This is a genomic window from Burkholderia sp. Cy-637 (assembly GCF_011753175.1).
Lineage (GTDB): Bacteria > Pseudomonadota > Gammaproteobacteria > Burkholderiales > Burkholderiaceae > Burkholderia > Burkholderia gladioli.
Genome location: NZ_VWWC01000038.1, coordinates 1 through 48,054 on the forward strand (window position 1 = coordinate 1; position 48,054 = coordinate 48,054).

Sequence of the window (48,054 nt, forward strand, 5' to 3'; positions counted from 1 at the left end):
GGAGCCGGCCGGCGCGGCATCGGCCTGGGTGGGGGCCGGCGCGGCGCCGTCCGAGGAGTCGCCGCCGCAAGCGGCCAGCAACACGCTCAGGGCGCAGGCGGCCAGCAGCGCGCGCACGAGATGGGCGCCGCGGCGGCCCGGGAAATTCGCGTTCATGTCGGCGTTCCGTCAGTGGAGGATGGTGGACAGCGGCTTGCCCGAGCCCGCGATCGATTGCAGCTCGCTCTCGGTGAGCACGCGATTCCAGATCGCGAGGTCCGAGAAGCCCTCGAGGTTCGGCTTGACCGTGGTGCAGCCATTGACCGTGTAGCCGCCGGGATAGGAACTCGCGGGCTTGCCGCAGGCCAGCATGTGGTACTGGCCGGTGCCGTCCTCGTTGATGCCGAAGGTCTTGTTGTTGAGGCCCGTGAGCGCCGACGGCGCGACCGTGAGCGGCGTGCTCTGCTTCTGCTCGCCGAGCACCGGATCGAAGGTATAGGCCGTCATGGTCTTGGCCGCCGTGTCGATCACGAAGGCCGCGTAGGCCCATTGGTTGCCGCTCACGCTCATGGTCTTCAGGTCGTTGCGGTTGGTGCCGTCGCCCGCGTTGAACTGGATGTTGCAGCTGCCCGAGGGCGCGCCCGACACCTGCGGGAACAGGCCGATCGCGATGCCGGGGTTCTTGCCGGTCTGCCAGTTCTTGTTGGCGAACACCGGGGTGCCGAAGCCCACCACGTCGCTGCACGGCGTCTTCACCCACATGCCGATCGTGAACTGCGACTGGGCGGTGATGTCGGCGTTCTGCACCAGCTTGTAGCCGTCGAAGCCGTTGGTGTCGACGGTCTGCGTGTTGACCTGCAGCCCCTGCGAGCCGAACGGATCGGCCGCCAGCGAGCCGCCGTCCGCGTCCGACGCGAACGGGCCCAGGGTGCTGGCGTTCAGCGCGTCGGCCGCCGGCAGCGCGCCGAACGGGTAGTAGGACACCAGGTTGTTCTTCAGCGTGGTGGCCAGCGGCGGGGGCGGCGGCGGCGGCGGCACGTAGGCGATCCGCGCGATGGTGCCGAGCGGCGCGTTGCCGGCCGTCACCACGTAGTCGAAGCTGTAGGTGCCGGCCGCGCTCAGGCCGAGCTGGCTGTCGGTGTAGCTGCTGGTGCCGGCCGGCAGCGTGGCGATCTGCTGGCCGGCGCGCAGCACGGTGATCGCGCCGCTGGCGGGCGCCGTCCAGGACAGCACCAGGCTGCGGCTGTCGGGGCTCGCGCTCGTCAGTTGCGAGACCGGCTGCGCGCCGATCAGCTCGCCGCCGTCCAGCTCGTAGGCGGAGGCGGCCGGCAGCGCGCCGAGCTGGGCCAGCACGGTGGGCGCGAGGTCGGCGATGCTGGCGCGCGCATGCAGGTCGGCCAGCGAGGCCGGCTGCGCGGCGCTGCCGAGCCGGCCGTTGTCGGCCTGGTTCATCGCGACGAAGGTGGTGGATTCCGGCAGCAGCGGCAGGCCGTCGGCGCCGCCCGCCGCGTTGAGCCCGTGGCTGCCGGTGACCAGGATCAGCCAGTTCTCGCCGCTGCGCTTGGCGGTCTCGGCGGCCAGCGTGCCGACCGCGGCATCGAGCTGCTGCAGCGTGCTCGCATAGGCGGAGGCGCCGAGCCCGTAGTTCAGCGCGGCATCCTGCGCCGAATGGTATTGCGCGACCACCAGCGCATAACCCTGGTCGATCATCGAGATGCCCTGCTGCGTCACGCAACTGTCCACCGAGGCGCAGTTGGAGAGCGTGTCGAGATTGCCGGCATTGCGGTCGATGCCGAGCAGCGAGGCCAGGCCCGCCGAATCGACGGCCGCGCCGAGCTTGCCGGCCTTGGCCGTCTTCAGTGCGTCGAACAGGGTGGGCGCCTGCAGCGCCTGGTTCGGCGCATCGGACAGCACCTGGTGGCGATTGGCCCAGGTGCCCGTCAGCAGCGTGGCCCAGCTCGGCGTATCGAGGTTCGGCTGCTGCGAGAGCGTGCCGTTGAGGCCGCCGCTATAGGCCGGCGCCACATGCAGCTTGGCGAGGTTCGGCAGCGAACCGTTGGCGATGCCGGCCGCCAGCGCGGCATAGGTCGCGCCGTCGAGCTGGATCAGCAGCGCGTGCTGGCTGCTGGTCTGCACCGGCGTGGTCGAGCCGCCGGCCGCCGCCGAGCTGCTGCCGGTGCCGGCGCCGCTGTCAGAATTGCCGCCGCAGGCGCCGAGCGTGGCGACCAGGACCAGCCCGCCCAGCAGGCGCGCGAGTGTCGTTTTCCGCATGCTTCCCCCTTCCGCTGTTTTGAATGTCCGGACCAGGCCGGTGAACGCAGTGGATTCTGGGCAGGCGATGCGATGGCAGTATTTCGTTTGGCAGAAGGGAGCTGATGGAGGTATCAGGATTTTTTTGGGGGCCGGCATGCCCGCCCCCTCGATTCCCGATCAATCGCAACTGAAGCGGTAGCTGTCGTCCAGGTCCATGCTCAGCACCAGGGTCCGCAGCTTGCGAGCGCGCGCGTCGGCGCACAGCGCGCGCTGCCCGGCCGAAGTCCGGTAGCTGGCCTCGTACTCCGCGTTCAGGACCGGCTTGTTGGCCGAGGTGAACGGGCCGTACTTGTCGCATTCGCCTTGTTCGTGACATTCCTCGTTGACGGCGAAATCGAAGGACGGCGCCAGCAGCGCGACCTGGTCGACGTCGTTCTTCAGGCCCACCGCGAGATTGCGCCGGTGCGCCTCGGCGGCGATGAAGCGGTTGAAATCGGCTTGGTCGGCGGGCGTGAGCGGAAAGCCGGAATCGTTCGCGTAGGCGTCGACGTTGTCGGGCTCGACGCCGTCGCAGCCCTTGGCGACGGCGCGATCCAGACGCGCCGTCATGATCGCGCGGACATTGGCCGAACGCGTGTCGAGCCAGTTCTCGCCTTCCCAGTCGCTGTCCGGCGAGCGCTTGACCACCTTGCCCTTGTCGGCGGAGGCGAACTGGCCGAAATCCGGGCGCCAGTCTTCCGAGCTGCCGGCCGAGAAATAGCAGACCACCTTGCGGCCCGCCTGGTGCAGATCGGCGATCGTCTGCGCGCTGTTGTCGAACAGGTCGATGTCGTAGATCGCGACGACGTAGCCGCGATTGAGCTTGCCCCGCAACTGCCATTGCCAGGTGTCGGAGGCGATCGGTTGCCAGCGCGAGGCGAGTGCGGCCGGCTTCGCCGCCGCGTCGATCGACGGCGAGGGCGCGGCGGAGGAATCGCCGCCGCAGGCTTGCAGGGTCGAGGCGGCGACCAGGGCAAGCGCGGCACCGAACAAGCCGAGGGCGATTTTCATGGGGAGCGGCTCCGATATCAGGGCTCGGGGGGAGGAACAAGCCATGACGCCATCCGCTGGTTCGCGACGGGCGATGGCGAAACGCATCGCAGTCTAGCCACTCGCGACGCTCATCGGTTCGCCGCGCACAGACGCGACAAGAAAATCAGAAGGACTACACAATCGATCCCGATTCGGCAGGCGGCCGACGACAAATCTGCACACGATCCAGAGATGTCCCGGCCACCTCGCGATCGTGCCGGGACACGCGGAGAAGCGCGCCCCGGCACGACGTCGACGCTTCATCGCATCGCGATCGTCACGGATAGCTGACCAGGTTCACCGGAATCGTCGACACGCCGGCTGCCTGCGCGCCGGTGTTGTTGACGATGTGCGTGATGGTGCCCACCCCGCCGAGCGATACCGTGAAGGTGTCATGCAGCTTCACGCCGGCCGTTTGCGGCACCTCGAAGCCGTGCAGCGCATTCACCGAGGGATTGACGTTGAAGAAGCAGTAGCTGCCCATCCCCCAGGTCTCGTGGCTGGTCACGCCGGCGGCCACCTTGTAGGCCGCGTAGCCGTTGCCGGCCGGGCTGATCCAGGCGGACTGGTTCGGCACGTCGTAGGGCAGCTCGTTCTGGAAGAAGATGGTCCTGCCGTTCTGGCCGTTCCACTGCACGTTGTACTTCTGGTAGTGCTCGACGAACAGGCCGGTGGCCAGCACGTTCGCGCCGTTCACCACCACGCCGGTATCGGCGGTGTTGACGGTCCAGCCGGTCGGCGCCGAGCCGTGGTCCGCGCGCCAGGCCCAGATATGGTCGATCAGCGTGTCGTTGGCGTTCACCACCAGGCTGTTGGTGGCCTTGCCGGACACCGCCCCGCCGATGCGGAAGTACACGTCCTGCACGCTGACCGGATCGCCCGCGTGGCTGGCCGAGGAGCCTGCGGTGCCGACCGTCAGCAGCGCGTTGCTGTTCACGGTGCCGGCATCGAACAGCAGGCCGGAGATCTTCACGCCGTTGACGTCCGCCACCGTCATCGCGTTCACGCCGTTGTCGGGCGTCAGCGTCGGGAAGCCGATGCCGAGCACCACCGTGTCGGCGCGCGTGATCGCGATCGGCTGGCTCAGGTGGTAGGTGCCGGGCGTGAAGAACAGGTTGAGGCCTTGCTGCAGGGCGGCGTTGAGGGTCGCGGCCGTATCGGACGGACGCGCGACGTAGAACTGGCTCATCGGGATCGAGCTGCCCGGCGTCGCGCCCGAGGCCCAGGTGATGCCGCTGGCGTTGTTGCGCAGCGCGGGCACGAACACGTTGTAGTTGCCGGCGCTGTCGATGTAGAGGTACGGCTTCTCGCGCGAAACCGGCGTGGTACCGAGCGTGGTGTAGGGCGGCGCCGCGTTCCAGGTGGCCGGGAACGATTGCGCGGGCGCGCCCTGCACGCCGGAGAACACCATGTTCCAGACGCCGTTGACCCAGTTGCCGATGGTGCTGTCGCGCGTGTACCACTGCTGCTGCGAACCCGAGGACACGGTGCCGTCGATCTTGCTGTCGGCGATGTAGCCGCCGCTGGCATAACCCTGCCCGTCGCCCTGGTTCGACGGCCCGAGCGTCAGGTTGCCCCGGATATGGACCCGCCGCATCGGCGCGGCCTGCGAGACCGCCCAACGATCGGTGCCGCCGTTGGGCGACACCGCGAGATTCTCCACCGAGCGCCAGAAATTCTGCGTCGCATTCGATTGATCGCCGTAATTCCAGCCGCTGTCGACATTCACGCTGCCGCTGATGGCCGTGTCGTCGGGATTCTTGCCGAGCCCGGCGATCGCCGTATAAAAACCGACATTGGCATTGATGTTGTTATAGCTGCCCGGCTTGAACAGGAATGCATAGCGTTGCGACCCGAATTGCGCGGTGGGGCTGCGCAATTGCGAATTGAAGGCATTGTCGAGTTGCGACTGGATCGAGGCGCTCGACATGCTCGGGTCGAACACGACCACGTTCGGGCCGAAGTCGGGCGTGTTCGAGGTGGCGAAGGTGCTGGCCTTGGCGCCGACCACCGAGCTCTGCGCGAGCGCGAGGCCGCCGGGCGAGGCGCCGTCGTCGCCGCCGCAGGCGGCCAGCGAAGTGACCGCGGTGGCAATGAGCGTCAAGCTGACGTGACGAAGCTTCAACATATGAATCTCTCCGTATTTGAAAACGCGGGTTTTCCGTCGAAAAATTCCATCGTTTTCACGCCGACATCCCAGGCCGGGCATCCGCCTGCACCATCCGCGAGAGGGCTTCAATGAAAGCCGCACAGGCTTTTTCTTGTATTTTTTTGAATAGTCATTTCGAGCCGGCCGCGAGTTGAAATGAATCTCGAATTCGCTTGCTGTCGAGGCGGCTCGGCATATGGCGGAGCGAGCTTAGCACGCAGTCTTTTCGATATGGAGATTTATTATCTGGAATGTTTATTGCGAATAAGGATTCGCATTGCGCATATTCGTATTCAATTGCGCGAGTTGTTTCGGTGATCGCGATGCGGCTCGATTCGTCGATGTCGAAGCCGCATCGCCGTGCCTCAGGGCAATTGCCGGGTCGGCCGGAACAGGATCTCGTTGACGTCCATGTCCTCGGGCTGGGCGATGGCGAAGGCCACCGCGCGCGCGAAGGAGTCGGCGGAAATCGCGTTGGCCGCGTAGAAGTCGCCCAGGCCGCGCGCGATATCCGGCTCGCTCACGCCGCCCGGCAGCTCGGTGTCCACGGCACCCGGCGAGATCACCGTGGTGCGGATGTTCCAGGGCTTGATCTCCTGCCTCAGGCCTTCGGACAGGGCCCCGACCGCGTGCTTGGTGGCGCTGTAGACGGCGCCGTTGAGCATCAGCTTGTGGCCCGCCACCGAGGACACGTTGATCAACTGCCCCGACATCTGGCGCTGCATGTGCGGCAGCGCCGCCGCGACGCCGTACAACACGCCCTTCAGGTTCACGTCGATCATGCGATCCCATTCGTCGACCTTCAGGCGCTCCAGCGGCGCGAGCGACATCAGCCCCGCGTTGTTGATCATCACGTCGATGCGGCCGAAGCCCTGCACCGCGCCGTCGACGAGCCGCTCGACCTGTTCGCGCACGGTCACGTCGGCCGCGAAGGCCAGCGCACGCGCGCCCTGCCCGCTCAATTCCTCGACCAGTTGCTGCAGGCGCTCGATGCGCCGCGCGCCGAGCACCACGCGCGCGCCCCGCGCGGCGAGGTGGCGCGCGGCCGCCAGGCCCAGGCCGCTGCTGGCGCCGGTGATGACGACGACCTTGCCGTCGATGTTCTCGCTCATGGAATCCTCCCGGTGATGGTGAATGAGACCGGGCCCATTCTAGGCAGGCGACCATCAATCCAGTAGCCGTCCACCGCTTGCTCCATTGGCAAGTTCAGGTTGATACTGCCTGCTCCTTTTTTCCGGGGTGCCCCATGTCCGTCAGCGACGTCCGCGCGATCGAGATCTTCATCAAGGCCATCGAGCTGGGCAGCATCCGACGCGCCGCGGCCGCGCAGGGCATCAGCCCGCAAGCCGCAAGCCAGGCGCTGGCCGCGCTCGAGAAACGGCTCGGCGTGCGCCTGCTGCATCGCACCACCCGCAGCCTCGCGCTCACCCATGAAGGCCAGCAGTTCCTCGAAACCACGCAGCCCGCGCTGACGGCGCTGGCGCGCGCCATCGACCGCGCGCGCATCGCGAAGGACGAGATCGCCGGGCCGCTGCGCATCGTCGCGCCGAAATACTCGTTCCTGCCGGTGCTCTGGCCGCTGGTCGACGAATTCTGCCGGCGCCATCCCGCGATCCAGCCCGACGTGACGCTCGACGATCGCATCGGCAACTGGGTGCGGGATCGCATCGATGTCGGCTTCCGCATCGGCACCACGCTGGAGGACGAGCTCACCGCGCGCCGCCTGTTCGCCCTGCAATTGATCGTCTGCGCGGCGCCGGCCTACCTGGCCGCGCACGGCGCGCCGGCTTCGATCGAGCAGCTCGCCTCGCATCGCTGCAGCGTGTTCCGCCATCCCGGCAGCGGCCGCGTGCTGCCCTGGCTGCTGCGGGTGGGCGACGAGGTGATCCGGCATGAGTTGCCGCCGATGCTGTCGACCAACGATGCGCAACTGGAAACCGAGGCGGTCCTGTCGGGGCAGGTGATCGGGCTGTTGTCGGGCCTGTCGGCGGCGCCGCTGATCCGTGCCGGGCGGCTGGTGCCGCTGCTCTCGCGACATGCGGCCGATCACATGAGCGTCTACCTCTATTACGGTAGCCGCACGGCGCAGCCGTCGCGGGTGCACGCCTTCATCGACCTCGGCGTCGAGCGGCTGGCCGGCTCGCGCGATTACGTGCTGGATGCGCGTGAACTGGCGACGGCGGAAGCCAGGGGACGCAAGGCAGCGCGGATCGCGCGAGCACCGCTGAACCGCTGAAGCACTGAACCGCCTTCGTCGTCACCGACGATCGCATGCGGCGAACCTCAATCCGGCGTCATTCGCTCGAGCTCCCGCGCGGCACTCAGCAAGCCGCCCAGTACCGTATCGGCCACGCGTTGCGAAAATCCGTCCGGCAGTTCGGCCGCTACCTGCTCGATGGCCGCCGGCGTGCGTGCGATCAGTTCCTGGATCAGCGGCTCGGCATCGTCGCCATAACCAAGCTTGCGCGCCGTGCTGTTGAAATGCCGGCGTCGAATGGTATGCACCTGATAGTGGCGGTTCCTGCCGAGCAGCGCCATCGCCAGCTTGATGTCCCGCGCGGCCCATTGATTCGGCCCGTCGCCCATCACCGGATAGGCGGACATCACGTCGTAGATCGGAGTGAGACGAAACCCTCCCGCATCGCCGCCTTGCAACTGGATGCTGAAATTCTTGGCATGACCGTCGGGCGCACGCAGCAGCCAGAACAGAATCTGTGTCGCCATCAGGGTGCGCAGGTCGCGCTCGGCGTCGCGCGATTGATGGACGAGCTCGAACAAGGCCTTCAGGCCCGGCCCACCTTCGTTTTCATATTTGAGCAGCGGTGACGTGGCGGTGGCTTGGCAGAAATCCTCCTGGACCAGGCGAAGCAGGCGCGAACCGTTCGACGAGACGATGCGATCGAAACGTTCGACCACCAGCACGCGCTGGGTGCCGAAAGCGGCGATGCTTGCGTTGGCGGTCGGCAGGCCATAGGCCTTGAACAGGCGCAGGCACAGCCACTCGTTGTCCACCGAGGTGCTGAAATCGGCACGCCGGCCACCGATCAAACCCAGCGGCAGCTTGAAGATATGCGTGGTAGGCGTGGCGCCGCGCGGCTTCATCCATCGACCGTTCCACCACAGGAAGGCGTCCTTTTCCTGCGCACCGGCCAGCGAGATCCGGAAATCGTCGTCGGGATCGCGCGCGCCCGCGAAGCGATCGGGCGTGACCATTTCCAGCAGATGCCGCTCGATCGCCTCCTCGTCCAGCGCGATGCCGTCGATGCGATCGATACCGTGTGGCGTCTCGCCCTCGGGCAGCAGTTGCAATGCGCCGACACAATCACGCCCGATCACACGCAGAAGATCGAACGCGTCGGTGGAGCCGGTCCGGAAGCGGGCGGCGACGCGTTTGCGAATCGTGTCGCTGTCGGGCAGCAGGCCTTCGAAGTAATGGGAGACGGCGGGGCCGCGTATCGCCGCGTTGCCGACCGTGAAAGGCAGCGACAGGGAGAGCGGCCGCCCCCGGGGGGAGCGAAACCAGGCGTCGTCATAGCGCAGTTCCATCTCGCCGCGCGCCGTGACGGTCCAGCGTCCGACCGGTTCGCCATTGGCCCAGAGGGCAAGTGTCTGACTGTGCGAGCGGCGCCCCATCTCACCACTCCAGTTCGTCGCCGGGCGGCGAATGATCGGGCTCGCCGAGCCGCAGTTCCAGTCCCACGACAGCGCACCAGCCCAGCAGTTGCCGAAAGCTCAGTTCCTCGGGATGCTGTTCGAGATGGGAGATGCGGTTCTGGCTCAAGCCCAGGCGCGTCCCCACTTGCGCTTGCGTGAGCTTGCGCCGCTTGCGGGCGCTCTTCAGCAACTGCCCGAGTTGCAGGGCCGACATCAGCTTCTGGGGCGAGAGGATCAAGGCCATGGAGAAAAATATCCTGATTCCAGATTTTTCGAGTTTATCTGAAATCCAGATATGCGCGATATATCTGCATTCCAGATATTTCAAGAATAGCTGAATATCAGATAAACGAACGAGAAAACTGGCGGTCTTGCTCGTCCGTCATGTGGACATGACGCTCCGGACAGGATCGCGAGATCGCCGCCAGACCAGGCTCCATCAGGCAAGCCTCGGCACACATCGCCATCCAGCCAGCCGCGCCGTATCGCTGCCATCCAGCCAAACTGCATCGGTACTGTACAGATAACTGTCGCTACACTGCCTCTTTCCCGACTGTTTCCCATTCCCGGTCTCGAGAGGCACCCATGAACATCATCACCCTGAGCGCGCTGCCGGCCGGCATGCTGTTCGCACTCGTGACGTCGATCACGCCAGGCCCGAACAACACCATGCTGCTGGCATCCGGCGTCAATTTCGGCTTCCGTCGCACGCTGCCGCACATGGTCGGCATCAGCACGGGGGTGGCGATCATGATGGTGGCGGTGGGTTTCGGCCTGGGCGAGGCCTTCGCGCAACTGCCCGTGCTCTACACGGTGCTCGAGGTCGCCAGCATCGCCTACCTGCTCTACCTGGCCTGGAAGATCGGCACCTCGGGCCAGGTGAATGCCAACAAGGGCAAGTCGCGCCCGATGACCTTCGTCGAGGCCGCGCTGTTCCAGCTCGTCAACCCGAAGGCCTGGATGATGGTGCTGACCGCCGCCACCACGGTCCAGCTCTCGGCCAGCTACGGCACCAACGCGATCGGCATGGCGCTGGTGTTCATCCTGGTGGGCTTTCCCTGCATCGGCGTGTGGGCCGCGTTCGGCCAGGGCATGCGCGGCTTCCTGTCGAACCCGCGACGGCTGCGCATGTTCAACGTGACCATGGCGATCCTGCTGGTGGCTTCGCTCTATCCGCTGTTCGCCCGGCTGCTGGCCGCCTGACCCCGAATCCGGCACGCCGGCGCGCGGCATTTCCGGTTGTCGGCCGCCGCGTGCAGGCGTAGGCTGGTCGGTCCTGGACGCCGGCGCGTCGACGGCGCGCCCGCCCGGGCAGGAGGGTCCGATGAAGCACACCATGAAAGCCGGCGACCGCATCGAAGGCCTGCACTGGCGGGCCGAATATCATCCGAACACGCATCACATCCGCGTGCTGCGCGAGCACAGCGAGGTGGGCACCTATATCGCGCCGCGCACCCTGTTCGGCGACGAGCACACGATGCGCGCGGCCACCTCGGCCGATCGCCGCTGTGTCGAGTCGGCGCTGCGTGCCTATCTGCGCCAGTTCGCCAAGATCCACGACGCCGAGGAATGAAAACGGGGCGGCAAATGCCGCCCCGTTTTCATGTCGTTCGAGCAACGGCGCCGTCTTGCCGGCGCCTGCCTCGCCCTGGCGGGCGAGCCGCTCAGGCGGCGGCGCCCGCGTCCTCTTCCTTGAAGATCCGGTCGGCCAGGTGGAAGGCCGAATTCGCCGCCGGCACGCCGCAATAGATCGCGGTCTGCATCAGCACTTCCTTGATCTCGTCGCGCGTCACGCCGTTGTTCTTGGCCGCGCGCAGATGCAGCGCCAGTTCCTCGCCGCGATTGAGGGCCACCATCATCGAGATCGTCAGCAGGCTGCGCGTGTGACGCGGCAGGCCCTCGCGCGTCCAGATCTCGCCCCAGGCATAACGCGTGATCAGGTCCTGGAACTCGGTGGTCAGCTCGTTGCGATTGGCCAGCGAGCGATCGACATGGGCCTCGCCGAGCACGGCGCGGCGCACGCCCAGGCCGTCTTCGTAGCGTTGTTTCTCGTCCATCTTGCGGCTCCGTCAGGCGGTCAGGAATTCGATCAGCGCGCGGTTGAAACCTTCGGCGCATTCGATGTTGGAAATATGCGCGGCGTCGAACTCGACGTGCTTCGCGCCCGGAATCGCGGCAGCCAGCTCGCGGCCCAGCGCGGGCGGCGTCGACATGTCGTGCGCGCCCGTCACCACCAGCACCGGCAGCGCGATGCCCTTCACTTCCTCGCGCAGGTCGGCCGCGTTCAGCGCGTCGCAGTTGGCGGCATAACCCTGCTTGTCGTTATGCACGAAGGTGTCGCGCACCACGTCGACCAAACGCGGCTCGGCCGCGAAGAATTCCTTCTTGAACCAGCGCTGCAGCACCGCGTCGACCAGCGCGCGCATGCCTTCGTCTCGCGCCTTCGCCGCGCGCGGCTCCCATACCTCGGGCGAGCCGATCTTGGCCGCCGTGTTGGCCAGCACCGCGCGCCCGATGCGCCGCGGATGACGCGCGGCCAATGCGGCGCCGGTCAGGCCGCCCATCGAGATGCCGCAGAAATGGGCGCGCTCGATCCCCAGGTGGTCGAGCAGGCCGATCACGTCGCCGGCGAGCTGGTCGATCGTGTAGGCGCCGGCCGGCGCTTCCGAATGGCCGTGGCCGCGCGTGTCGTAGCGCAGCAGGTTGAAATGCGCGCCCAGCGCATCGACTTGCGCGGCCCACATCGACAGGTCCGCGCCGAGCGAATTCGAAAAAACCAGCCACGGCGCCTCGGCATTCGCGGCACGATCGATTCGGTAATGCAGCTTCACGCCGTTGACAGAAGCAAAAGGCATCACTAGTTCTCCTTAATTGCCGCTCGCGTGACGCGCGAGCACAGCATCGACGAAGGCACCGGCCTCGCCGACGTAATGAGCGGGATCGAGCAGCCGCGCCAGCGCCTCGGGCGCGAGCTGCGCGGAGACGATGGGATCGGCGGCCAGCACGTCATGCAGGGTTCGGTTCGAGCGTACCGCTTCCTTCGAGGCCTGCTCGACCAGGTGATGCGCGTCGAGCCGGCCGATCCGGTCGCCGAGCGCGAGCATCACGGCCTCGCCGAGCACCAGGCCGCGCGTGGCGTCGAGATTGGCGGCCAGCCGCGCGGTATCGACCTGCAGGCCGCCGACGATCTGCGCCACCTGGGCCAGCGCGCCGCCGGCCAGGCGCGCCAGCTCGGGCAGCGCCTCCCATTCGGCCTGCCAGCCGCCGAGCGCGCGTTCGTGCTCCTGCACCATCCCCGCGAATACCGTGGCGAGCAGGCCCGGCGCGCGCACGGCGGCGCTCAGCACGGCCGCGCAGCCGACCGGGTTGCGCTTGTGCGGCATGGTCGAGGAACCACCCTTGCCGGCCGCGGCCGGCTCGGCCAGTTCGCCGATCTCGGTCTGCATCTGCAGCGAGATATCGCGCGCGATCTTGCCGAGCGTGCCGATCACCATCGCGAGGAACGAAGCGGTTTCGGCGATGCGGTCGCGCTGCGTGTGCCAGGGCACCTCGGGCAGCGTCAATTGCAAATCCTCGGCCAGCGAGGCGGCCACCTTCGGCGCGGCCTCGCGCAGGCTGGCCAGGGTGCCGGCCGCGCCACCGAACTGCAGCACCAGCACCTCGCCGCGCAGCGCGGCGAGCCGCCGGCGATGGCGTCCCAGGGTATCGAGCCATTGCGCGAACTTCAGGCCGAGCGTGATCGGCAGCGCCTGCTGCAACCAGGTGCGGCCGATCATCGGCGTGTCGCGATGCGCGCGGGCCAGCGCGACCAGCGAGCTGCACACGGCATCGAGCAGCGGCTCGATCGCATCGAAGCTGTCGCGCAACTGCAGCACCAGGCCGCTGTCGATGATGTCCTGGCTGGTGGCGCCCCAGTGGACGAACTTGGCCGCCTCGGCATCGTCGTCCTTGACGCGCGCGGTCAACTGCTTGACGAGCGGGATCGCGAGATTGCCGCCGAGCGCCGCGTCGCGCGCCAGCGCCTCGGCGTCGAGCCGCTCGGCACGGCAGGCCGCCACGATCGGCGCCACCGCCGCGGCGGGAATCACGCCGTGGGCGGCCAGCGCGCGCGTCAGCGCGGCCTCGACGTCGAGCATCCGCTGCAGGGTGGCGGCGGGCGACCAGATGCGCGCCAGCGTGGCATCGCCGCCGATCAGGGAGGTCAGTCGGGCACTGTCTTCGAACATGGAATGGTCAGCAGGTCGGGAAGGGCCGGGAGCGCCTATTGTCCACCGAAGCGCGCCGCCTTGCGCGCACGGCGAATGGCCCCGCGCGACGCGGCAAGCGGCGTGTCGCGCGGGGCCATCGGCAGGCAGGCGCCTGGAAGAACGGGAATGCTTGAAAACAGCGGCGCTTACGCGGCCGCGCGTTCGGTGGCGTCGACGAGCGGCACGCCCGTCAGCGCCTGCAGTTCGTCGAACGACAGGTCGGTGAAGATCTCGCGCACGGCGAGGCCTTCGGCCGTCACGTCGAGCACGGCGAGATCGGTATAGATGCGCGTCACGCAGCCGATCCCGGTGACGGGATACGAGCACTCGGCCACCACCTTGCTCTCGCCCTGCTTGGTCAGGTGCTCCATCATCACGAACACCTGCTTGGCGCCGATCGCCAGGTCCATCGCGCCGCCCACGGCGGGGATCGCGTCGGGCGCGCCGGTGTGCCAGTTGGCCAGGTCGCCCTTGGCCGACACCTGGAAGGCGCCGAGCACGCAGTAGTCGAGATGGCCGCCGCGCATCATCGCGAAGGAATCGGCGTGGTGGAAGAACGCGCCGCCGGTCAGCAGCGTGACGTGCTGCTTGCCGGCGTTGATCAGTTCGTCGTCCTCATGGCCGGCCTCTGGCGCCGGGCCCATGCCGAGCACGCCGTTCTCGCTGTGCAGGAAGATTTCCTTGTCGGCGCCGAGGTGGTTGGCCACCAGGGTCGGCACGCCGATGCCGAGGTTCACGTAGGCGCCTTCGGGGATGTCCTGGGCGACGCGTTGCGCCATCTCATCGCGGGTCAGTCGTTTCATGGTGGTGTCCTCCGGGTTCAGGCGGCTTGCGCGCCGAGTTCGGCCGCATGCACGGCTTGCGGCACTTCGACGACGCGTTGCACGAAGATGCCCGGCGTCACGATGTGTTCGGGATCGAGCCCGCCCAGGTCGACCACCTGCGAGACCTGCACGATGGTGGTCTTCGCCGCGCTGGCCATCACCGGCCCGAAGTTGCGCGCCGTCTTGCGATATACCAGGTTGCCCCAGCGATCGCCCTTGAAGGCCTTGATCAGCGCGAAATCGGCGTGGATCGGCGTCTCGAGCACATACTGCTTGCCGTCGATCTCGCGCGTCTCCTTGCCCTCGGCCAGCCGCGTGCCGTAGCCGGTGCGCGTGAAGAAACCGCCGATGCCGGCGCCCGCCGCGCGGATCCGCTCGGCCAGGTTGCCTTGCGGCACCAGCTCCAGCTCGATCTCGCCGGCGCGGTAGAGCGCGTCGAACACCTGCGAATCGGCCTGGCGCGGGAACGAGCAGATGATCTTGCGCACCCGCCCGGCCTTCAGCAGCGCCGCCAGGCCCGTTTCGCCGTTGCCGGCATTGTTGTTGACGATCGTCAGATCGCGCGCGCCGTGCGCAATGAGCGCGTCGATCAGCTCGGACGGCATGCCGGCCGTGCCGAAGCCGCCGATCATCACCGTCGCGCCGTCGTGGATGTCGGCCACCGCCGACTGCAGGGAATCGAAAATCTTGTTGACCATGGCTCTTCCTGAGGGAATCCGCGTCGCGCCAAGCGAGCGTCGGACAGCGCGCCGGACTTCCTCCGAAGGCACGCCGCACCGGGCCGTCCTTGGCCCGATTTGTTCGTATTTCGAACTCAGATTCGATTAGCGAACGATGCGGCGATCATAGAATCTCGCTCGCGGCCTTGTCAAGGCGGGGTGATGCGGAGGCGGCCGCGTCGTCGAAGGGCAGGCCGACGTAGTTCTCGGCCAGCGCGCGCGCCGCCGCGGGCGAGCGCGTCACGTACTTCAGCTCGGCCAGCTTGAGGCGATCGACGAAGGGCGTGTCCTCGGGCGAGGCGTGCAGCATGTTGGTCATGAAGTAGGAGAAGTGCTCGGCGCGCCAGACGCGTTCCAGGCAGGTCGACGAATAGGCGTCGAGCGGCGCGGCGTCGCCGCGATAGTGGGCGGCCAGCGCCCGCGACAGCGTTCGCACGTCGGCCACCGCCAGGTTCATGCCCTTGGCGCCGGTCGGCGGCACGATGTGGGCGGCGTCGCCGGCCAGCAGCAGCCGGCCGTGGCGCATGGTCTCGCACACGAAGCTGCGCATCGGCGTGACGCTCTTCTGCGTGATCGCGCCTTCGGTCGGCGTCCAGCCGCTGCCGTTCGAGAAGCGCGTGTGCAGTTCGTCCCAGATCCGCGCGTCGGACCATTGCGCGAGATCCTCGTCGGGGCGGCATTGCAGGTAGAGCCGCGTGACGCTGGGCGAGCGCATCGAGAACAGCGCGAAACCGCGCTCGTGATGGGCATAAACGAGCTCGTCGAGCGAGGGTGCCGCGTCGGCCAGGATGCCCAGCCAGGCGAAGGGATAAACGCGCTCGTAGCAGCGCTGCAGCGCCTCGGGAATGGTCTGCCGCGCGATGCCGTGGAAGCCGTCGCAGCCGGCGATGAAATCGCACTCGATGCGTTCGGCCACGCCGTCCTGGCGCCGGAAGGTGACGGCCGGCCGTTCGCCGGTCACCTCGTGCAGCGCCACCTCGCTCACCTCGAAATGCATCGCGTGACCCTGCTCAATGCCGGCGGCGATCAGGTCGCGCACCACCTCGTGCTGGCTGTAGACGGTGATCGCGCGGCCGCCCGTCAGCGCCGACAGGTCGATGCGGTGCCGCTCGCCCGAGAACAGCAGCTCGATGCCGTGATGCACCAGCCCCTGGCTGCGCATGCGCTCGCCGAGCCCGGCTTGGTTGAGCGTGTCGACGGTGCCCTGCTCCAGCACGCCGGCGCGGATCCGGTTCTCGCAATACTCGCGCGAGCGCGCCTCGACCAGCACCGCGTCGATGCCCTGCAGGCGAAGAAGATGGGAAAGCAGCAGCCCGGCGGGACCGGCGCCGACAATCGCGACCTGGGTACGCATTGTTCGTCTCCTGAACATTGATTCGATTAGTGAAACGGATGTTCGGGCTTCGCCGACTATGCGGCAATGCCATTTTGGAGATATGTTCCATATCGAATTCCGATAGTGGTGAGGCATGTCCGAACTCGACCTGAACCTGATTCCCTACCTGGTGGCGCTCGACGAGACGCGCAACGTGAGCCGCGCCGGCGACCTGCTCGGCGTCAGCCAGCCGCGCGTGAGCGCGGCGCTGGGCCGGCTGCGCGAGCATTTCGGCGATCCCTTGTTCGTGCGCACCTCGCGCGGCATGGAGCCGACGCCGCGTGCGCTGGCCCTGGTGCCGGCCGCGCGCGACGCGCTCGCGCAGATCCGCCGCGGGCTGGTCGCGCCGCACGATTTCGATCCGGCGACCGATACCAGCACCTTCTCGATCGCGTTGTCCGACGTCGGCGAGATCGTGTTCCTGCCCAGGCTGCTGCAGGAGCTGGCGCGGCGCGCGCCGCGCGCGAACCTGCGCTCGGTGTCGCTGCCGCATGCGGAGATCGAGCGCGGGCTGGAGGCGGGCGGCGTCGACCTGGCGGTCGGCTATTTCCCCGACCTGGGCGGCAGCAACTTCTTCCAGCAGCGTCTGTTCACGCATCGCTTCATCTGCCTGATGCGACGCGGCCATCCGCTGGCCGGCAAGCCGCTCACGCTGGAGCAGTTCCTCGCCTGCGGCCATGCCGTGGTGCGCGCCGAGGGGCGCAGCCAGGAGATCCTCGAGCAGCACCTGGCGAAGGCGCGGCTGCAGCGGCGCGCGGTGCTGGAGACGCCGCACTTCATGAGCCTGCCCTTCATCCTGGGCCGCACCGACCTGATCGCCACCGTGCCGCACGCGATCGGTTATGCCTACGCGGCCGAGCACGCCTCGATCACCCTGGTCGAGCCGCCCTTGCCGCTGCCGCGCTTCGACCTGCGCCAGCACTGGCATCGCAAGTACCACAACGATCCGCGCACGGCCTGGCTGCGCGGTATGGTGGCCGACCTGTTCAACGACGCGCTGGACGAATGGCCGAAATGAAGCTCGCCCCGGGCGGCATCGAATAACCCTATCCGGGGCAAGGCGCGGCATCTGCGTCAAAACCATGAAACAATGCCCGGTCAGCCGCGCCAGGCGGCAACCCTAGGAGCCCGAGAGCATGTCCAAACGCAAGACCGCCGGCAAGGCGGCAGCCGAGACCACGGTCGCCAAGACCGCCCAACCCGCCGAGCGCCCGAGCCGCGCCGAAGCCGAGGACGCCGTGCGCGTCCTGCTGCGCTGGGCCGGCGACGATCCTACCCGCGAGGGCCTGCTCGACACGCCCGCGCGCGTGGCGCGCGCCTACGAGGAATTCTTCAAGGGCTACCAGCTCGAGCCGAAGGACATCCTCGCGCGTACCTTCAGCGAGGTGGAAGGCTACGACGAGATGATCGTGCTGAAGGACATCCGCTTCGAGAGCTATTGCGAGCACCACATGGTGCCGATCATCGGGCGCGCCCACGTGGCCTACCTGCCGAACCACCGCGTGGTCGGCATCTCGAAGCTGGCGCGGCTGGTGGACGCCTTCGCCAAGCGCCTGCAGATCCAGGAAAAGATGACGGTGCAGATCGCCGACACGCTGTTCGAGGTGCTGCAGCCCAAGGGCGTGGGCGTGATCCTCGAAGCCGCCCACCAGTGCATCTCCACGCGCGGCATCCACAAGCCCGGCGTCGAGATGGTCACCTCGCGCATGCTCGGCACCTTCCGCACCGATCCGTCCACGCGTCGCGAATTCCTCTCGATCGTGTCGAATCCGTCCTCGGTCAACCTGACGAACACGTGATGCCGCACGACACCGACCTGCGCGAGGCGCCCGTTGTGCTGGTGACGGGCGCCGCGCGTCGCGCGGGCCGCGCCTTCGCCAGGCACTTCGGCGCGCGCGGCTATCGCGTTGCGGTCCACTACGACCGCTCGGCCGAGGCGGCCGCCGAGGCCGTCGGCGAGATCGGCACGGACGGCGGCGAGGCCATCGCGCTGCAGGCCGACCTGGCCGACGCCGCGGCCTGCGATGCGCTGGTCGCGGCGGTCCATGCCCGCTTCGGGCGGCTCGACGTGCTGGTCAACAACGCCTCGGTGTTCTGGCAGGACCACTTCCCCGGCTTCGACCTGGCCGCCTTCGACAGCGCCTGGACCGTCAACTGCCGCGCGCCGATCCTGCTCGCCCGGGCCTTCTACGAGCGTGCCAAGGCCGCCGGCCGGCAGGGCGTGGTGATCAACGTGATCGACCAGAAGATCAAGGAAAACTTCCATCGCGACCACTTCAGCTACACGGTCGCGAAGGCCGCGCTCGGCAACCTGACCCAGATGCTGGCGATGTCGGCCGCGCCGGTGCTGCGCGTCAACGCGGTGTTCCCGGGATTGATGCTGCCCAGCGACGACCAGACCGAGGCCGATTTCGCGCATGCGAGCCGTGCCTCCACGCCGCTGGCGCGCATCGCGGGGCCCGAGGATGTCGCCAACGCGATCCTGCTGCTGACGGGCAGCGCCTACAACGGCGTGGATTTCGTGGTGGATGCGGGACAGAACCTGATTCGCGTCGATCAGGACGTGCTCTACAAGCATCGCTCGCCGGCCCGCGGCAGCTGAGTCGAACCACAGCGTCAGGCGCCTGGTTCGAAGGCGCCTTGCTTCGGAACCCTGATCAAGCGGGTCGATCGTTGCTCGCGGCGCATCGCCCTCGATTGCGGCGGCTCCCGAAAAACCTCACCTTCGATACCGTTTGAAACAGGCGCCGCGAACGTGGCGCCTGTTTTTCATGCTTCCTACCTAGGCTTGCGCCTCGCCGTTCTCGCCGGCGCCGCGCTCGCCCTCGCGTACCTTGCCCTGCGCCACGCTGCTGCCCGGCGGCACGCTGTGCGTGAGCCAGACGTTGCCGCCGATCACCGAGCCGCGCCCGATCGTGACGCGCCCGAGGATGGTCGCGCCGGCATAGATCACCACGTCGTCCTCGACGATCGGGTGGCGCGCGTTGCCCTTCACCAGCGTGCCGTCGCCGTCGGCGGGGAAGCTCTTCGCGCCGAGCGTGACGGCCTGGTAGACGCGCACGCGCTCGCCGATGATGGCGGTCTCGCCGATCACCACGCCGGTGCCGTGGTCGATGAAGAAGCTCGGCCCGATGGTCGCGCCGGGGTGGATGTCGATGCCGGTGGCCGAATGCGCGATCTCGTTGATGAAGCGCGCCAGCAGCGGCACGCCGAGCTTGTGCAGCGCATGCGCGAGGCGGTGGTGCATCATCGCCAGCACGCCGGGGTAGCAGAGCAGGATCTCGGTGATGTGCTGCGCGGCGGGGTCGCCCGCGTAGGCGGCCTGGATGTCGCTGACCAGCAGCGCGCGGATCGCCGGCAACTGCTCGCCGAAGGTGCGCGCGATCTCGAACGCGCGCTCGTCGAGCGGGCCCGGCTCCGCATCGGCGTACTCGGGCAGGAACGGCAGCGCGCGGCGCACCTGCTCGTGCAGCACGCGCAGGGTGCTCTCCAGCGTGTGGCCGACGTAGAAATCGACGCTCTCGTCGGTCAGGTCGGGCGCGCCGTAATGCGTCGGAAACAGCGAGGCACGCAGGCCGGTCACAATCTTGCAGATCGCATCGCGCGAGGGCAGCTCGCGAATGCCGCGCGGGTGGCGCGTGCGATGCAGCGTTTCGCGCGACTCGCGCAGTTCGGCGACGATCTGTTCAAGACCCCAGCCGCGGGTGAGGGACGAAGCGGACGATTTCGACATGGCGCTGTGGACGGCCGTGCGTAACATGCGTAACGAACGGCCGCGCTGTTTGAAAAAGGTGAATGACAGGGTCGACAAGATTACCGCGTTTCGTCCGCGCCCGCGAAACGCGGCCCGCGCCGGGCGCCGATGCGCTCCGTTGCGGCGGCGAGGCACGCGCGATGACGCCGGGCCAGGCCCGCGCGACTCGGGATCGGGAAACCAGGGCGCGGGAAGCGCGCGCCTAGACCGTCATGCTGCTCGCATCGATCCAGCGCACGGCCCAGTCACGCGCATGCGCGATCGCATCGCCTTCGTCGCCGAAATGGAGATCGGATGGAAAAAAACGATTCGCGACCAATTCGCCGTCGCTGGATCGGGAGATGACCACGTAAGGCTGGAACGAACCGTCGCTGGCACGCGCCGGAGCGCAATTCAACAGATAGCCGCGATGCGTGAATGCCGTCGTCGTCGAGTGCATGAGTGCGCCCACCTTAAGTCCCTTGCGTTCTTCTTCACTGCCGTCCGTTAAGGGTGCCGCGGTGCCCGTTGCGGGCTGGAGCCGCGCGGCCGGCACGTGCCGCCGCGCCGTCTCGAAAGGGAATCATACTCTGTCGTCCCGGTGCCTTCTAGTTGAAATAAAACCCGTCGACACTGGACGATCGCGCGCGCGCCGCGCCTCGGGCATCGCGCCGTCCGAAGGCGGGGTTTTCACCGATCGGCGCGCGCCGCCGCGTTCACAATTTGCCCACATCGTGGAATCTCCATGCCGGCCTCGATGCGCCGTTCGATGTCCCTCGATGCGCCGCATCATGCGATACGAACCGCGCGGCTCCCGGAATCGCGTTTGATCCACGGCACTGCAAGCCGGGGCCCGTTCGTATACGCTCCCATCCAGCAAGGCACACACGCCGCCCGGCCTCGGCCGGTCCCTCATTCAACGCACCACGGAGCCACCATGTACCAGCGCATCTTCGTTGCAGTCGACGGCAGTGAAACCTCGCGTCACGCATTCGACTCCGCCCTCGCGCTCGCGCGCTCCGAACGCGCCACGCTGCGCGCGTTCTACGCGGTCGAGAACGCGACCCTCTACTACAACGTGCCCGGCTACGATCCCTCGGTGCTGCGCGCGCAACTGATCGAGCAGGGCGGCGACCTGACCCGCGAATTCGCGCAGCGCATGCAGGAGGCCGGCGTGAAGGGCGACGTGCTGACCGGCGAGGCCACCACGCTGGCCGACGTCTCCTCGCTGATCCTCGAGGCCGCCAAGGAGTACCAGGCCGACCTGCTGGTGCTGGGCACGCACGGGCGCCGCGGCTTCAAGCGCCTGGTGCTCGGCAGCATCGCCGAGCAATGCCTGCGGCAGGCCTCGCTGCCGGTGCTGCTGATCCCCTCGGCCGCCTCGCATCCGCCGGCGGCCGCCGCCGAACCGGACAATTCGGAAACCTGATTGCCTTGCCGTAACGCAACCGCGACGCAGCTCGCGTCGCGGCGTTTTGCCGCTCAGCTCATGGAAAACCCGGTGGGACAATGACCCCGTTGTGATTCCTTGTGCGAGCACCACATGCTGACCCCCACCCCGCTGTCCCCCGTCCGCTCCCGTCCCTCCCCCTCCTGGTCCCCTCATCAGGCCGCGCACTGCTCGACCTGCTCGATGCGCCATCTCTGCGTGCCGCAAGGCCTGAGCAACGATGCCGTCGAACGGCTCGAGACGGTCATCTGCCTGGCACGCCCGGTCCGTCGCGGCGATGCGCTGTTCCGCGAGGGCGACGGCTTCGACAGTCTCTACGCGGTGCGCTCGGGCGCGCTGAAGTCGGTCGCCACGCGTCACGACGGCCGCGAGCAGGTGGCCGGCCTCCATCTCGCCGGCGAGCCGCTCGGGCTCGACGGCATCGCCGACAACCAGCACCCGCGCACCGCCGTCGCGCTCGAGGACAGCACCGTCTGCGTGATCCCCTATGCCCCGCTGCGCTCGCTCTGCTCCGAAACCAGCACGCTGCAGGCGCGCGTGCTCAAGCTGATGAGCGAGCAACTGGTGCGCGAAACCACCCAGTCGATCCTGCTCGGCTCCCTGAACGCCGACGAACGAGTGGCCGCGTTCCTGCTCGACGTGTCGCGGCGCTACCTCGCTCGCGGTTATTCGTCCACCGAGTTCAACCTGCGCATGACGCGCGAGGAAATCGGCAGCTACCTCGGCATCACGCTCGAAACCGTCAGCCGCACGCTGTCGAAGTTCCAGCGCAACGGCCTGCTGTCGATGCAGGGCCGCATCGTGCATATCCTCGATTTCGAAGGCCTGCAGGCGATCTGATCGCGCCTTGCCTCGCGCGGCGCTCCCGTTTCCCGCCACGAATGCAAATGGCGCCCATTGGGCGCCATTTTTTCGTGCCGACCCACCCGGCTCAATCGAGCCAGCGCGCCGCCTGCGTCTTCAGCGCGCGACTGAACTCGTCGAGCCAGTCGATCGAGAGCCGCCAGCTCTGCCAGTAGAGTTCGATATCGATGCTGCGCCCTTCCGAGAGGTCGATCATCTCGCCGGCCGCCACCTGCCGCTCGATCATCCGGTCCGGGCACATGCCCCAGCCGAGCCCCGTCTCGCAGGCGCGCAGGTAACCAGCCACGTGCGGAATCCAGTGCTTGGGCGGATCGAGGTCGGTGCGCACGGCGCGCCGGATGAAACGCATCTGCAGGCTGTCCTTGGGGCTGAACATCACGCAGGGCGCGCGACGCAGGGCCTCGCGCGTGAGCCCGTCGGAAAAATAGCGCGCATGGAAATCGGGCGAGCACACCGCGTGATAGCGGATCCGGCCCAGGCGCGTGGAGCGGCAGCCCTGGATCGGCTCGGCCTGCGCCGTGATCGCGCCCTGCACGCTGCCGTCGCGAATCCGCTCGGCCGTGTAGTCCTGGTCGTCGATCACGAGGTCGAGCAAGGTGTTGCTCTCGGCGCAGAACGGCCCGACCGCGTCGATGAACCAGGTGGCGACGCTGTCGTCGTTGACGGCCACGCGCAAGGTCGGCCAGGCGCCGACGCTGCCCGGCAGGTGCGGCACGCGCCCGGAAAGCTCGGCCTCCAGCAACTGCACGCGCTCGGTATGCCGGCACAGCAGCGCGCCCGAGGTGGTCGCCACGCAGGGCTGCCCGCGCTTGACCAGCACGCTGCCGACACGCTCCTCCAGCAGCTTGACGCGCTGCGAGACGGCCGAGGGCGAGACGTTCAGGTCCTTGGCCGCGCGTTCGAAGGATCCGTGCCGGATCACCGCGGCCAGCGCCTCCAGCAGGGCGTAGTCGAGCATTCAGTTTTCCTTCATCGGCATTAGGGAAATTAGCTTCGCTTATCCGAAGCCTGCCCGCAGACTAGCGGCAATTTCTGAACGAGTCTACTGCCCCTCCTTGCCATGAACTGGATTGCCTTCACCCACGGCGCCGCGCTCTGCGCCTCGCTGATCATCACCATCGGCGCGCAGAACGCCTTCCTGCTGCGCCAGGGCATCATGCGCTCGCACGTCGGCAAGATCGTGCTGCTGTGCGCCGCCTCCGACATGCTGCTGATCGCGGCCGGCGTCGGCGGCGCCTCGGTCCTGGTCGAGCGCTACCCGACCTTCATCCACGTCGTGCTCTATCTCGGCCTCGCCTACCTGGCATGGTTCGGCCTGAGCGCGCTGCGCCGCGCGCTGAAGCCGGGCCACGCGACGCTCGACGTGAGCGGCAGCGCCGCGCCGCCCGTGCAGGGCGCCTGGCCGGTGGTGCTCTCCACGCTCGCGCTGACCTGGCTCAACCCGCATGTCTATCTCGACACCTTCCTGCTGATCGGCACGGCCGGCGCCCGCGAGCCGGACGGCACGCGCGCCGCCTTCGCGATCGGCGCGATGCTGGTCAGCGTGCTGTGGTTCGTCGGCGTGGGCTATGGCGCGCGCCTGCTCGCGCCCTGGTTCAGGAAGGCGCTCGCCTGGCGCCTGCTCGACGGCGCGGTGGGCAGCATGATCCTGTGCCTGGCGGCCGTGCAGTTGCGCTGAAGCGGGCCCCGGATGCGAGATCGCCGGCCTGCGCGATACGCAAGGCCGGCGATGTCTTCATCGGGCGATCGCGCCCGGCTCGAGCCGATTCACAGCGCGCGGACGATCCCGCCGTCCACCCGCAGGTTCTGGCCCGTGATGTAGCCGGCGCCGTCCGACAGCAGGAAGGCCACCGTCTTCGCGATCTCCTCGGTCTTGCCGAAGCGTCCCGCCGGGATCCGCGCGACGATCTCGGGCGTTTCCGGCCAACTGTCGATGAAGCCCGGCAGCACCGAATTGATGCGGATCCCCGCGCTCGCGTAACGATCGGCATAGAGCTTGGTGAAGGCGCTGAGCGCGGCGCGCAGCGCCGAGGACACCGGCATGGCCTGCTCGGGCGCGTCGGCCGCGAAGCTCGAGATGTTGACCACCGCGCCGCCGCCCTGCTTCTCGAACACCGGCGTCACGCGACGCAGCACGCGCGCCACGTTCAGCACGACCAGGTCGAGGCCGAGATGCCATTGCTCGTCGCCGATCGCGAGCAGATCGCCCTTGGGCGGATGGCCGGTGTTGTTGACGACCGCGTCGATGCGGCCGTACCTGGCGAGCGTCTCGTCGACGAAGCGCCCGATATCGGCATCCTCGGTGACCGAACCGGCGATGCCGAAGCCGCCCAGTTCGGCGGCCAGCTCGACGGCGCTGCCCGAAGGCGACATCAGCGCGACGCGATAACCGCCGGCGGCCAGCTCGCGCGCGATCGCGGCGCCCATGCCCTTGCCGGCGGCGGTGACGAGTGCAACTTTTTCTGCAGACATGTTTTCTCCTGGGTTGAGAATGGGCGGCCCAGGCTCCGGCCGTCCCGTGCATGCCGCACTGTAGGACGCGCAAACGCCGGTGTCGAACCATCAATTCTGCTTAGAGTCAGGAGAATTTCTACTGTCTTTGCAAATCCCGCGAGGGTCGGCCGCTCCATCAGGAATTGAAGCCCGATGCGGTATGTCGCGATCGCATCGGGCGCCCGTCCATCACCAGTTTTTCTACAGGATATTCAGCGCGCGGCGCCGGTCCAGCGCCGATACTGCCGCGTCTGGCAGGCATTGGCCAGGCGTTGCCGGACCAGCGCGCCGACCGGCCAGACGTCCGGCCGGGTGCGGCGGCCGCGGCTCAGCCTCACCAGCTGGTACTTGACCATCGCCATGTTGGCCATCGCGCCGAGCATCTTGTTCTTCAGCGTGACCGGCCGCAGCACCGGCACGATCTCCTCGCCGGCGCGCCAGCGCCGCGGCAGCGCCGGATCGATCGACATGGCGGTGGCGATGCCGGCCATCGCCACGCCGCTGGCCAGCACCTGCTCGACCACCGCGCGGCGCCGGATCCCGCCCGTCACCATCAGCGGCACGCGCGAGACGGCGGCGATGTCCTCGGCGAACTCCAGGAAATAGGCCTCGCGCGCCAACGTGCGGCCGTCGCGCGCCTGGCCCTGCATGGCCGGCGCCTCGTAGCTGCCGCCCGACAGCTCGATCAGGTCGACGGCGAGTTCGTTGAGCATCGCCACCACCTGTTTCGCGTCCTCGGGGTCGAAGCCGCCGCGCTGGAAATCCGCCGAATTCAGCTTCACCGACACGGCGAAACCGGGGCTCACCACCGCGCGCACGGCGCGCACCACGTCCAGCAGCAGCCGCGCGCGGTTCTCGATCGCGCCGCCCCAGGGATCGCCGCGCCGATTCGACAGCGGCGAGAGGAACTGGCTGAGCAGGTAACCATGCGCGGCGTGGATCTGCACGCCCGTGAAGCCGGCCGCCTCGGCCAGTTGCGCGGTGCGTGCGAAGCGCCGCGTGACCTCGTCGATGCGCGCCTCGTCCATCGCCTCGGGCACCGGGAAGCGGTTCGAGAAGGCGCCCATGTCGAGCGGCACGGCCGAGGGCGCGATGGTCGACTGGCCGAGCTCGGCCGGCATCTGGCGCCCCGGGTGGTTGATCTGCATCCACACCTGGGCGCCGCCCGCGCGCGATGCCTCGGCCCAGCGCCGGAAGCGCTCGAGATGTGCATCGTCCTCGAGCACCACACCGCCCGGCCCCGTCATCGCGCGGCGGTCGATCATCACGTTGCCGGTCAGGATCAGCCCGGCGCCGCCCTCGGCCCAGGCGCGATACAGGCGCAGCAGCGCCTCCGAAGGGGCATGATCGGCATCGGCCAGGTTTTCCTCCATCGCCGCCTTCGCGAGGCGGTTCGGCACGGTCGCGCCGTTCGGCAGTGTCAGCGAATTGAAAAGTGTCATGAGCGGCTCCCCGCATTGAATGCCGTCCACGATAAGTTTAAAGTTCGCTTGAATGTCAAGCCCCGGGAGGCAGCGATGAAGATCGGCGAACTGGCGAAACGCAGCGGCCTCGCGCCGTCGCGGATCCGTTTCTACGAGGCCAGCGGCCTGCTGCGCGCCGCGCAGCGCCAGGCCAACGGCTATCGCGAGTACGCGCCCGAGGCGCAGCTGGTGCTGGCCCTCATCGTGCGCGCGCAGGAAGCCGGCTTCTCGCTCGACGAGATCCGCAGCATGCTGCCCGACGACCTGGCCGACTGGCGACACGCCGACCTGGTGCCCAAGCTGCGCGCCAAGGTGGCCGATATCGAGGCCATGGAGCAGCGGCTCGCCGCCAGCAAGGCGCGGCTGCTCGAGGTGATCCGGCAGGTCGAGGGCAAGCCCGACGAGATGGCCTGCCGCGACAATGCCAAACGCATGCTCGACGAACTGGTCGCCGCGCCGCCGTCGGCATCATCGCCCGCCCCCTCTCCCTTGCCGCCCGAGCACGCCGACACGGCGAGCTGAGCCCGGGCCGGTTTCACGCCTTCACAATCCACGCCGCGGCCAGTTGCGGAACGAGACGATCGCCAGGCTGAGCGCGATCGAGCCCGTCGCCGCCCGCGGCGCCGCTTCGCCGAGCGGTTCGACGAATCTCGCCCGCGCGCGCTTGCCGACCGTCGATTCGGTCGGCGCGCGCTGACTCCCGAGTTCCGCGCCGGTGGCCCCGTCGCGGCCGGGTTCTGGCTCGCGCGGCTCCGCCGCGGCCCCCGCATGGGTTCCGGTCGGGCATGAATCGAAATGTCGGGCGCACATGGCAAATCCTTCGAGGCAGCAGGAGCCCGTATTGAACGCGGCGGCGATCGATCCGTAAAATGAATGTTTTGAGCGATTCGATAACCACACAGAATGGAACTGAAACTGCTGCGCGCCTTCCTGACCGTCACCGAGCTGCGCCATTTCGGTCGCGCGGCCGATGCGCTGCACATGAGCCAGCCCGCGCTGAGCAAGCAGATCGGCGCGCTGGAGGCGAGCCTGGGCGGCCGGCTGTTCGAGCGCGGCCGGCACGGCGCCGAGCTGACGCCGTTCGGCGACGCCTTCCTGCTCGATGCGCAGGCGCTGGTGCGCGATGCCGACGAGATCCTGGCCCGCGCGCGCGAATCGAGCAGCGGCCGGCGCGGCCATCTGCGGATCGGCATCTGCCTGTCGGTGCTGACCCTGGTGCCGCCGCTGATCGCCGAGTTCCGGCGCCAGCACCCTTCCGTCTCGGTCACGCTGAGCGATCTCTCGTCGGGCGAACAGACGCGGCGCCTGCTGGCCGGCAAGCTCGAAGCCGGCTTCATGCGCATGCCGGCGCAGGCCGTGGAGGGCCTGTCCTCGTTCAAGGTGATGGAGGAAAACCTCGCGCTGGCGCTGCCGCCGCAACTGCCGCCGATCACCCCGGCCCAGTTGCCGGCCAGGCTGGCCACGCTCAACGAGATCGGCTTCATCGCGCTGCAGCGCTCGCGCGGCGCCGGCCTGGCCGCGCAGGTCGAGCGCTGGTGCCGCGCGCGCGAGTTCGTGCCGAACGTCAGCCAGCAGGCCGAGGACGTGCAGTCGGTGCTGGCCTCGGTGGCGGCCGGCGCTGGCGTCGCCTTCATTCCCTCGCGCGCGCGGCACCTGCTGCGCGACGCGGCCGTGCTCGAGCTGCGCGATCGCGATGCGCGCTGGCGCGTCGGCCTGGCCTGGCCCGACACGCGCCAGGACCCGGTGATGGAGCGCTTCGTGTCCTTCGTGCGCGCGGCGTTGCGCAAGGCCTGAACCGCCGGGACCTCGCGCCTCGCCGCGTGCCGTCGACGCCGATGCACTTGCGCCCGGCGCTCACTCCACCGGTGTCGACGGGCTGTCGCCGTGCGTCAGCACCTCCCACTGCACGTTGTGGCCGTCGTTCGCCTCGGCGGCAGGAATGATGTCGTCGAGCAGGTGCGCCTTGGTGGCCGGCAGGGACATGCCCTTGCGGATCGCATAGGCGTTGTAGGCCCGCACCATGGTGCCCTTCAACACCGGCACGAACTGGTTCGCATGCCCCGAAACATCGGTGCAGAGCGCGCCGAGGTAGGCATTCGGCACCGGCTGGTAGGCCGTCTGCGAGGTGTTGCGCGTGCCGTGCAGCAGCTTCGAGAGGAATTCGAGCGAGGTGGTGAGGCGGTCCGCGAACACGGCATAGAGGTCGGTGCCCTGGATGTAGGCGGTCTCGGCCGCGTTGAAGGTGGCGGCCATGCCGAGCCCGACGTGCTGCGTATCGCGGCAGGTTTCCTGCGTGACGCCGCTGACCTGCGCGTTGAACACGGTCTGGCCGTTCCAGCCGCCCGGGCTGCCGGAGAACTTGACCGGCGCGCCGCCGTCCTTCGCGGCGTTGTAGTAATAGGCCGACATCCACTGGCGGAAGGTGCCGGTGGCGGTGTTGAACAGCGATTGATCGTCGTTGTAGACGGCGATGCCGATCATCCCGTCGATCATGCTGAGCTTCCAGTTGCCGTTGCCGCCATTGCCGTTGCTGCCGGTGATGTAGGGCAGGTGCTGGGTGCTCAGCATGGTGCCGAAGGCCTTGGCGTCGCTGGCCGACCAGCCGCTGTAGGTGTAGCGGATGATCTCGGCGGCGGCCGGCCAGACCTCGGCGGCCCAGGCCGATTGCAGCGGCGCGTTGGCGCCGCGATGGCCGCCCTTCAGGTTGCGCGCGTAGAAGTTCATGATCGACACGGCGTTCTTCGCGTAGGTGCTGTCGCCCGTCAGGTACCACATCAGCGCCTGCGTGTAGGCCGCCGTCATGTCGCCCTGCTCGGCCTTGCAGCCGTGATCGTTCGAGGACACCGCATCGCACGAGATATAGCCGCCGTCCAGCGTGCCGGCGATCTTGTAGGTCTTCGAGGCCCAGCTGCTGCCCTTCATCTGGTTGAAGGCATTGACGAACAGCTTGTTGTTCGCGGCGATCTGCCCTTTCACGTAGTCGAGACGTGCCTGCGTGACGAGGATGCCGGGGTGCTTGAAACCCGCCGCCTGCGCGTTGCCGCCGGCCGCGCCGAGCGCCAGCACCGCCAGCGCGCCGCCTGCCATCATCGAGACCTGGAATCTTCGCTTCATGTCATCTCCTGGGTTGCTATCGATATGGATTGCCGATCGACCGGCTTGCGGCTGCCGTGACGATCGAAGTCGCCTTTCGAGCTTGCCCCTTGCATCGGCGGGTGGGCACGACCCGCTCGCGCGACGGCCCTCGCCGCGCGTTTCACGCATCGCGGTGCCTACATCCGGCAGGCGCCGCGACACTCGATTCGGATGATGGGTTCAGGCGCTGGAGCGCGTCGCGCGCAGCCTGCCGTCGTCGTGCGTGCCGTCGTGGGTCGGCAGGGCCGCGTCCGGCAGCACCTTCGTCGCCCGCGCGCTGCGCACCAGCAGCGCGCCGATGGTGCCGACCGCCAGCGCGCAGCCGAGAAACACCAGCCGCCCCCAGGCGGGATTCGGAATCGCCACCATCGCCAGCAGGCCCGCCGTCATCACGAGCGTGATGCGGCCGAGCTTGAGTCGCTGCAGGCGATCGAACTCGCCCTGCAGGCCGTCGCTGTGAACGGGCGTCGCGTAATCGCGCCAGAACTTCGCCAGCACGCCGGCGCGGGCCGCGTCCGGCTGGCGATGGAACAGTCGCGTGGCGACGAAGAAACCGCCCGTCAGCACGCAATGGCAGAGCACGGCCCACATGGTGTCGAACTCGGAAGTCTCGCGCGCGCTGAAGCCCCAGCCGAACCAGCGGCTCAGCTCGTGGCCCGAGATCACCGCGCTGCACAGGCAGGACACGCCCAGCCCGACCACCACCGTGGCCCAGCCGGCCCAATCCGGCACGCGCCGGATCAGCAGGCCGAGGAACAGCGGCACCACGATCGGCAAGGTCGCCAGGGTGCCCACCCGCATCATCAGCGTGAACAGGCTCAAGCCCTTCAGGTGGGAGAAGCCCAGCGCGATCACGATGATCACCAGCCCGTTGAGCACGTTCATGCCCTTGCCGGCCAGCACCGATTCGCGCTCGGACAAGGCGCGAGCGCCGCGGATCACCGGCTGGTAGAAGCTGCGCACGAAGATCCCGGCGTTGTGGTTCAGCGCCGCGTCCATCGAGGCCATGGTGGCCGAGAACATGCCCGCCATCAGCAGGCCGACCGTGCCCAGCGGCATCGCGCGCTCGACGAACACCAGGAACACCGCGTCGCCCGACTTGGACCCCAGGTCGTGCGCATGCGCGACGGCCGCATCGGGGTAGAGGATCGCCGCGGCCCAGGGCGGCACCATCCAGATCAGCGCGCCCGCCGTCATCAGCACCAGCGCGAACAGCGCGGCCCGGGTCGCGTTGCGCGAATCCTTGGCGTTCAGGAATCGATAGGCATCCTTCATGTTGTTGATGGCCAGCATCTGCTTGACGCACAGGAACAGGAAGGAGCCCACCAGCAGGCTGCCGTGGCTGTAGTCGGGCCCGGTGAGGAAATCGACCGGAAAGCGCGCGACGATCTCGCCCGGCCCGCCCAGCTTGACCAGCGCGACGATCGCGCAGGCCACCGACATCACCGCCACCACGATCGACTGCACGAAATCGGAGGCGACCACGCCCCAGGCGCCGCCGAGGAAGGACAGCGCCAGCACCGACAAGCCGGTGAGCCAGAGCGTGGTGCTCAGGTGGAAGCCCGTGACGGCCGAGAAGAACACCGCCAGCGCGTTGAGCGAGACGGCGCCCTGCAGGATCGACAGCGGAATCACCGACCAGGTGAAGAACTGTTCGTTGCCGCGCCCGAAGCGCTGGCGGATCGCCTGGGTGGGCGCGTCGCAACGCAGTTGGCAGAAGCGCCTGCCGAGCCAGAAGGTGGCGACCAGGTAGCCGACGCAGTTGCCGATATAGACGTAGCAGGCCGGCAAGCCGTTGCGGAAGGCCTCGCCGGCGGCGCCGGTGAAGGTCCAGGCCGAGAACTGGATCATGAAGGCGGAGCTGCCGACCATCCACCACAGCATGCGGCCGCCGCCGCGAAAATAATCGCTGGCCGACTGGCTGGCCATCTTCCTGAACGCGGCGCCGATCGCGAACATCAGCAGGAAATAGCCGGCCACCACGGCGATATTGACGTCCATCTGTCTCGTCCTTGTCGTTCTTCTCGTCCTTCTCGTTCTTGATATGGATGCCGAAACGTCTGCCGCGCCAACGCCCGAACGACGTCCCCCAACCAATACGACGACACGCTGCGCGAGGATTCCCGGACTTGCCGCCCGGGCCGGCATGAAGGCAATCTAGCACGCATCCGGAACGATGGTCCGAATCGAAATGCACTGAGCCGCCTATCGTTTACCCCTGAAAATCCAAGTCGTATCGATAAAGCGTCGCCATTTCCAGCAGTCGTCTTTTCGGCCCCGATTTCTTCTTTATTTAGTTCGAAACGATGTTCCGGAAATTTGATCGATGTGATTCAATACCGGCTGCAATGAAAATGAAAACCTGGCCACCGGAGGAGAGATGAAGCAAGACGGCCCGCCCAGCACCTATTTCGTGGAAGTCGCCGAGGTCCGTTCGATGGACCGGCACCAGGCCGCGCTGCTGCGCTGCGTCGCCAAGCTGAAGGCGACCATGCCGATCGTCGGCCTGCGCAATCCGAAGATCGGCCTGCCGGACCTGAGCTGGGAGTATTGCGACGCGTTCGACTGGGTGATCGGTTTCCAGGCCGGCCAGTTATGGCTGGCCGCCGCGCTGACCGGCGATCCGGCCTTCGTGATCGCGGCGCAGGCGCGCCGCCAGTGGTTTCGCGAGTTGCTCAGGCATCCGCGCGAACTCGATCACGACACCGGCTTCCAGTTCTCGCTGTCCTGCGTGGCCGACTGGAAGATGACCGGCAACGAGGAAGCCCGCGCGCTCGCGCTGAAGGCAGCGAGCCTGCTCGCGCAGCGCCACGAAGCCGGCGGCGGTTACCTGAAGGCATGGAATTCGCGGGCCGGCGATCCGGCCTATTCGCGCTTCGCGGCCGGCCGCATCATCGCCGACACGATGCAGAACCTCGCGCTGCTCTACTGGGCCGATCGCGAGGAAGGGCAGCCCGCCTATCGCGAGATCGCCGATGCGCATGCGCTGGCCTCGAGCCGGCACCTGATCCGCGAGGACGGCAGCACCTATCACACCTTCCTGTTCGACGCGGGCGGGGAACCGCTGCGCGGCGAGACGCGCCAGGGATATGCCCACGAATCCTGCTGGGCGCGCGGGCAGGCCTGGTTGATCCACGGCTTCGCGCAAACCTACGCCTACACGCGCAATCCGCAACATCGGCAGATCGCCGCGCAACTGGCCGCCACGGCCGAGACGCTGCTCGGCGATCGCGCGGTGCCGCCCTGGGATTACCGCCTGCCCGATGGGGAAACGCCCTGGCCAGACAGCTCGGCCGGCGCGATCATGGCGGCCGGCCTCTACCTGCTCGCCGCATCCAGCGAGGAAGCGGACAAGGCACGCTGGCGCGCCTTCGCGGATCGCCTGGTGGATGGCCTGCTCGATAGTTGCGACCTGAGCGGCGACGCGGCCGCGCATGGCCTGCTGGCCCACGGCGCGGCACATGTGCCGGCGGGGCGCCACGACAACATGCTGCCTTATGGCGATTACTACTTCATGGAAGCGCTGATGCGCTCGCAAGGGCACGACCGCTTCGCGTGGTAGCGAGAACTCGCGGCGGCGCCGATGGCCGTGCCTGCCGCGCGCCGCCGCTCAGCGCGACGCCGGCCAGGGGCCGCGATAGCCGATCCGCGCCGAGATCGCCTGGGCGGCCTCGCGCAGCAATTCGACGTAGTGGGTACGCGTGTTCGCGCCGCAGCGCATGGTGGGAAACGAGATCGACAGCGCCGCGACGGCATTGCCGAAGCGATTGAAGATCGGCGCCGCGAGACAGCGCAGCCCTTCCTCCTGCTCCTCGTCGTCCTCGCCATAAGCCTGCCGCCGAACCTGCGGCAGGATCGCGACCAGCGCCTCGGCCGAGCCGAGCGTGCGCGCGGTGGAAGGCTTGAACTCGACGCGCGCGAGCGTCTCGCGCACTTCGTCCTCGGGCATGAAGGCCAGCAGCACCTTGCCGATCGCGGTGCTGTACAGCGGGTTGCGGCGGCCGACGCGCGACTGCATGCGCAGCCCGTAATCGGCATCGATCTTGTGGATGTAGATGATGGCGTCCTCGTCGAGCGCGCCGAGGTGGATCGCCTCGCGCGTCATCGAGGCGATGCGGCGCATCTCGAGATCGGCCTCGCGCACCAGGTCGACACTCTCCAGTGCCTTGGCACCGAGCTCGAACAGACGGATCGCGAGCCGGTAGTGCTCGCCCGCGCCATCCTCGCCGGCCACGCGCGCCACGTAGCCGAGCGACTCGAGCGTCTGCAGCAGGCGCTGCACCACCGGCCGCGACATGCCCAATTGCTGGGACAATTCCGCCGCGCCCGCCGTGCCGCTCGCGCCGAGCGCCGACAGGATCGTGAAGACCTTGCCGACCGCCGCGACCGATTCGGTCCTGTCCGCGCCGGGCTCGGCCGGCGTCTCGCCTTCCGCCTGCTTGCCGCCGCGCGACCTGGGCATTGATGTCATGTCCGCCTGTCCGTGAGATCCGAAACCGCCAAGCATAACGCGTCGCGCGGGCCGATCGCCAATGCGGCGCGCCCGAGGGGCTCGAATGTGGGTTATCGGCGACGCTCGCATGCACCGGAACCGCTGGACATGAAAACGGCCCGGCCGCGCATGCCAGCGCGGCCGGGCCGTGTCATCGAGGCGCGACGCTTCAGTTCAGGCGCGTCTTCAGCTCGTTGGCCATCGCCTTCATCGCCGCCTTGGTGGCCGGATCCTCGGCCAGCGCGTTCAGCAGTCCGAAGTCATGGATGGTGCCGTCGTAGCGCGTGGTGGCAGCCTCCACGCCGGCCGCGTCGAGCTTGCGGCCATAGGCTTCGCCCTCGTCACGCAGCACGTCGAACTGCGCGACCTGGATCAGCGCGGGCGGCAGGCCCTTCAGCTCGTCGAGCGAGGCGCGCAGCGGCGAGGCGTAGATCTCGTTGCGTTGCGCTTCCTTCTTCGTGTACGCGTCCCAGAACCACTTCATCATCGGCCGCGTCAGGAAGTGATCCTTCTGGTACGCGACGTAGGAGCCGTCGTTGAAGTTGTGGTCCGTCACCGGCCAGAGCAGGCCCTGGAAGCGGATCGCCGGGCCGCCCTTGTCCTTCGCCATCAGGGCCACCACCGCCGCCATGTTGCCGCCCACGCTGTTGCCCACCACCGCCAGGCGGCTGCCGTCCACGCCGATCTCGTCGCCGTGCGCGGCCACCCACTTGGTGGCGGCATAGGCCTGGTTGATCGCCACCGGGTACTGCGCTTCCGGCGAAGGCGTGTAGTTCACGAACACCGCCACCGCACCGGATTGCACCACCAGGTCTCGCACCAGCCGCTCGTGGGTCGGGAAGTCGCCGAGGATCCAGCCGCCGCCGTGGAAGAACATGAACACCGGCGGGTTGCCCTTCACGCCTTCCGGACGCACGATCGTGACCGGCACGCTCAGGCCGTCCTGTTCGATGGTGCGGTTCGACACCTCGATGCCCGACAGATCGACCTTCACGCTGTTCTGCGCACCCACCAGCACCTGCCGCGCCTTTTCCGGCGACAGGGTCTCGAGGCCCGGGCCCTTCTGGCTGTTGAGGGCGGCGAGGAAGCGGCTCGTGACCGCATCGGGCTGGTCGACCGGCGCGGCCGACGGGGTGTGCGAGCCGGCCGTGCCGGCGGCGAACGCGGAACTGGCGGCGGCAATCGCGACGGCAATCAGCAGCGGCTTGACGATCTTCATGATGGACTCCTGGGCAATGGGCCCGAATGGTTTGGCCTGGATGGCGGATTTCGATGCGGGGAGAAGCGAGCGCCGGCGATCAGACCAGCGTGAGCGTGACGTCGATGTTGCCGCGCGTCGCGTTCGAGTACGGGCAGACGATGTGCGCCTTCTCGATCAGTGCCTGGGCCGCTTCGCGCTCCATGCCGGGCAGCGAGATCTTCAGCTCGACCTCGATGCCGAAGCCGTTCGGGATCGCGCCGATGCCGACGCTGCCGTCGATCGCGACGTCGGCCGGGATCTTGATCTTGTCGCGCGCCGCGACGAACTTCATCGCGCCGAGGAAGCAGGCGCTGTAGCCGGCCGCGAACAGTTGTTCCGGGTTCGCGCCTTCGCCGCCGGCGCCGCCGAGCTCGCGCGGCGTGACCAGCTTGAAATCCAGCTTGCCTTCGGGCACCACGGCGCGGCCGTCGCGGCCACCGGTGGCGTGGGCATGGGCGCGGTACAGAACGTTTTCGATCGACATGACTGACTCCTGTTGGATGAATGAACCAGGCCGGGGCGGAACCCTTTCCGCCATCGCCGGCTGAACTGCCTGCCGCATCACTATCGACTACTAGATAGAGAACACGACTCAAAAAATGCAGACGTTTCCGTCTGCGCCGTTTCCTGCATTTTTTATCTATCAATAGATAGATAACCAGCTTCAATAAAAAGGCGGTGAGCCGCCTTTCGATCTTCTTACCTACCTCCGCCGCGTCAGGGCGCTTTCTTCCACGCCTTCTCGACTTCGTCCAGGCGCGCCTTCGACTTGAACAGCCGGCTCGCCAGCACCGCGCCCTGGAACGCGGCGTACAAGGTACGCGCCGCATGTTCGGGCTTGCCGCTGAACACCAGCGTGCCGTCGGCCGCGCCCTGCTCCAGCAGCGCCGCGAGCCATTGCTCGTTCGCGTTGAAGAACGCCTGCACCGCCTGCCGGACCGGCTCGGGCAGCGATTCGATATCCGCCGCCAGCATGCCGCACAGGCAGATCTGGTTGCCGTCGCCGAGCGTCTTGCCGAACAGCTTCGTGTAGCGGCTCAGCTTCTCGTCGGCCGGCAGCGAGGGGGAAATGGCAGCGACGCCGTTCATCACCGTCTCGCTGTACTCGCGCACCGCTTCGAGCACCAGGTCGTCCTTCGATGGAAAGTAGTAGTGGATGCTCGAGGTCTTCACCCCCACCCGCTCCGACAGATCGCGATAGCTGAACCCGTTGTAGCCGAGGAGCATGATCAGCTCGATGGCGTGTTCGAGAACCTGTTCGCGGACTGGCGTTTTCGTTTCCATGGGTCGTAATTTATCTACTGGAAGATAGAGAGTCAAGCGGTTTTTTGAAGAATCTTTGGGGGAAGCGAGATCCGCAACACAAGTCCGACCCATCCGCCGGCCAGCTCACGTCCGGTCGAAACCGCCGCCAGACTGGCTTCCTCGCCCCGGATCCGGCGCCGCACCACCTCCGCTATGCGCCCTCGCGCGCGGACGGCACCAACGGCGCCTGCTCCAGGATCGCCGCCGCCGCATCCTTCGCCAACAGGAACGCCGAAGTCTCCCCCGAGGCATGCGACAGCGCCAGGGCGCCCTGAAGCAACAGATTGAGCTGCTTGGCAAGGCGCTGCGGCCTGGCGAAACCGGCACGTTTGCAGAGCTCGAGAAACTTCACTTCACCGCGCGCACCGGCCGCGATACCGAGTTCGACGATGCCATCGTGCTTGCCCGCGTATTCCTGCGCCGCCTTCGTGCCCAGGCATCCGCGCGTCAACATCCGGCCCGTGATCTTGCGCACGTCGAAGAACTCGACGATCTGCTCCCGCGGGTCGCTGATATGCGCAACCGGATCGAACAGCGCATGCACGACGCCATTGCTGTAGAGCTGCAGCACGGCCTCGATCAGTTCTTCCTTCGACGGGAAGTACTTGTACAGCGTGCGCTTGGAAATGCCGCTGCCGGCCAGCGCAGCCTCCATCCCCGTCGCATGGAAGCCGGCCTCGTAGAAGCGATCGAACGCATATTTCACGATCTCGAGCTTCTTGCCCTCCATTTCGTCGCCCTGCTCCATTTCGTCATCCTCGTGAAGTCCAGGCGTACTTATAGCAAATTCAGTTGACAAAGTAAACGACACCGTTTACAAATGCGTCGATGTAAACTACTTCGTTTACTTTTGCCGTGCCAGCGTCGGGCTCGAAGTGTGAGTCGCTGAACAGGCTACCGCCCAACCACAAGGATCCAATACTCAATGACCGAGCTTCTGGAAAAGGTACTTCACGCACATGGCGGCCTGGACAACTGGCGCCGCGTCAACACGATCGACTTCCGGCTGACGTTGCGTGGGAGCGCTCTCGCATTCAAGCGGCAGCCACAAGGCCTGAGGAACGTGCTGGTCAAGATCGATGCCCGCCATCCGAGAACCCTGATCACGCCGTTTCCGTTCCCCGGCAGCCGAGGCGTGTTCGACGACGGCAGCGTCAGGATCGAGACCGATGCCGGCGTGCCGACGACCCTGCTCGACACGCCGCGCAAGTCGTTCGAGGCTCATGATCGGCAGTCGCCATGGAGCGAAAGCCAATTGCTCTATTTCATCGGCTACGCGCTGCGCAACTACATGACGATGCCGTTCCTGTTGGCAAGCGACGGCGTGCATTGCGAAGAAGTCGCGCCGCACGAGGAACACGGGGAAAGCTGGCGCGTGCTCGAGGTCCGGTTCCCGCCCGATATCCACGTTCACTGCCCGGAACAGAAGTTCTATTTCAACGATGCGGGCCATCTCGTGCGCAACGACTACGCACCCGAGGTCAGCCGTGGTACCGCCGCGCACTACACATTCGACCACCAGGACTTCGACGGTTTCATTTTCCCTACCCACCGGCGCGTGGTGCACCGCGAGCCGAGCGGCCGGACGCTGCTCACCGCGCCGTCCATCTTCCGACTCGATATCGAGTCGGTCGTCCTGTCCTGAAGATCGCTCACAACGCCCGACAGACGAATTCCCCAGGCAGCAACTATCCGGATATCAGGAGAAGCTCATGACGCTCTCGAACAGAATCGTATTGGTAAGCGGTGCGAATCGTGGCATCGGCGCCGCCATCGTGAAGGCATTGCTGGACACCGACGTGGCCAAGGTCTATGCCGCGGCGCGGGACTTGCAAGCACTGCCGCCGTTCGGTGATTCGCGCGTGGTTCCGCTGCAGATGGACATCACCAGCGACGCCTCGGTACAGGCAGCGGCCACCGCGGCGCATGACGTGGACGTCCTCGTCAACAACGCCGGCACGCTGGCCTTCGGCAACTACCTCGACAACGACTGGGAAAGCTTCGAGGACGACATGCGAACGAACTACTTCGGCACGCTGCGCGTCCTTCGGGCATTCACGCCTCGGTTCGTGGCGCGCCAAGCCGGCACCATCGCGAACATCTGCAGCGTGGTCGGCCTGTCGGCCGTGCCCCTGATGGCCGGCTACTCGGCCTCCAAGGCGGCCCTGCACTCGCTGACCCAATCGCTGCGCGGCTCGCTGGAAAAGCATCGCATCGCCGTGATCGGCATCTATCCCGGCCCGATCGAGACCGTGCTCGCCAGGGACGTACCGTATCCGGACAAGGCAACGCCCGAGCACGCCGCCGCCAACATCGTGAAGGGTATTGCCGAAGGGCAGGACTACATCTTCCCCGATCCGCTGGCGCGGCAAGTCGAACAACTGTGGTCGACCGACAACCGCAAGCTGGAACACGTCTCGCTGCACCTCGGCGCCTGACTATCACCGGTGTCGCGGCAGCCGTATTGACACTGGCATCCGCCGGCTGGATCGGCGGATGTCGATTCGCCCCAGACTTCGTCACGATGATGGCCTGTCGCGATGACGGCTGGTTCTGTTTCAACCTTCGCAGGACAAGCCCTTCATGATTACCCGCCGTTCCTTCACCACGAGTTTGCTCGCGGGCGCCGCAGCCATGGCCGCCTCCAGCGCAGCGTCGGCCAAACCACGATCCGCCGGGGCCGCCGGCGCGAACACAAGATCCTCGCTTGCCGGCAATCCGGCATTCCCAACCCGATATCGCACGGTGGATATCGACGGAACATCGGTCTTCTATCGCGAAGCCGGCGCACCAGGTGCGCCGGTCGTCCTGCTGCTGCCCGGCTGGCCATCCTCGTCGGCGATGTTCCGCGACCTGATCCGCGAGTTGTCCGCGAACTACCACGTCTTCGCGCCGGACTATCCCGGCTTCGGCAACAGCGAAGTTCCCGATCGCTCGCACGGCGCCTATACCTTCGATGCCCTGGGCGAAACCATCGGCAAGTTCGTCGACAAGGTCGGCATCGAGGAATATGCGCTGTACGCGACGGATTTCGGCGGCCTCGTCGGTTATCGCGTGATGCTGAAGACGCCAGGCCGGATGAAGGCCCTGATCGCGCAAAACAACCCGCTATTCCTGGGCGCCAGTCCTTGGTTCGGCCCGCTCCTGCCTTACTGGAAGGACGGCACGACGGAGAGCCGCGAACAGGTGAGGCAGCACTATCTGACGCTCGACGTGGTTCGCGACCTGTACACCACCGGCGTAAGCGACACCTCGCTGATCGATCCCGGGCTGTGGCAAGTCGATCATGCCTCGCTGCAACGCCCCGGCGCGGCGGACATTTCGCTCGACCTGCTCTACGACATTCGCACCAACGGCCCCGCGCTCAAGAATGCCCAGGACTATTTGCGCGCGCACCAGCCACCGACGCTGGTCGTGAGCGGCAAGAACGACATCCTGTTCCCCGCCGACAGCCAGTTGCGGTATCGCGAAGTGGTGCCCAAGGCCGAGATCCACCTGACCGATAGCGGCCACTGCGCGCTGGCCGACAAGAGCGAGGAGATCGCCCTACGCATGCAGGGGTTCCTCTCGCGCGTGCTCTAGCTCCACCTCGGCAACTCGCCATCGCGCCGCTGCCGTGCCTCGCGCCGAATCGACCACGCCGCCGGGCATGGCAAGCAACCCTAAGCAGCCTCACTGATTGGATTCGACATGACCATCGATCTGACTCGACGTGGCATTCTCGCCGCCGGCGCGGCCACGCTGATCGCACCCGTCGCCCTTCCCGCAACGCCGGCTCGCGCGGCTACCGCTTCCGCCTCCCGAAGTTCGTTGCTCGACAACGTACTGCAAGCGCACGGCGGACTGGCCGCCTGGCAAACCGTCAAGCGCATCGAGGCGCAAATCGTCGCCGGGGGGCCGGTGTTCCAGCTCAAGCAGTCGCCCGTCAACCTGCAGAACGTGACATTGCGAGCCGACCCGCGCGCCGTGAGCGTCGAAGTCTCGCCGTATCCGAAGCCAGGGTATCGCGGCATCTATACCCCGCAGCGCGTCTGGATCGAGGACGACAACGGCAGGGTGGTGGCGCAACGCAGCGGCGTCTTCCAGGTGCTGCAATCGCAGGCTCCCACCGATCCCTGGGATACGCTCGACGAGCTGTGCTTCATCGGCTACGCGACCTTCGAATACCTGACCTTGCCGTTCCTGCTGGCCGAACCCGATGTCCAGGTCCAGGAAGTCGCGCCGCACACCGAATACGGGTCGACGCCGTGGCGCGCCCTGCGCGCCGTGTTCCCGGTCCGCATCCCAACGCACAGCACGGTGCAGACCTTCTATTTCGACGATACGTTCCGGCTGCGCCGCTTCGATTTCCACGATATCGGCTCGGAAGCGGCGGCGTATTACTTCGATCCGGTCACGGTGCAGGGGATCACGTCCTACTCGCTGCTCCGGATCGTCGCGGACACGGCGCCTGCACCGCTGTTCTCCTCATCGACCAATGTGCTGGTCCAGTTCTCGAACATCCGATATCTCCAGACCTGAGCTCGTACGATCGGCGCGGCCTCGATCTCGAAGGCCGCGAACCGCTCAATCCATCGCCCGCCCGAAGATCCGCACCACCTCGTCCAGATGCCCGGCCATCGCGCGGCGCGCGGCACCGGCGTCGCGCGCGCGGATCGCATCGAGGATGGCGCGATGCTCCAGCTCCGAGCGATGCGGCATGTCGTTCGACATGTACAGCGACTGCAACCTCCGGAACATCGGATCGTATTTATGCGCGAGCAACTGCTTGATGATCAGGGCGTAGGCGGGATTGTCGCTGGCCTCGGCGATGCGGATATGGAACAGCCGATCGCCGGGATGAGTAAGCGAGCCGCTGCGGTTGTCTTCCTGGTTGCGCAGGAAGGCGGCGTGGATCGCCGCGATCTGCGCCTGCGAGCCGTGCTTCGCGGCCAGCGCCGCCGCTTCCGGCTCGATCAGCCGGCGCGCCTGCAGCAGCGCGAACGGCGGAATCTCGGTATCGAGGTCGAGCGCGATGCCGAGCTCGGGGTCCACCTCGACGATGCCCAACGGCGCGAGCCTCCTGTCCGGCGCATCGGGCAGCCCGGACGCGGCGGCACGCGCCGGCAGCGCAGCCGCCGTTGCGCCCGCCTCGGGCTGGCGCACCTTCACGCCGTCGCCCACGCGCACGCTGACGCGCCCGCTCACCTCGAGCGCGATCAGCGCCTCGCGCACCGAGGTGCGCGACACGCCGAACTGCTCGGCCAGCTCGCGCTCGGGCGGCAGGTAGCTGCCCGGCGGAAAATCGCCGGCCTCGATCAGGGCGCCGAGCTTGTCGGCGATCTGCTGGTAGAGGCGACGGTTCTGGATCGGCTGGATGGACATGCCTGGGCCTTGCTGGGCGGTTTCGTTCCGAAACGTCGCGTGCCGCCGCATCGGCGTGCCGCCCGATGCAACGACGACGCGATACGCGGGTTCAGTCGTACAGCGCCGCGGCGATCTTCGGATCGTCGATATTGCCCTTGTCGTACCAGTAGAAGCCGGTATCGATCACCTTCGGCAGCTTCTCGCCCTTGATCGCCTTGACCGCCGCCTCGACCGTCTTGTAGCCGATGCCGACCGGGTTTTGCGTGATCGCGCCGGCCATCAGCCCGCTGCGGATCGCGTCCTTCTGCTGCTTGCCCGAGTCGTAGCCGACGATCACCACCTTGCGCTTCATCTCGCGCACGCCGTTCACCACGCCGATCGCCGAGCCTTCATTGGTGCCGAACAGGCCCTTGAGCTTCGGATAGGCCTGCAGGATCGACTTGGTCACCTCGGTCGACTTCAGCTGGTCGCCCTCGCCGTATTGCACGGTGACGATCTGCACCTTCGGGTGCGCCGCCTTCATGCGCTCCAGGAAGCCGTCGCGCCGGTCGATGCCGGTGCGGCTGGTCTGGTCGTGCGCGACCACCGCCACCTCGCCCTCGTCGCCGATCAGCGCGGCGAGCTTGTCGGCGGCAAGCGCCGCGGCGGCCTTGTTGTTGGTGGCGGCGGTGGTGACCGGGATGTCGCTGTCGACGCCCGAGTCGAAGGCGATCACCGGGATCTTCTGGGCCTGGGCCTTCTTCAGCAGCGGCAGCGCGGCCTTGCTGTCGAGCGCCGCGAAGCCGAGCGCGGCCGGCTTCTTGGCGATCGCGGCCGACAGCATGTCGATCTGCTTGTCCACCATCGCCTCGGTCTCGGGCCCCTCGAAGCTCACCTTCACCTTGTAGTCGGCGGCGGCCTGCATCGCGCCGGCCTTCACGGCCTGCCAGAACTGATGCTGGAAGCCCTTCGAGATCAGCGGGATATAGGTTTCCTGCGCCTGCGCGCCGGCCGCGAGGCCGACCGCGAACGTCATGCCCACCACCGCATTCAACAGCTTGCTCCTGATCACTTCGCGTCTCCTTTTTTCGTATCGAGTGGGATGCCGGCCGGAACCGGCGGTGAAGCGCATGCCCGCGCGCGTCAGCGGCGCCGACGACGCAGGATGTCGACGTAGACGGCCAGGATGATGATCACGCCCGTCACGACGGTCTGCCACTCCTGCGCCACCGACATGATGCGCAGGCCGTTGGTCAGCACGCTCATGATGAACGCGCCGATGATGGTGCCGAGGATGCTGCCCGCGCCGCCCGACAGCGAGGTGCCGCCGATCACCACGGCGGCGATCGCGTCGAGCTCGTAGCCCTGGCCGAGCGCCGGCTGGGCGGAATTGAGGCGCGAGGCGATCAGCAGCCCGGCGATCCCGCATACCGCGCCGCTGAAGGTATAGACGGCGATCTTCCAGGCGTCCACGTTCACGCCCGACAGCCGCAGCGCCTCCTCGTTGCTGCCGAGCGCGAAGGTGTAGCGGCCGAACAGGGTCTTGTTGAGCACGATCGAGGCGCCGATCGCGACCAGGAACAGGATCAGCACCGCGTTGGGGATCGGCAGCGCCGGGATCAGGTTGCCGATCAGCGAATCCTGCGCGATCGCGGTAAAGCCGGGCGTGTCGTTGAAGTAGATCGGGCGCGTGCCCGAGATCACCAGCGACAGGCCCTTGAGCAGCATCATCATGCCCAGCGTGGCGATGAAGGGCGGCACCTTCATCTTCGCGATCACGAAGCCCGACACGCAGCCGGACAGCGCGCCGAACAGCAGCGCGGCCAGGATCCCGAGCGGCAGCGGCATGCCCCAGTTGGTCAGCACCACGCCGGCCATCACCGCGCAGAAGGTCATCAGGGTGCCGACCGAGAGGTCGATGCCGGAGGTGATGATCACGTAGGTGCAGGCCACCGCGAGCACGCCGTTCACGGCGGTCGCCTGCAGGATCGACACCAGGTTGTCGACCTCCAGGAAGTTCGAGGAGGCGATGCTGAAGAACACGATCAGCAGCAGCAGGCTGGCGAAGGCCAGCAGCTTCTGGCGCGCGGCCGGATTGAAGAAGCGGGCCCGCAGGCTGGAGGCGGTGGCGGGCGTCTCGCCGGAAGCGAGGGGCGGGACGGGATGCGTATCGTTGGACATGATGGCTTTGGGCGTCTGGGTCGGCTGGGTCAGGACAGGACGGTCGATTCGCGCTGCGTGGCGAGCTGCATGATCTTTTCCTGCGTGGCCTCGGCCGCGCTCAGCTCGCCCGTGACGCGGCCCTCGCACATCACCAGGATGCGGTGGCTCATGCGCAGCACCTCGGGCAGTTCGGAGGAGATCATCACGATCGCCTTGCCGGCGGCGGCCAGCGCATCGAGCAGCTTGTAGATCTCGCTCTTGGCGCCGACGTCGATGCCGCGCGTCGGCTCGTCGAAAAACAGGATGTCGCAATCGCGCAGCAGCCATTTCGCGATCACGATCTTCTGCTGGTTGCCGCCCGACAGCAGCCGCGCCGGCTGCGTGACCGAGGGCGTGCGAATCGCCAGTTGGCGCACGTAGCCCTGCGCGGTGTCACGCATCTTGCGCGCGTCGAGGAACAGGCCGCGGCGCAGGAAGCGGCGCATGCTCGACAGCGCGATGTTGTTCTGCACGTCCAGGCCCACTGCCAGCCCGAAATGCTTGCGATCCTCGGACAGGTAGCCGATGCCGAACTTCACCGCGTCGGCCGGCGTGCGGATCGTCACCGCGCGGCCATGCACGCGGATCTCGCCCGCGTCGATCGGGTCCGCGCCGAACACGGCGCGGGCCACTTCCGTGCGGCCCGCGCCCATCAGCCCGGCGAAGCCGAGGATCTCGCCGCGCCGCAGCGTGAAGCCGACCTCGCGGATCGCCCGGCCGCGCGACAGGCCGCGCACTTCCAGCGCGACCTCGTTGGCCGAGGTATCGGGCGGCGTGCGCGATTCCGTTTCGAGCTGGCGGCCGACCATCATCGAGATAATGCTGTCCATCGAGGTGCCGGCCATCGGCACGGTGGCCACGTACTTGCCGTCGCGCATCACCGTCACGCGATCGGCGATCTGGCGCAGCTCGTCCATCTTGTGCGAGATGTAGACGATGCCCACGCCGTTGGCGAGCAGGTCGCGGATGATGCGGAACAGCTCGGCGATCTCGGCGTTGTTGAGCGCGGCGGTGGGCTCGTCCATGATCAGCACGCGCGAGTCGAAGGACAGCGCCTTGGCGATCTCCACCATCTGCTGTTTCGCCACCGTCAGTTGCCCCACCGGCGTGCGCGGGTCGAGATCGAGGCGCATGCGCGCGAAGATCGCCGCGGCGTCGCGATTGAGCCGCTCCTCGTCGACGAACACGCCCAGGCGGCCGCGCGGCTCGCGGCCGATGAAGATGTTCTGCGCCACGCTCAGGTGGTTCATCAGGTTCAGCTCCTGATGAATGATGCCGATGCCGAGCGCCTGCGCGGTGCGCGGATCGGCGATCTCCACCGCGCGGCCGTCCATGCGGATCTCGCCCTCGTCCTTCTGGTAGACGCCGGCCAGGATCTTCATCAGGGTCGACTTGCCCGCGCCGTTCTCGCCCATCAGCGCATGCACCTCGCCGGCGCGCAGGTCGAAGCGGCAGTCGTCGAGCGCCAGCACGCCGGGGAAGCGCTTGCTGATGCCGCTCAGCGCGATCAGGGGCGCGCGTTCGGCGCCGGAGTTCGATTCGGTTGGCATGGGTTCCGGGTTCCGCTGCATTCAGCTGATCGCGCGATCGAGGTGGGTGTAACCGCCATCGACGAACAACCACTGGCCGGTGGTATGCGAGGCGCGCTCCGACAACAGGAACACGGCCGTATCGGCGATTTCCCCGGCCGTGGTGAAGCGCCTGCCGAGCGGCACCTTGCCGGCGATGTCGTCGAGCTTGGCTTGCGGATCGTCGAAGCCGGCGATCCAGTCGCGATACAGCGGCGTCATCACCTCGGCCGGAATCACCGCGTTCACGCGCACGCCGTCCTCGCGCAGCGCCACCGCCCATTCGCGCGTCAGCGAGAGCTGCGCGCCCTTCGAGGCGCAGTAGCCGCTGGTATTGCCCTGCCCGGTGACGGCCGTCTTCGACGAGACGTTGACGATCGCGCCGCGCGCCGCCTTCAGGTGCGGCACGCAGTGATGCGCCATCACGTAGTAGTGGATCAGGTTGCGTTCGAGCGAGGCGACGAAGGCCGCGCGCCCCGCGTCGAGGCCGATGCTGTCGTTGATGCCGGCATTGTTGACGAGGCCGTCGAGGCGGCCGAAACGGGCGACGGCCTGCGCCACCGCCTCGCGGCATTGCGCGTCGTCCTGCAGCTCGACCGCGAAGAAGGCCGCGCGCGGCTGCTTGCCCACGAGTTCCTGCCAGAACGCGTCGTCCGGCGCCTGGCGCGCGAACACCACGGGAATCGCGCCCTCGCCGGCCAGCCGCATCGAAATCGCCGCGCCGATGCCCGACGCGCCGCCGGTCACGATCACGACCCTGTCCTGCAGATTCAAATCCACTTCGCGTCTCCGTCGTTCGTGTTCTGCCGGCCTCGATGGGCGGGCCGTATCCTCAGCCTCGGAACCGGTACTGCTCCAGCGATTCGGGTTTCATCTCGATCGAGAAGCCGGGCGCGCTCGGCGGCATGTAGGCCGCGTCGCGCACCACGCAGGGCTCGACGAAATGCTCGTGAAGATGGTCGACATACTCGATCACGCGGCCCTCGCGCGTGCCGGCGATCGCGACGTAGTCGATCATCGCCAGGTGCTGCACGTATTCGCACAGGCCCACGCCGCCCGCGTGCGGGCATACCGGCAAGCCGTATTTCGCGGCCATCAGCATCACCGCCAGGATCTCGTTGACGCCGCCGAGCCGGCAGGCATCGATCTGCACCACGTCGATCGCGCCGCGCGCGATGAACTGCTTGAACAGCACGCGGTTCTGGCACATCTCGCCGGTGGCCACCTGCACCGGGCCGATCGCCTCGCGGATCTTGCGATGCCCTTCCACGTCGTCGGGGCTGGTGGGTTCCTCGATGAACCAGGGCTTGGCGAAGGCCAGCTCGCGCACCCAGTCGATCGCCTCGTCCACTTCCCAGACCTGGTTCGCGTCGATCATCAGCTTGCGATCGGGGCCGATCACCTCGCGCGCGATCGTCACGCGGCGGATGTCGTCCTCCAGGTTCGCGCCCACCTTCAGCTTCACGTGGTTGAAGCCGGCGTCGATCGCTTCATGGCAGAGCCGGCGCAGCTTGTCGTCGCTGTAGCCGAGCCAGCCGGCCGAGGTGGTGTAGCAGGCGTAACCCTCGCGTTCGAGCGTGGCGATCCGCTCGGCCTTGCCGGGCGCCTGCTTGCGCAGCAGTGCCAGCGCCTCGTCCTGCGTCAGGCAATCGGTCAGGTAGCGGAAGTCGATGGCGCGCACCAATTGCTCGGGCGTCAGGTCGGCCACCAGGCGCCACAAGGGCTTGCCCTCGGCCTTGGCCCACAAGTCCCAGGCGGCGTTGACCACCGCGCCGGTGGCCAGGTGGATCGCCCCCTTGTCCGGGCCGATCCAGCGCAGTTGGCTGTCCGAGGTCACGTGGCGCCAGAAGCGGCCCATGTCCTCGCGAATCCAGTCCAGGTCGAGACCCACCACCAGATGGCGCATCGCCTCGATGGCCGCGCAGCAGATCTCGTTGCCGCGGCCGATCGTGAAGGTCAGCCCGTGCCCTTCCAGGCCGTCGCGATCGGTTTCGAGCACGACGTAGGCGGCCGAATAATCGGGATCCGGATTCATCGCGTCGGAGCCGTCGAGCTGGCGTGAAGTCGGAAAGCGCACGTCGAGGACGCGCATCGATCGAATGATAGGCATGACTAATTGTCTGAGAAAAGAAACAGGCTTGCGTGATGCGCGGATGGACAGGCAGCCGATGTCCGGCGCGCAATTGGCACAAAGGACAAAAGGTCCATCCAATGATAGTGAGCGACCCGGCGTTTGTCACGGAAAGCGAACGCAGGGTTTTCCTGGGCGTGTGATGACAGGTCCTGTCACGCCGAGGACATCGACGGCCGGCGAGCGACGGCCGAAAAAAACCCGGCCGGAGCCGGGTTGTCTGGTGCGATGCGTCAAGCGATTGGCGGGTTCGGCGATGCGCGCCTGGCTATCGCGTCAGGCGCGCCGCGCTAGCCGCGGCCAGCGCCGGGGGGACGGTTGCCGCCCCCGCCCGGCGGCCTGCCACCCTGGCCGGGTGGGCGAGCGCCATGGCCCGGCGGAC

The 48,054-nt window shown here is 67.4% G+C and carries 47 protein-coding genes; 16 read left to right on the plus strand and 31 right to left on the minus strand.

Features of this window, described 5'->3' with window-relative positions:
• Positions 1–168 precede the first annotated feature (168 nt).
• The 4 genes from F3J10_RS13255 to F3J10_RS13270 form a co-directional block, all read right to left on the minus strand.
• Entirely contained in the window at positions 169–2,250 is a 2,082-nt protein-coding gene (locus tag F3J10_RS13255; protein ID WP_167242278.1) for a LamG domain-containing protein, read from the minus strand.
• A 159-nt stretch (positions 2,251–2,409) separates the two neighbouring features.
• Entirely contained in the window at positions 2,410–3,282 is an 873-nt protein-coding gene (locus tag F3J10_RS13260; protein ID WP_167242279.1) for an endo alpha-1,4 polygalactosaminidase, read from the minus strand.
• Positions 3,283–3,580: 298 nt separating this feature from the next.
• A complete protein-coding gene (locus F3J10_RS13265) occupies positions 3,581–5,431 on the minus strand; it encodes a hypothetical protein (protein ID WP_025100787.1) in 1,851 nt (616 codons plus the stop codon).
• Positions 5,432–5,817: 386 nt separating this feature from the next.
• On the minus strand, positions 5,818–6,564 hold the full coding sequence (locus F3J10_RS13270) for an SDR family oxidoreductase (protein ID WP_167242280.1): 747 nt from the start codon (positions 6,562–6,564) through the stop codon (positions 5,818–5,820).
• 134 nt (positions 6,565–6,698) lie between these two features.
• On the opposite strand from F3J10_RS13270, the gene F3J10_RS13275 reads away from it, so the two are divergent.
• Complete coding sequence (locus F3J10_RS13275; protein ID WP_167242281.1) at positions 6,699–7,688, plus strand: LysR family transcriptional regulator; 990 nt, start codon at positions 6,699–6,701, stop codon at positions 7,686–7,688.
• Between the two features lie 47 nt (positions 7,689–7,735).
• Here F3J10_RS13275 and F3J10_RS13280 read toward each other — a convergent pair whose 3' ends face one another.
• Both F3J10_RS13280 and F3J10_RS13285 read right to left on the minus strand, forming a co-directional pair.
• On the minus strand, positions 7,736–9,085 hold the full coding sequence (locus F3J10_RS13280) for a type II toxin-antitoxin system HipA family toxin (RefSeq protein ID WP_167242282.1): 1,350 nt from the start codon (positions 9,083–9,085) through the stop codon (positions 7,736–7,738).
• 1 nt (position 9,086) lies between these two features.
• Positions 9,087–9,350, minus strand: a complete 264-nt coding sequence (locus F3J10_RS13285) for a helix-turn-helix domain-containing protein (RefSeq protein WP_013688942.1) — start codon at positions 9,348–9,350, stop codon at positions 9,087–9,089.
• Between the two features lie 341 nt (positions 9,351–9,691).
• Between F3J10_RS13285 and F3J10_RS13290 the strand changes: the two genes are divergently transcribed.
• Both F3J10_RS13290 and F3J10_RS13295 read left to right on the plus strand, forming a co-directional pair.
• Complete coding sequence (locus F3J10_RS13290) at positions 9,692–10,309, plus strand: LysE family translocator (RefSeq protein WP_025100782.1); 618 nt, start codon at positions 9,692–9,694, stop codon at positions 10,307–10,309.
• A 121-nt stretch (positions 10,310–10,430) separates the two neighbouring features.
• A complete protein-coding gene (locus tag F3J10_RS13295) occupies positions 10,431–10,679 on the plus strand; it encodes a hypothetical protein (protein ID WP_013688940.1) in 249 nt (82 codons plus the stop codon).
• A 91-nt stretch (positions 10,680–10,770) separates the two neighbouring features.
• Here the strand turns inward: F3J10_RS13295 and pcaC are convergent, their stop codons facing one another.
• The 6 genes from pcaC to F3J10_RS13325 all read right to left on the minus strand — a co-directional run bounded on the left by pcaC (position 10,771) and on the right by F3J10_RS13325 (position 16,250).
• Positions 10,771–11,163, minus strand: coding sequence for a 4-carboxymuconolactone decarboxylase (pcaC, locus tag F3J10_RS13300; protein ID WP_123037388.1), 393 nt, complete (start codon positions 11,161–11,163; stop codon positions 10,771–10,773).
• 12 nt (positions 11,164–11,175) lie between these two features.
• Positions 11,176–11,961 (minus strand): 3-oxoadipate enol-lactonase, encoded by a 786-nt coding sequence (gene pcaD / locus F3J10_RS13305; protein ID WP_025100780.1) that lies wholly within the window; start codon positions 11,959–11,961, stop codon positions 11,176–11,178.
• A gap of 12 nt (positions 11,962–11,973) precedes the next feature.
• Positions 11,974–13,332 carry a 3-carboxy-cis,cis-muconate cycloisomerase gene (locus tag F3J10_RS13310; RefSeq protein ID WP_167242283.1) on the minus strand — a complete coding sequence of 453 codons (1,359 nt, stop codon included), beginning with the start codon at positions 13,330–13,332 and terminating at the stop codon, positions 11,974–11,976.
• A gap of 167 nt (positions 13,333–13,499) precedes the next feature.
• On the minus strand, positions 13,500–14,156 hold the full coding sequence (locus F3J10_RS13315) for a 3-oxoacid CoA-transferase subunit B (protein ID WP_013688936.1): 657 nt from the start codon (positions 14,154–14,156) through the stop codon (positions 13,500–13,502).
• 17 nt (positions 14,157–14,173) lie between these two features.
• A complete protein-coding gene (locus tag F3J10_RS13320; RefSeq protein WP_025100778.1) occupies positions 14,174–14,875 on the minus strand; it encodes a 3-oxoacid CoA-transferase subunit A in 702 nt (233 codons plus the stop codon).
• Positions 14,876–15,020: 145 nt separating this feature from the next.
• Positions 15,021–16,250 carry a 4-hydroxybenzoate 3-monooxygenase gene (locus tag F3J10_RS13325; protein WP_167242284.1) on the minus strand — a complete coding sequence of 410 codons (1,230 nt, stop codon included), beginning with the start codon at positions 16,248–16,250 and terminating at the stop codon, positions 15,021–15,023.
• A 115-nt stretch (positions 16,251–16,365) separates the two neighbouring features.
• Here F3J10_RS13325 and F3J10_RS13330 point away from each other — a divergent pair, with 115 nt between their 5' ends.
• The 3 genes from F3J10_RS13330 (at position 16,366) to F3J10_RS13340 (ending at position 18,873) form a co-directional block, all read left to right on the plus strand.
• Positions 16,366–17,289, plus strand: coding sequence for a LysR family transcriptional regulator (locus F3J10_RS13330; RefSeq protein ID WP_166910598.1), 924 nt, complete (start codon positions 16,366–16,368; stop codon positions 17,287–17,289).
• Positions 17,290–17,407: 118 nt separating this feature from the next.
• Positions 17,408–18,070 (plus strand): GTP cyclohydrolase I FolE, encoded by a 663-nt coding sequence (gene folE / locus F3J10_RS13335; RefSeq protein WP_025100775.1) that lies wholly within the window; start codon positions 17,408–17,410, stop codon positions 18,068–18,070.
• Entirely contained in the window at positions 18,070–18,873 is an 804-nt protein-coding gene (locus F3J10_RS13340) for an SDR family NAD(P)-dependent oxidoreductase (protein WP_167229645.1), read from the plus strand. Before folE ends, F3J10_RS13340 begins: the two co-directional genes overlap by 1 nt.
• A gap of 180 nt (positions 18,874–19,053) precedes the next feature.
• Here F3J10_RS13340 and epsC read toward each other — a convergent pair whose 3' ends face one another.
• Entirely contained in the window at positions 19,054–20,004 is a 951-nt protein-coding gene (gene epsC, locus F3J10_RS13345) for a serine O-acetyltransferase EpsC (RefSeq protein ID WP_025100773.1), read from the minus strand.
• Between the two features lie 223 nt (positions 20,005–20,227).
• Positions 20,228–20,464 (minus strand): hypothetical protein, encoded by a 237-nt coding sequence (locus tag F3J10_RS13350; protein ID WP_013688929.1) that lies wholly within the window; start codon positions 20,462–20,464, stop codon positions 20,228–20,230.
• A 477-nt stretch (positions 20,465–20,941) separates the two neighbouring features.
• On the opposite strand from F3J10_RS13350, the gene F3J10_RS13355 reads away from it, so the two are divergent.
• Both F3J10_RS13355 and fnr read left to right on the plus strand, forming a co-directional pair.
• Entirely contained in the window at positions 20,942–21,433 is a 492-nt protein-coding gene (locus F3J10_RS13355) for a universal stress protein (protein WP_025100772.1), read from the plus strand.
• 114 nt (positions 21,434–21,547) lie between these two features.
• On the plus strand, positions 21,548–22,294 hold the full coding sequence (gene fnr, locus F3J10_RS13360) for a fumarate/nitrate reduction transcriptional regulator Fnr (protein ID WP_013688927.1): 747 nt from the start codon (positions 21,548–21,550) through the stop codon (positions 22,292–22,294).
• A 91-nt stretch (positions 22,295–22,385) separates the two neighbouring features.
• On the opposite strand, the gene F3J10_RS13365 is transcribed toward fnr, so the two are convergent.
• Positions 22,386–23,276, minus strand: coding sequence for a LysR family transcriptional regulator ArgP (locus tag F3J10_RS13365; RefSeq protein WP_046581094.1), 891 nt, complete (start codon positions 23,274–23,276; stop codon positions 22,386–22,388).
• Positions 23,277–23,378: 102 nt separating this feature from the next.
• Between F3J10_RS13365 and F3J10_RS13370 the strand changes: the two genes are divergently transcribed.
• The gene (locus F3J10_RS13370; protein ID WP_098182367.1) at positions 23,379–23,996 is read left to right on the plus strand and encodes a LysE/ArgO family amino acid transporter; all 618 of its coding nucleotides are present in this window, start codon (positions 23,379–23,381) and stop codon (positions 23,994–23,996) included.
• Between the two features lie 89 nt (positions 23,997–24,085).
• Here the strand turns inward: F3J10_RS13370 and F3J10_RS13375 are convergent, their stop codons facing one another.
• Both F3J10_RS13375 and F3J10_RS13380 read right to left on the minus strand, forming a co-directional pair.
• Positions 24,086–24,790, minus strand: a complete 705-nt coding sequence (locus F3J10_RS13375; protein WP_036054995.1) for an SDR family oxidoreductase — start codon at positions 24,788–24,790, stop codon at positions 24,086–24,088.
• 233 nt (positions 24,791–25,023) lie between these two features.
• Positions 25,024–26,253: an NADH:flavin oxidoreductase/NADH oxidase family protein gene (locus tag F3J10_RS13380; protein ID WP_167242285.1), complete on the minus strand. Its 1,230-nt coding sequence runs from the start codon at positions 26,251–26,253 to the stop codon at positions 25,024–25,026.
• Positions 26,254–26,328: 75 nt separating this feature from the next.
• Here F3J10_RS13380 and F3J10_RS13385 point away from each other — a divergent pair, with 75 nt between their 5' ends.
• Positions 26,329–26,796, plus strand: coding sequence for a MerR family transcriptional regulator (locus F3J10_RS13385; RefSeq protein WP_096752243.1), 468 nt, complete (start codon positions 26,329–26,331; stop codon positions 26,794–26,796).
• A gap of 21 nt (positions 26,797–26,817) precedes the next feature.
• Here the strand turns inward: F3J10_RS13385 and F3J10_RS13390 are convergent, their stop codons facing one another.
• The gene (locus F3J10_RS13390; RefSeq protein WP_167242286.1) at positions 26,818–27,228 is read right to left on the minus strand and encodes a hypothetical protein; all 411 of its coding nucleotides are present in this window, start codon (positions 27,226–27,228) and stop codon (positions 26,818–26,820) included.
• Between F3J10_RS13390 and F3J10_RS13395 the strand changes: the two genes are divergently transcribed.
• Positions 27,178–28,068: a LysR family transcriptional regulator gene (locus F3J10_RS13395; protein ID WP_036028211.1), complete on the plus strand. Its 891-nt coding sequence runs from the start codon at positions 27,178–27,180 to the stop codon at positions 28,066–28,068. The two genes, F3J10_RS13390 and F3J10_RS13395, sit on opposite strands and share 51 nt — an antisense overlap.
• Positions 28,069–28,128: 60 nt before the next feature.
• Here the strand turns inward: F3J10_RS13395 and F3J10_RS13400 are convergent, their stop codons facing one another.
• Together F3J10_RS13400 and F3J10_RS13405 are read right to left on the minus strand one after the other, a co-directional pair.
• A complete protein-coding gene (locus F3J10_RS13400; RefSeq protein WP_167229660.1) occupies positions 28,129–29,388 on the minus strand; it encodes an alginate lyase family protein in 1,260 nt (419 codons plus the stop codon).
• A 201-nt stretch (positions 29,389–29,589) separates the two neighbouring features.
• Positions 29,590–31,410 carry a transporter gene (locus tag F3J10_RS13405; protein ID WP_166910587.1) on the minus strand — a complete coding sequence of 607 codons (1,821 nt, stop codon included), beginning with the start codon at positions 31,408–31,410 and terminating at the stop codon, positions 29,590–29,592.
• Positions 31,411–31,789: 379 nt separating this feature from the next.
• On the opposite strand from F3J10_RS13405, the gene F3J10_RS13410 reads away from it, so the two are divergent.
• A complete protein-coding gene (locus tag F3J10_RS13410; RefSeq protein ID WP_167242287.1) occupies positions 31,790–32,971 on the plus strand; it encodes a glycoside hydrolase family 88 protein in 1,182 nt (393 codons plus the stop codon).
• 48 nt (positions 32,972–33,019) lie between these two features.
• On the opposite strand, the gene kdgR is transcribed toward F3J10_RS13410, so the two are convergent.
• The 5 genes from kdgR to F3J10_RS13435 form a co-directional block, all read right to left on the minus strand.
• Positions 33,020–33,880: a DNA-binding transcriptional regulator KdgR gene (kdgR, locus tag F3J10_RS13415; RefSeq protein ID WP_166910583.1), complete on the minus strand. Its 861-nt coding sequence runs from the start codon at positions 33,878–33,880 to the stop codon at positions 33,020–33,022.
• Between the two features lie 190 nt (positions 33,881–34,070).
• Positions 34,071–35,120: an alpha/beta hydrolase gene (locus F3J10_RS13420; protein ID WP_025100762.1), complete on the minus strand. Its 1,050-nt coding sequence runs from the start codon at positions 35,118–35,120 to the stop codon at positions 34,071–34,073.
• A 79-nt stretch (positions 35,121–35,199) separates the two neighbouring features.
• Positions 35,200–35,625 carry an organic hydroperoxide resistance protein gene (locus F3J10_RS13425; protein WP_013688918.1) on the minus strand — a complete coding sequence of 142 codons (426 nt, stop codon included), beginning with the start codon at positions 35,623–35,625 and terminating at the stop codon, positions 35,200–35,202.
• Between the two features lie 233 nt (positions 35,626–35,858).
• Entirely contained in the window at positions 35,859–36,425 is a 567-nt protein-coding gene (locus tag F3J10_RS13430; RefSeq protein ID WP_025100761.1) for a TetR/AcrR family transcriptional regulator, read from the minus strand.
• A gap of 172 nt (positions 36,426–36,597) precedes the next feature.
• A complete protein-coding gene (locus tag F3J10_RS13435) occupies positions 36,598–37,194 on the minus strand; it encodes a TetR/AcrR family transcriptional regulator (RefSeq protein WP_205194069.1) in 597 nt (198 codons plus the stop codon).
• A gap of 177 nt (positions 37,195–37,371) precedes the next feature.
• Here F3J10_RS13435 and F3J10_RS13440 point away from each other — a divergent pair, with 177 nt between their 5' ends.
• The 4 genes from F3J10_RS13440 to F3J10_RS13455 all read left to right on the plus strand — a co-directional run bounded on the left by F3J10_RS13440 (position 37,372) and on the right by F3J10_RS13455 (position 40,967).
• Positions 37,372–38,091 carry a hypothetical protein gene (locus F3J10_RS13440; protein WP_167242288.1) on the plus strand — a complete coding sequence of 240 codons (720 nt, stop codon included), beginning with the start codon at positions 37,372–37,374 and terminating at the stop codon, positions 38,089–38,091.
• A 67-nt stretch (positions 38,092–38,158) separates the two neighbouring features.
• Positions 38,159–38,884 carry an SDR family NAD(P)-dependent oxidoreductase gene (locus F3J10_RS13445; protein ID WP_167242289.1) on the plus strand — a complete coding sequence of 242 codons (726 nt, stop codon included), beginning with the start codon at positions 38,159–38,161 and terminating at the stop codon, positions 38,882–38,884.
• A gap of 145 nt (positions 38,885–39,029) precedes the next feature.
• Complete coding sequence (locus tag F3J10_RS13450) at positions 39,030–40,028, plus strand: alpha/beta hydrolase (protein WP_167242290.1); 999 nt, start codon at positions 39,030–39,032, stop codon at positions 40,026–40,028.
• Positions 40,029–40,256: 228 nt separating this feature from the next.
• On the plus strand, positions 40,257–40,967 hold the full coding sequence (locus F3J10_RS13455; protein WP_167242291.1) for a hypothetical protein: 711 nt from the start codon (positions 40,257–40,259) through the stop codon (positions 40,965–40,967).
• 45 nt (positions 40,968–41,012) lie between these two features.
• Here the strand turns inward: F3J10_RS13455 and F3J10_RS13460 are convergent, their stop codons facing one another.
• From F3J10_RS13460 to F3J10_RS13485, 6 genes are all read right to left on the minus strand, one after another.
• On the minus strand, positions 41,013–41,810 hold the full coding sequence (locus F3J10_RS13460; protein ID WP_167242292.1) for a FadR/GntR family transcriptional regulator: 798 nt from the start codon (positions 41,808–41,810) through the stop codon (positions 41,013–41,015).
• Positions 41,811–41,901: 91 nt separating this feature from the next.
• Complete coding sequence (locus F3J10_RS13465) at positions 41,902–42,843, minus strand: ABC transporter substrate-binding protein (RefSeq protein ID WP_167242293.1); 942 nt, start codon at positions 42,841–42,843, stop codon at positions 41,902–41,904.
• A 71-nt stretch (positions 42,844–42,914) separates the two neighbouring features.
• Positions 42,915–43,952, minus strand: coding sequence for an ABC transporter permease (locus F3J10_RS13470; RefSeq protein WP_025102230.1), 1,038 nt, complete (start codon positions 43,950–43,952; stop codon positions 42,915–42,917).
• Between the two features lie 29 nt (positions 43,953–43,981).
• Entirely contained in the window at positions 43,982–45,544 is a 1,563-nt protein-coding gene (locus tag F3J10_RS13475) for a sugar ABC transporter ATP-binding protein (RefSeq protein ID WP_088555575.1), read from the minus strand.
• A complete protein-coding gene (locus tag F3J10_RS13480) occupies positions 45,545–46,321 on the minus strand; it encodes an SDR family oxidoreductase (protein ID WP_167242294.1) in 777 nt (258 codons plus the stop codon).
• A gap of 52 nt (positions 46,322–46,373) precedes the next feature.
• Entirely contained in the window at positions 46,374–47,651 is a 1,278-nt protein-coding gene (locus F3J10_RS13485; protein ID WP_167242295.1) for an L-fuconate dehydratase, read from the minus strand.
• Positions 47,652–48,054: the final 403 nt, after the last annotated feature.

Coding starts and splice junctions, on each gene's coding strand:
- F3J10_RS13255 (WP_167242278.1), bottom strand. CDS start 2,250: ATGCGGAAAACGACACTCGCGCGCCTGCTGGGCGGGCTGGTCCTGGTC.
- F3J10_RS13260 (WP_167242279.1), bottom strand. CDS start 3,282: ATGAAAATCGCCCTCGGCTTGTTCGGTGCCGCGCTTGCCCTGGTCGCC.
- F3J10_RS13265 (WP_025100787.1), bottom strand. CDS start 5,431: ATGTTGAAGCTTCGTCACGTCAGCTTGACGCTCATTGCCACCGCGGTC.
- F3J10_RS13270 (WP_167242280.1), bottom strand. CDS start 6,564: ATGAGCGAGAACATCGACGGCAAGGTCGTCGTCATCACCGGCGCCAGC.
- F3J10_RS13275 (WP_167242281.1), top strand. CDS start 6,699: ATGTCCGTCAGCGACGTCCGCGCGATCGAGATCTTCATCAAGGCCATC.
- F3J10_RS13280 (WP_167242282.1), bottom strand. CDS start 9,085: ATGGGGCGCCGCTCGCACAGTCAGACACTTGCCCTCTGGGCCAATGGC.
- F3J10_RS13285 (WP_013688942.1), bottom strand. CDS start 9,350: ATGGCCTTGATCCTCTCGCCCCAGAAGCTGATGTCGGCCCTGCAACTC.
- F3J10_RS13290 (WP_025100782.1), top strand. CDS start 9,692: ATGAACATCATCACCCTGAGCGCGCTGCCGGCCGGCATGCTGTTCGCA.
- F3J10_RS13295 (WP_013688940.1), top strand. CDS start 10,431: ATGAAGCACACCATGAAAGCCGGCGACCGCATCGAAGGCCTGCACTGG.
- pcaC (WP_123037388.1), bottom strand. CDS start 11,163: ATGGACGAGAAACAACGCTACGAAGACGGCCTGGGCGTGCGCCGCGCC.
- pcaD (WP_025100780.1), bottom strand. CDS start 11,961: ATGCCTTTTGCTTCTGTCAACGGCGTGAAGCTGCATTACCGAATCGAT.
- F3J10_RS13310 (WP_167242283.1), bottom strand. CDS start 13,332: ATGTTCGAAGACAGTGCCCGACTGACCTCCCTGATCGGCGGCGATGCC.
- F3J10_RS13315 (WP_013688936.1), bottom strand. CDS start 14,156: ATGAAACGACTGACCCGCGATGAGATGGCGCAACGCGTCGCCCAGGAC.
- F3J10_RS13320 (WP_025100778.1), bottom strand. CDS start 14,875: ATGGTCAACAAGATTTTCGATTCCCTGCAGTCGGCGGTGGCCGACATC.
- F3J10_RS13325 (WP_167242284.1), bottom strand. CDS start 16,250: ATGCGTACCCAGGTCGCGATTGTCGGCGCCGGTCCCGCCGGGCTGCTG.
- F3J10_RS13330 (WP_166910598.1), top strand. CDS start 16,366: ATGTCCGAACTCGACCTGAACCTGATTCCCTACCTGGTGGCGCTCGAC.
- folE (WP_025100775.1), top strand. CDS start 17,408: ATGTCCAAACGCAAGACCGCCGGCAAGGCGGCAGCCGAGACCACGGTC.
- F3J10_RS13340 (WP_167229645.1), top strand. CDS start 18,070: ATGCCGCACGACACCGACCTGCGCGAGGCGCCCGTTGTGCTGGTGACG.
- epsC (WP_025100773.1), bottom strand. CDS start 20,004: ATGTCGAAATCGTCCGCTTCGTCCCTCACCCGCGGCTGGGGTCTTGAA.
- F3J10_RS13350 (WP_013688929.1), bottom strand. CDS start 20,464: ATGCACTCGACGACGACGGCATTCACGCATCGCGGCTATCTGTTGAAT.
- F3J10_RS13355 (WP_025100772.1), top strand. CDS start 20,942: ATGTACCAGCGCATCTTCGTTGCAGTCGACGGCAGTGAAACCTCGCGT.
- fnr (WP_013688927.1), top strand. CDS start 21,548: ATGCTGACCCCCACCCCGCTGTCCCCCGTCCGCTCCCGTCCCTCCCCC.
- F3J10_RS13365 (WP_046581094.1), bottom strand. CDS start 23,276: ATGCTCGACTACGCCCTGCTGGAGGCGCTGGCCGCGGTGATCCGGCAC.
- F3J10_RS13370 (WP_098182367.1), top strand. CDS start 23,379: ATGAACTGGATTGCCTTCACCCACGGCGCCGCGCTCTGCGCCTCGCTG.
- F3J10_RS13375 (WP_036054995.1), bottom strand. CDS start 24,790: ATGTCTGCAGAAAAAGTTGCACTCGTCACCGCCGCCGGCAAGGGCATG.
- F3J10_RS13380 (WP_167242285.1), bottom strand. CDS start 26,253: ATGACACTTTTCAATTCGCTGACACTGCCGAACGGCGCGACCGTGCCG.
- F3J10_RS13385 (WP_096752243.1), top strand. CDS start 26,329: ATGAAGATCGGCGAACTGGCGAAACGCAGCGGCCTCGCGCCGTCGCGG.
- F3J10_RS13395 (WP_036028211.1), top strand. CDS start 27,178: ATGGAACTGAAACTGCTGCGCGCCTTCCTGACCGTCACCGAGCTGCGC.
- F3J10_RS13390 (WP_167242286.1), bottom strand. CDS start 27,228: ATGGCGCAGCTCGGTGACGGTCAGGAAGGCGCGCAGCAGTTTCAGTTC.
- F3J10_RS13400 (WP_167229660.1), bottom strand. CDS start 29,388: ATGAAGCGAAGATTCCAGGTCTCGATGATGGCAGGCGGCGCGCTGGCG.
- F3J10_RS13405 (WP_166910587.1), bottom strand. CDS start 31,410: ATGGACGTCAATATCGCCGTGGTGGCCGGCTATTTCCTGCTGATGTTC.
- F3J10_RS13410 (WP_167242287.1), top strand. CDS start 31,790: ATGAAGCAAGACGGCCCGCCCAGCACCTATTTCGTGGAAGTCGCCGAG.
- kdgR (WP_166910583.1), bottom strand. CDS start 33,880: ATGACATCAATGCCCAGGTCGCGCGGCGGCAAGCAGGCGGAAGGCGAG.
- F3J10_RS13420 (WP_025100762.1), bottom strand. CDS start 35,120: ATGAAGATCGTCAAGCCGCTGCTGATTGCCGTCGCGATTGCCGCCGCC.
- F3J10_RS13425 (WP_013688918.1), bottom strand. CDS start 35,625: ATGTCGATCGAAAACGTTCTGTACCGCGCCCATGCCCACGCCACCGGT.
- F3J10_RS13430 (WP_025100761.1), bottom strand. CDS start 36,425: ATGGAAACGAAAACGCCAGTCCGCGAACAGGTTCTCGAACACGCCATC.
- F3J10_RS13435 (WP_205194069.1), bottom strand. CDS start 37,194: ATGGAGCAGGGCGACGAAATGGAGGGCAAGAAGCTCGAGATCGTGAAA.
- F3J10_RS13440 (WP_167242288.1), top strand. CDS start 37,372: ATGACCGAGCTTCTGGAAAAGGTACTTCACGCACATGGCGGCCTGGAC.
- F3J10_RS13445 (WP_167242289.1), top strand. CDS start 38,159: ATGACGCTCTCGAACAGAATCGTATTGGTAAGCGGTGCGAATCGTGGC.
- F3J10_RS13450 (WP_167242290.1), top strand. CDS start 39,030: ATGATTACCCGCCGTTCCTTCACCACGAGTTTGCTCGCGGGCGCCGCA.
- F3J10_RS13460 (WP_167242292.1), bottom strand. CDS start 41,810: ATGTCCATCCAGCCGATCCAGAACCGTCGCCTCTACCAGCAGATCGCC.
- F3J10_RS13470 (WP_025102230.1), bottom strand. CDS start 43,952: ATGTCCAACGATACGCATCCCGTCCCGCCCCTCGCTTCCGGCGAGACG.
- F3J10_RS13475 (WP_088555575.1), bottom strand. CDS start 45,544: ATGCAGCGGAACCCGGAACCCATGCCAACCGAATCGAACTCCGGCGCC.
- F3J10_RS13485 (WP_167242295.1), bottom strand. CDS start 47,651: ATGCCTATCATTCGATCGATGCGCGTCCTCGACGTGCGCTTTCCGACT.